Raw genomic sequence first — 57,671 nt, forward strand, 5'->3', positions numbered from 1 at the left:
CCCGCCGATCTGCAGGCGGGCGACCCGGTTGTCCTGCTCGGCGGTGTAGTAGACGAAGACCGTCCGGTCCTTGGCGTAGCCGGGGGACACGGCGATGCCGAGCAGGCCGCCCTCACCCGCCGCCGCCACGTCGTTGATCGTCTGCACGACCCGGACCCGCAGCCCGTCCGGACCGGACTCCGGGCCCACCTGGAGAATCCGGCCGGTGTCCCGCTCGGTGACCAGCGCGCCGCCGTCCGGCAGGAACGCGATGGCCCACGGCACCCGCAGTCCCTTGGCCAGCACGGTGGTCACCGCCTGCTGGCCCGCGCCGCCGGCGTTCGGCGACGCCGACGGGGTCGGCAGGTTGGGTGGCTCGCCCGCCGGATCGGGGTCCGGCTCGCCGAAGCTGCAACCCGAGGCGAACAGCAGCGCCGCGCAGGACGCCGCGAGGACCGCCCGGAGGCGGCGGACGCGAGGGTACGGGGGACGGGCTCTCACCCGGCCCAGGGTAGCCCGCCGGACGGTCCGGCCGAGGTCCACCGCTCTCAGCGGGCTCGGACCGCCAGCAGCGCCGTATCGTCCTCGCGGTGGTGGATCGACGCGAGCAGCAGGTCGCACAGATCGTCCAGGGGCATCGTGTCGGTGCCGGTCAGCCGGCCCACCAGCTCGGCGAGCCCGTCGTCGATGGACCGGTCCCGACGCTCGATCAGCCCGTCGGTGTAGAGCAGCAGCGTGTCTCCGGTGGCCAGGCCGGTCGAGTGGCTGGTACGCGGCGTGGGCCGGGCCAGGCCGAGCAGCGGCTCGGGCGTCGCGTCGAGGACTTCCACCGCACCGCCGGCGCGGACCATCAGGGCCGGTGGGTGCCCGGCGTTGGACCACGTCAGCTCACGGACACCGGAGCGTTCGGGGCCGATCCGCACCAGCGTGGCGGTGGCCGCGATGGGCAGCCGCAGACCGCGGATCGCGTCGTCCAGGTGGCGCACCAGCGCCCCGACCTCGTCGTGCCGGCCGAACGCGTTGCCGCGTACCAGGTTGCGGAGCTGACCCATGGTCGCAGCGGCCTCGATGTCGTGCCCGGCCACGTCCCCGATCGCCGCGATCAGGTCGCCGTCGGGCTGCACGAAGGCGTCGTACCAGTCGCCGCCGACCTCCACCCGCTCGGCGGCCGGCTGGTAGCGGGCCGCCAGCTCCAGCTCCGGCACGAGCGGCAACCGCGGCAGCATGCTGTGTTGCAGGACCTCCGCGACGTGCCGCTGTTCCCCGTACATCGAGCTGTTTCCGATGGCCTGCCCCGCGCGGCGGCCGATGTCCACGGCGGTGAGCAGGTCGCGGTCGTCGAACTGTTGGCGGCCCGGACTGTTGACCAGGGTGATGGCGCCCAGCACGGTGCCCCCGGCGGCCCGCACCGGCACGCTGAGGTACGAGGCGATGCCCAGCCGCTCGGCGATCACCGGCAGCTCCGGGTCCGTGGTGCCCCGGGCCACGTCGGCCGGCGACGCCACCCCGCCGAGCCGGGGCTGGCCGGTCCGCAGCACCGCGCGGATCGCCGACTCCTGGTTCAGGCCGGTCCGCAGCAGCGCGGCGAAGCGGTCGACGTCCGGCGTCCGGGCCTGGTCCTGGTGCGCCGCGACGACCTCCCGGGGCTGTCCCGTGGGCCCGGCGAGGATGAGCAGGCACCAGTCGGCGAGCACCGGCACCATGGCGTCGGCGAGCCGGCGCAGCGACGTGCCCACGTCCAACGTGCCGGCCAGGGTCTCGCTCACTCCGGCCAGCAGTTCCAGGCGCTCGTGCGCCTGCACCACCCGACGACTTGCCTCCTGGGCCCCGTCCAGCGCGATCCGCAGGCGCAACTCCGACGAGCAGGCCGCCGCCAGGTCGGACAGCGTCCGCAGTTGTCGGGCGGTCCACGCCCGGGGCTTGTTGTCGATGGCGCAGAGCGAACCGAGCACCCGGCCGGAGAGGTCGGTCAACGGCATCCCGGCGTACGCGACGACGCCGAGGTCGTCGATGGCGAGGTTGTCGCGTACCCGGGGGTAGAGCCGGGCGTCCGGCAGCACCATGGGCACCTCGATGTCCACCACGTGCTGGCAGAACGAGTGGCTCAACGGGGTCTGCCGCCGCTGCGACCACGGCTCCGGCAGACCGACCGCGCCCGGGAAGAACTGCCGGTCGGCGGAGACCAGGGAGACCAGCGCGACCGGCACCTCCAGCAGATCGCTGACCAGCCGGGCGAACCGGTCGAACGCCTCGTCCGGGGCGGCGTCCAGCCCCGTGTCGGCGAGCGCGCGCAGCCGCGCCGCGTCGCCGAGCGCTCCGGGTGGAGCGGTCGATCGCCGCGCGCTGGCGGGGGAGCCGTCGGTCATCGAGCACCTGTCTGCCTAGGCGGAGGCCGACCTGCCCTCCGATCCGTGGTTTATACCTCGTCGCTGCCGGCCGAAAACCGGTGTGTTGCGTCTCGCCCGGGGCGCGGTTCCGGCGTGCCCGCGCCGGCCGCCGTGGCGACGGCTATCGTCGGCGGACGTGAAGGTATGGATTCCGCACCACGCTGGCCTGGACCTCGTTGGCGAGCTGCCGCCGGGCGTGACGGTGGAGGTCGCCGAACGCGCCGACCGCCTGCCGTCCGCCGTGGCCGACGTCCGTTTCTGGGTGCCGCCGTTCCTGAGCGGTTCGGATGCCACCGCTCTGTTGGGTGAGCTGCCCGACCTGGCGGTGGTGCAACTGCTCTCCGCCGGGGCCGACGCCTGGGTGGGTCGGGTGCCCGACGGGGTCACGCTCTGCGACGCCCGAGGGGTGCACGATCCCTCCACCGCCGAGTGGGTGGTCACCGCGATCCTGGCACAGCTCCGGGCGTTTCCCGCCTTCGCCCGCGCCCAGGGACAGCGGCGGTGGGCGTACGACGGCAACGCGCCGACCGACGAGCTGACCGGCAAGCGGGTGCTGATCGTCGGGGCCGGCTCGATCGGCACGGCGGTGCGCGACCGGCTCGCGCCGTTCGGGGTGAGCTTCACCCTGGTCGCCCGCAGCGCCCGGCCGGAGCAGTCGGTGCACGCCGTCGCGGAGCTGCCGAGACTGCTGCCCGACGCCGACGTGGTGGTGGTGCTGGTGCCGCTCACCGACCAGACCCGTGGTCTGATCGACAAGGATTTCCTGGCCGCGATGCCCGACGGGGCGCTGCTGGTCAACGCGGCCCGAGGTCCGGTGGCCCGTACCGACGCGCTGGTCGCCGAGCTGGCCACGGGCCGGATCTCGGCCGCGCTGGACGTCACCGACCCGGAGCCGCTGCCCGCCGAATCTCCGCTGTGGACGATGCCGAACGTGCTGCTCACGCCGCACGTGGCAGGGTCGGTGCGGGGGCTGCTGCCGCGTGCGTACCGGCTGGTCGGCGAGCAGGTACGGCGGTTCGCCGCCGGTGAACCGCTCGTCAACACGGTGGTCGACGGCTACTGAGCGCCGGCGGGCGGGAGCGGCCGCCTACGCGCCGGGCGTCTCGGCGGCCTCGTCCGGCATCCTCTGGCCGGTGGCGGAGACCAGGCGGGGCAGGTCGGTGCCGCGTACCGCCGGCAGGACGACCTGCTGGCCGTCGTCGAGCCGGGCGACGGCCCGTCCGCGTGCGTCGGTGGCGAACTCGACGACGTGGTCCCAGCCGATCCGGCGTTGCCCGAACAGCGCCCGCAGGCGCAGCTCCCGGGGGTCGGCGTCGGTGCCGGCCCGCCAGGCCCACACCCCGACGCCCAGCGGGACGAGCAGCACCGGCAGCAGGTACGCCCGGGCGTTCGCCAGCGGCAGGGCGCCGATGAAGGCGATGACCGAGGCGACCAGGATGGCTTGGTTGAAACGGAAGCGGACCGTGTCGCGCGTACTCACCCCGCGATGATCCCACCCCTGGTCGGGCGGGGTCGCGGCGGGCGGTGTCACGGGTGCCCGCACGCGTACAGTGACACGGGTCACTGCTTCGTGCCGATGGCGGATGCGTAACCAATCCGGTCGCCGGTCGTTTCCCAGTGTTGGGCAGCGGACTCGCAACATCCGCCGCCCATGCCACCGCAGCACCATCCGCACCATCCGCACCGCCGCACCGCCGCACCGCCGCACCGCCCCGTGCCCCCTCACGAAGGCGACCGCCGTGCTCCTCGCGTACCCGTTCCGTTTCCTCGTCCCCCGCCGGGCGGCCCCGGAGGCCGCCGTGTCCACGGCCGTGGCGCTGCTCGTCCTCGCCGGTGTGGCGGGGATGGTCCCGACCCCGGTGGTGATCGCGTTGGCCGGTGGCGCGGGCGCCACCCTGGCCGGCGTACGACTCTCCCGGCTGGCCGCCGGTCGGCCCGCACCGCCGTCGGGCGGTTACCCGGGCCGGGCGGGGCTGGTCCTGCTCGACGCGGCGGTGGTGGCGGCCGGCTGGTTCGCGGCCGCCCTGCCGCTGGTCGACACCCGGCAGCGCGCGGTCGCACTGCTCGGGTGGCTCACCGTCGCGGTCCTGTCCGTGGCCGGGCTGCGCGGGCTCCCGGCACGGACGCCCTCGCCGACCCGAGTGCGGGAGTTGGTCGAGGCGACCGGACCGACGATCGGTCTGACCCTTGCCGGGTGGTTGCTCCTGCCCGTGGACACTCTCCCCGCCCCGGCCCGGCTGCTCGCGGCGCTGGTGTTGGCCGGGTTGGGCATCGCCGCGCTCAGCGCGTTCACCGGCGCCGGGCGGCGCTCGGGCCACGCGATCTGCCGGGGCGGCCTCCTGCTCACCCTGGTCGGTCTGGCGCTGTTGACGATCCTGCCGCCCGCCTCCTCGGGGCGCGCGCCACTCCTGGCGGTGCCACCGCTGGTGCTCGGCATGCTGCTGACGGCCCTGGGCGCGACATTGGCGGTACCGTCGGCCAGCTCGACGCCGCCGTCCGGTTCACCGGCCACGACCTGGCCACGGGCGGTTCTCCCGGCCTCGGTGCTGCTGCTCGCGGCGGGCCTGCACCTCGGCTCCGGTCGCACTCCGGACCGGACGAGTCTGTTGCTCGCCCTGGCGGCGGTGCCACCTCTGGTCCTGCGGGAGCTGCTGCGCGGCGCTGACGGTGGCGTCCCCGAGCGGCCCGCCGCGCACCGCCGGGCGGCCGACCACACGGTCCGCCGCCGGGAGTCGCAACCGCCGTGGCAGGCCCCGACGACCGATTCGTGGACTCCTGCGGCCGACGTCGACGCGACCTGGCCCGAAACGGGTGTCTCCTGGTCGCGCCATGGTTTCGGCCCGGCCGGCGAGGGGCCGGGGGACCGGGCGGCCCTGCTCGCCGCCCTCGCCGCGATCGGCGACGTGCCCGCCCCGGCCGGTGCGCTGCTGCTGGTGGAGCTGCACGGCATCGAAGGGCTCGGCCCGGTGGCCCGCGAGGACGCGCTTGCCGAGGCCGCCCTGCGGGCACGGGCGGTGGTCGCGTCCGGCGATCTGGTGACCGCCTGCGCCGGCCACGGTTTCGCGGTGGTCACCGGCGCGGGGCCCGTGCTGGCGTACGCGCTGGGCACCCGGCTGCTGAGCACGCTCACCTCGCCCTACCGGTTGGCCGGGTCGGTGCTGCGCGTGCAGGCGAGCATCGGGCTGGCCGAGGTCAGTGGCGCGGGGCCGGCCGACGTGCTTCGTCAGGCCGAGCTGGCCCGGCGGCGGGCGGTGCAGCTGGGCCGGGACCGGGTCGAGTGGTACGACGCGTTCCTGGAGGAGCAGCTGGTCCGTCGGCTCGACCTGGAACGCGAGCTGCCGGGCGCGGTCGCCCGGGGCGAACTGGACCTGGTCTACCAACCGGTGCTCGACCTGACCGACCGTCAGCCGGTGGGCGCCGAGGCGCTGCTGCGGTGGCGTAGCCCGGTGCTCGGCACGGTGCTCCCGGGCGAGCTGCTGCCGGTCGCCGAGGACCTGGATCTGGTCGGCGAGCTGGAGTGGTGGGTGCTGGACCGGGCCTGCCGGCAGTTGGCGGCCTGGTCGGCGGGCCCCCGGGAGCTGTGGATGGCCGTCAACGTGACCACCCGCGAGCTGACCACGCCCGACTTCGTGCAGCGCGCCGCGGCGGTCCTGGCCGCGTACGGGGTGCCACCCGAGCGTCTGGTGGTGGAGGTGGCCGAGCCGAGGGTCGCCGCCGACCTGTCGACGGTGGTGGCCCGGCTGGCGGGCCTGCGGTCGTTGGGCGTACGCACCGCGCTCGACGACTTCCGGCCCGAACACGCCTCGTTGGCCCACCTGCGCCGGCTGCCGATCGACCTGCTGAAGGTGGGGCCCGATCTGGTCGGGGCCGAGCCCACGGGGCAGCCGCCGCTGATCGACGTGGTGGTCAACGTCGGTGAGCGGTTGGGTGTGGAGATCGTGGCGGAGGGGTTGGAGTCGCCCACCCAGGTCGAGGGTGCCCATCGGGCCGGCTGCCGTTACGGGCAGGGTTTCGCGCTGTCCCGTCCGGCGACCGCCGAGCGCGTCGAGGCGTACTTCGAGGAGTTTCCCTCGGCGTACCGGTGATGAACCGGTTCACCTGTCCCGGGGTGGTGCCGTGCTGCCGCGCGGGGTCAACTGCGGTGTCTCGTCCCGCAACCGGGTCGCCGGCTCGCCCGCGATGACGCCGAGCAGGTGGCGGGCCGCGTGCGCCCCGTACGCGGAGATGTCGCGGCCCAGGGCCGTCAACGGCGGGTGCACCAGCCGGCACAGCGGCGAGTCGTCCCAGGCCACGATGGACAGGTCGGCCGGCACGGTCAGGCCCATCTCCTGGGCCACCGAGAGTCCTGCGATGGCCATCACGTCGTTGTCGTAGATGACCGCGGTGGGCCGGGAGGTGGCGCTGAGCAGTCGTCGGGTGGCCCGCCCGCCCTCCTCGCCGGTGTAGTCGGAGAAGACGGTGACCGTGTCGGAGAGGCCGAGACGCCGGCACACCGCCGCGAAGGCGTCGGTACGGATCTGGGTGTGCCGCAGGTCGGGCAGGCCGGCGACCCGGGCGATCCGGCGGTGCCCGAGCGCGACCAGGTACTCCACGGCCTCGGTCAGCGCCGCCGCGTCGTCCGAGAAGAGGCTGGCCAACTCCCCGGTGCCGCCCGGCCCGCCGATGACCACGGCCGGCAGGCGCAGTTGTTCCAGGGCGGGGATGCGCTCGTCGTCGGTGCGCAGGTCGCAGACGAGGACCCCGTCCACCCGGCGCTCGCCCCACCACCGCCGGTAGACGGCGATCTCGGCGTCGTGATCGGCCACCACCTGCAACGTCAGCGCGTACGAGCGGGCCGACAGTTCGGCCTCCACACCGCTGATCAGCGCCATGAAGAACGGTTCCACGCCCAGCGTCCGCGCGGGGCGGCACAGGGCCAGGCCGACGGCCCGGGCGGTGGCGGCGGAGAGTGCCCGCGCGGCGCTGCTCGGACTGAACCCGATCTCGGTGGCGATGGCGAGGATGCGCTGCCGGGTGGCCTCGGAGACGCCGGGCTGCCCGTTCAACGCGTACGACACGGCGCCCTTGGACACCCCCGCCCGTCGGGCGACGTCCGCGATTGTCGGCCGCTTCACCGCGTGCTCCTTAGCGGTTCAGGGGCTTTGACACCCCGGAGGTCGGATCGTACGGTGGCTGAGCTTATCCGGTTCAGCTAACGTCTCGATCACGAAGGTGCGGTGAATCGTGAGCCGACAGGCCCTGCACGACGGCTGGACGCTGCGGGCGATGTCCGACGTGGACGTGCCCGCGGAGGTCGCCGACCGGACCGTACCGGCGACCGTGCCCGGGTGTGTCCACACCGACCTGCTCGATGCCGGGCTGATCCCCGACCCGTACCTCGACGACAACGAGTCGTCGCTGGCCTGGATCGGCCGCGCCGACTGGCGCTACCGGACGACCTTCCGTCCGCCGGCCGGCGACCACGACCGGATCGACCTGGTCTGCGGCGGCCTGGACACCGTCGCCACCGTCAGCGTCAACGGCGTTGAGGTCGGCCGCACCGAGAACATGCACCGCGGCTACCGGTTCGACGTCCGCGCGCTGCTGCGCGCCGGCGACAACGAGCTGACCGTCGCGTTCGACTCCGTGTACCGCTACGCCGAGGCGCAGCGCGACCGACTCGGCGACCGACCCAACGCGTACCCGGAGCCCTTCCAGTTCGTCCGTAAGATGGCTTGCAACTTCGGCTGGGACTGGGGGCCGACGCTGGTCACCGCCGGAATCTGGCAGGACATCGGCCTGCACGCCTGGTCCACCGCCCGGCTGGCCAGCGTCCGTCCGCTGGTCACCCTCGACGGCCGCGACGGCCGGGTCGAGGTGCACGTCGAGGTCGAGCGGGTCGCCGACGTCCCGCTGACCGTCCGGGTCGCCGTCGGCGGCGTCCGCGCCGAGGCCGTCGTCGAGGCCGGCCAGCGCACGGCCGTGCTGACCCTCGCCGTCCGCGAGCCCACGCTCTGGTGGCCCCGGGGGTACGGCGAACAGGCCCGCCACCTGCTGGACGTCACCCTGCACGCGCCGGACGGCGACACCCTGGACACCTGGTCCCGGCGGATCGGCTTCCGCTCCGTCCGACTGGACACCACGCCCGACGAGCACGGCACCCCGTTCGCGCTCTCGGTCAACGACGTGCCGGTCTTCGTCCGGGGCGTCAACTGGATCCCCGACGACGCGTTCCCCACCCGGATCACGCGCGACCGGCTCGCCGACCGGTTCGACCAGGCCGCCGCCGCCAACGTCAACCTGCTGCGCGTCTGGGGTGGCGGCCGGTACGAGTCGGAGGCCTTCTACGACCTGGCCGACGAACGCGGCCTGCTCGTCCAACAGGACTTCCTCTTCGCCTGCGCCGCGTACCCCGAGGAGGAGCCGTTCGCCACCGAGGTGGCCGCCGAGGCCGCCGAGCAGGTGACCCGCCTGACGCCGCACCCGTCGCTGGTGCTCTGGACCGGCAACAACGAGAACATCTGGGGCTGGCACGACTGGGGCTGGCAGGAAGCCCTGGCCGGGCGCACCTGGGGACGCGGCTACTACCTCGACGTACTGCCCCGCACCGTCGGCGAGCTGGACCCGACCCGCCCGTACTGGCCGGGCAGCCCCTGGTCGGGAAGCGAGACCATCCACCCGAACGACCCGGCGCACGGCACCACCCACATCTGGGACGTGTGGAACACCGACGACTACCCGAAGTACCGCGAGTACGTGCCGCGCTTCGTGGCCGAGTTCGGCTACCAGGCGCCGCCCACGTACGCCACGCTGCGACGCGCGCTCAGTGACGAACCGCTCGCACCCAACTCGCCGGGCATGGCCCACCACCAGAAGGCGGCTGGCGGTGACGCCAAGCTCCAGCGGGGCCTCGACGCCCACCTGCCCGTACCGGCCGACTTCGACGACTGGCACTACCTCACGCAGCTCAACCAGGCGCGGGCCATCCAGCTCGGGGTGGAGCACTTCCGCTCCCACCGCGACGTCTGCGCCGGCACGATCGTCTGGCAGCTCAACGACTGCTGGCCGGTGACCTCCTGGTCGGCCGTCGACGGCGACGGCCGCCGTAAACCCCTGTGGTACGCGCTGCGCCACGCGTACGCCGACCGCCTGCTCACCGTGCAACCCCGCGACGGCGGGCCGGCTGGTGGCGGTGTGCTGGCTGGTGGCGGTGGGTTGGCGCTGGTCGCGGTGAACGAGACCGGCGAGGCGTGGACCGTGCCGGCCACGGTCACCCGCGTCACCCTCACCGGGGAGCCGAGGGCGAAGACCTCGGTCCACCTCGACGTCCCGGCGTACTCCTCGGTCGTGCTGGCGCTGCCGGCGGACCTGGCGCGGCCGGACGAGAGCCGCCGTGAGCTGCTGGTCGCGGAGGCCGGCGGCACGGCGGAGCGTGCGCTGTGGTTCTTCGCCGAGGACCGGGACGTGCCGTGGCCGACGGCGGCCTGGGACGCGACGGTCGAGCCGGTCGACGGCGGCCAGCGGGTCCGGGTGACCGCGCGCACGGTGCTGCGCGACCTGACCCTCTTTCCGGACCGGTTGGACCCGGCGGCCACTGTGGACGAGGCCCTGGTCACTCTGCTGCCGGGTGAGTCGGCCACGTTCACCGTCCGGTCCGAGGCGCCCCTGGACCCGGCGTCCCTGACCACCCGCCCCGTGCTCCGCGCGGTCAACGACCTGACCTGACCTGACCCCGGTCCCACCCCACCGTCCCGCCGATCTTGCGGTTTCTGTTGTCGACATGGGGTGAGATACCCCTTGTGTCGGCACCGAAAGTGCAAGATCGCGGGGAGTGACGGTCCCGGTGGCCGCGGTGGCGGGCACTGGTGTCGGATCCTGGACTGTCCTGGCGGCAGCGGGGGTGGCGTTCAGCACCAAGAATGGTGACCATCCATCGGCGGACGGGCCCGGGAGGTGCTGGGTTGACGGACGGACCACACCCGGCGGCCGACGCCCGGCCGGCCGGGCAACCGGGGTCGCCGACGCAGACGGTCGCCCGGTGGGCGGAGGTGCACCGCCTGGCAGTGGCGGGCCGGGAGCCGGAGATCGCCCGGGACGTCGGTGACCTGGTGTCGAGGGCGTGGGTGCGCCGGTCGCGGTTCGCCGACGTGGCGGCGCTGGCGACGGCGACCCTGACTCTCGGCCCGGACGCCGACGCCTACTACCACCTGGGGCACGCGCAGTACGTGACGGGACAGCCCTGGAAGGCCCTGGCCAGTCAGGAGCAGGCCCTGCACCTGTACCGCGAGGCCGGCGACCGGAACGACGAGGCGGGCACCCTCAACAACATCGGCGCCACGTACGACCGGCTCGGGGACGGGGAGCGGGCGCTGGCCCACTACGAGGAGGCGCTGGCGATCGCCCGCGAGGTTGGCGACCGGGACGGCGAGGCGGGCACCCTCAACAACATCGGCCATCTGCACGACCGGCTCGGGGAGTGGGACGACGCGCTGTCCTACTTCGGGCAATCCCTACCCATTCAACGCGAGGTCGGCAACCGAGAGGGCGAGGCGGCCACCCTCAGCAACATCGGCTTCGTGTACGACAACCAGGGCGATCGGGAGCGGGCGCTGGCCCACTACACGCGTGCCCTGCCCATCCAACGCGAGGTTGGCGACCGGGTCGGCGAGGCGGTCACCCTCAACAACATCGGCTACGTGTACGCCCGGCGCGGGGACGGGGAGCAGGCTCTGATCCACTACGCGCAGGCCCTCCCCATTCGGCGGGAGGTCGGCGACCGCAACGGCGAGGCGGCCACCCTCAACAACATCGGTCTCGTGCTCTCCGATCGGGGGGATGGGGACGGGGCGCTGTCCTACTACACGCAGGCGCTGCCCATCGCCCGTGAGGTCGGTGACCGGTTCGGCGAAGCGAACACCCTCAGCAACATCGGCCTCGTGTACGCCCGGCGCGGAGACGCGGAGCGGGCGCTGTCCTACTACGGGCAGGCGCTGTCCATCGCCCGTGCGATCGGTGACCGGCTGGGCGAGGCGAACACCCTCAACAACATGGCGTCGATTCGACTCCAACAGGGCGATCTCGTTGGCACGAAGGACATGTTCACCGAGGTTCTCGAGACCCTCCGCATCGTCGGCGACCGTAGGTCCGAGGCGACGGTCAGCGCGAACATGGCCCTCCTGCTGCTGAAGATGGCGCACGTGGACCAGGCCACCGGGTACCTGCGTCGCGCGGTCGTTCTGGCCGAGCAGACGAATCATCCAGAGCTGGACCGGTTCCGAATGATCCTCGCTCAGATAGCGCAGACCGGAGCACGGTGAGCGATGGGGACTGCGGCTGGGAAGGAGACCACTGTGGCGGGTGACCTGAACACCCATGAGCTGGAGATCTTCGAGCGGACATCGGACTACTCGGAGTTGCGGCTGTCGACCGGTGGGGAGCGGCCCAAGACCCGTGGGCTGGACCAGGCCGCCATCGACCAGTTGATCGAGCGCGTGGATCGCCACTACAGCCAGCACTCAATCGTCCAACAGGTCTTCGGCTCGCCGCAGCTTCGCGATCTCGGGACGCGGCTGGCCACTCTCCTCGACGGTGACGAGCGGTGGTTGACACCGATCCTCCAACAGCCTCCCGGCGCCACGCTGCGGATCACCGGCGCGGGGCGACTACGGCACCTGCCCTGGGAACTGCTCGCCGCGGACGGTGCACACCTCGCCATCTCCGGCTCGGCGCCGCTGTTGCCGGTGCGGGCCGCGGGCAACGACACCGTCCGCAGGGGCCTGGTCGGTCCGGCCAACCGGCCTCTGCGCGTGCTGTTCATGGCCACCTCCCCCGAGGGCGTCGAACCCGAACTGAGGTACGAGGCAGAGGAGGCCGCGATCCTGGAGGCCACCGCCCGCACCGGCGCCGAACTGGTCGTCGAGGAGAGTGGAACGCTGGAAGGGCTGCGCCTGCTCACCCGGGACTACGGCGCGGGATACTTCGACGTCCTGCACCTGAGCGGCCACGCCACGATCAACCTGGATGGCAAGCCCGTCTTCCTGATGGAGGACGAGTTCGGCGCGCGCGTCGACGCCAACGCCGACCAGATCGTCCAGGCGATGGCCGGGCACTGGCCCCGCCTGATCTTCGTCTCCGGCTGCCTGACCGGGAACGCTCCCCACTCCGGCGCGTTCCCCTCGATGAGTGAGAGCCTGGTCGACGCCGGCGCCCCCGCCGTCCTGGGATGGGCGCTGCCGGTGAGCGACCTCGCCGCCACCGAGTTCGCCGCCGAGCTCTACCGGTCCCTGGCGGACGGGGTGCCCCTCGACCGGGCCATCGTCGAGGCCCGGCAGCAGCTGTACGCGCGCCAGCACGGTAACTGGCACCTGCTGCGCGTCTACGCCGACCGATCGCCACTCGCCCCCATGGTCACGCCCCTGCACACCAGGGGGCGTGCGCGGACCCGGATCCGCCCCGCCGAGCAGGATTTCCTGGACCCACAGACCCACCTGTCCCGGGTCGCCCCCCGCGCCGCTTTCGTCGGACGACGGCGCGTCATCCAGCGCTGCCTACGTACCCTCAGAAGCCCTACGGGCAGCGCGGGCGCGGCCCTGATCCTGCAGGGCATGGGTGGTCTCGGCAAGAGCAGCCTCGCCTCCCGGCTGCTGGAACGCATGCCCAACCACCAGCGTGCCGTCTGGTACGGCCGGGTCGACCTGACCAGCTTCCGCGACCTCGCCACCAAGGTGTCATTCCCCACCCTGGAACAACAGGTCGAGGCGGACCGGCTGCTGGCCAACGACGAGGCGCCCCTCGTCGTACGCCTCCGGCACCTGCTCGACGTCGACGGGCCACTCGGGCAGACCGCCTGCCTGTTCGTCTTCGACGACTTCGAGGAAGGCAACCTCGACGAGCGCGACGGCGGGCACGTGCTCTCGGCCGAGCTGGCAGAGATCCTTCCGGCCTTGCTCAAGGCCATTCGCGAGACCGGCAGCCCCAGCCGAGTGGTGATCACGAGCCGCTACCGCTTCCCGACCCCGGCCGGAACCGCCGTGGTCGAGTCGCTCGAAACCCTCAACCCGACCGAGCAGGCCAAGAAGCTCGCCAACCTGCCGAACCTGCGTCCGCGATCCTCCATCGACCCGGACATCCGTGAGCGCGCCGTCCAGGCCGCGGCCGGCAACCCTCGCCTGCTCGACTGGCTCGACCTGATCGTCGGCGACGGCACCCTCGACGTCGACGGTCTCATCGGTGCCATCGAACGGGAGACCGACAAGTTCCGCCGCGAAACCATCCTCGCCAAGAACCTGCTCGGCTCGCAGGACCGGGAACTGCAACGGATGCTCGCCAAGGTCAACGTCATCGAACTGCCCGTACCCGCCGAGACCGTCCGGGCCGTCCACGACCACCCCGACGCCGACCGGCACGTCGAGCGTGCCGTCCAACTCGGCCTGCTCGAAGAGGGCACCGACCCGGAAACCAGTCATCCCCGGTACTTCGTCTCCAACGTCCTGCGCCCGCTCATCCGTCCTCTGCTCACCGACGACGAGTACACCCAGGCCTGTGCCGCCGCGGCCCGCAGCCTCTACAACATCTGGGTCGTCGACGCGGCGGCATCCGGGTCCACGTCGTGAACACCCGGTGGGTGGAGGTGCACCGGCTCGCGGTGGCGGGCCGGGAGCTGGCCATCGCCCAGCACGTCGGCGATCTGGTGTCGAGGGTGTGGCTGCGCCGGTCGCGGTTCGCGGACGTCGCGGCGCTGGCCAGCGCGACGCTGACTCTCGGCCCGGACGCCGGTTCGTTCTACGACCTGGGGTGGACGCAGGCCGCGACGGGGCAGCCCCGGCAGGCCCTCGCCAGCTACGAGCGGGCCCTGCGCCTGTATCGCAAAGCCGGCAATCGCGGCAACGAGGCGGCCACGCTGAACAGCATCGGCGTCGTGTACGACAGTCTCGGGAACAGGGACCGGGCGCTGACCTACTACGAGCAGGCTCTACCCATTCAACGGGAGGTGGGAAATCGTGCTGGCGAGGCGGCCAACCTGAACAACATTGGCTACCTGTATGACAGGAGCGGGGATGGGGAGCGGGCGTTGGGCTACTACGGGCAGGCGCTACCCATCCGACGCGAGGTGGGCGATCATGCTGGCGAGGCGACCACTCTGAACAACATCGGTGCCGTGTATGACAGTCGCGGCGATGGGGAGCGGGCGCTGGCCTACTACGCGCAGGCGCTGCCCATCCGGCGCGAGGTGGGCGATCGTGTCGGTGAGGCGGCCACTCTGAACAACCTCGGCTTGGTGTATTACCAGCGTGGGGATGCCGAGCAGGCGCTGGCCTACTACGCGCAGGCTCTGTCTCTCCAAGTGGAGGTGGGCGATCGTGCCGCCGAGGCAGTCACCCGATTCAACATAGGGATGATCCATCGGGCGGTGGGGAACCTCGACGCGGCGATCCGTGAGCTCGAACTCGTCGTCGACCTCGACCGCCAGGTCGACCACCCGGATTTGGCATCCGACACCGCCATGCTCAATCAGCTACGCGAGCAACGCAGCGGGGCACAGGACGGGACCTGACGCGATCTTGCGAAGGGGCGTGCGGTGTGTCCGCGGCCTTGATCGACACGAGATCGCCGATGTCGCGGCATCCCGTCGACAGGGATACCGCGACATCGGCGAAGTCGAGTTGATCAAGCAGCCGAGCCGCCGAGCCGCCGCGCGGCTTACTCGGGGACGCGGCGGTAGGCGCCGTCGCTGGCCGAGGTGGCCATCGAGGCGTACGCGCGCAGCGCCGCCGACACCGGACGCTGGCGATCGGTCGGGGTGTACGGCCGGTCGCGCTTCTCCTCGGCCACCCGTCGTGCCTCCAGCTCGTCCTCCGGCACGTTCAGCTCGATCGACCGGGCCGGGATGTCGATGACGATCTCGTCGCCCTCGCGGACCAGGGCGATCAGGCCGCCGGAGGCGGCCTCGGGGGAGGCGTGCCCGATGGAGAGGCCGGACGTGCCGCCGGAGAAGCGGCCGTCGGTGAGCAGCGCGCAGGACCGGCCCAGCCCGCGACCCTTGAGGAACGAGGTGGGGTAGAGCATCTCCTGCATGCCCGGGCCGCCCTTGGGGCCCTCGTAGCGGATCACCACGACGTCCCCGGCGACGACCTCCTTGGCGAGGATCGCGGTGACGGCGTCGTCCTGCGACTCGTACACCTTCGCCGGGCCGCGGAACGTCAGGCAGTCGTCCGGCACGCCGGCGGTCTTCACGACGCAGCCCTCCGGGGCCAGGTTGCCGTGCAGGATGGCCAGGCCGCCGTCGGCGGAGTACGCGTGCTCGCGGTCGCGGATGCAGCCCTCGGCGGCGTCGGTGTCGAGTGACGACCAGCGGTTGGTGGTGGAGAAGGGCTCCACGGTACGCACCCCGCCCGGCGCGGCGTGGAACAGCTCGACCGCCTCCGGCGTCGGCGAGCCACCGCGCACGTCCCAGTCGGTCAGCCACTGGGCCAGCGAGGGGGAGTGCACGGCGTGCACGTCCCGGTTGAGCTGCCCGCCCCGGTCCAGCTCACCGAGGATCGCCGGGATGCCACCGGCGCGGTGCACGTCCTCCATGTGGTACTTCGGGGAGTTCGGAGCCACCTTCGCCAGGCAGGGCACCCGCCGGGAGATGGCGTCGATGTCGGCGACGCCGAAGTCGAGTTCCGCCTCGCGGGCGGCGGCGAGCAGGTGCAGCACCGTGTTGGTGGAGCCGCCCATGGCCACGTCGAGGGCGACGGCGTTCTCGAAGGCGGCCTTGGACGCGACGGTGCGGGGGAGCACCGACTCGTCGTCGCCGTCGTACCACCGCTTGGCGATGTCGACGACGGTCCGGCCGGCCTCGACGAACAGCGACCGGCGCGCGGCGTGGGTGGCGAGGGTCGAACCGTTGCCGGGGAGCGCGAGCCCGATGGCCTCGGTGAGGCAGTTCATCGAGTTGGCGGTGAACATGCCGGAGCAGGAGCCGCAGGTCGGGCAGGCGGAGCGCTCGATCTCGCCGAGCTGCGCGTCGGTGACCGCCTCGTTCGAGGACGCGATCATCGCGTCGATCAGGTCGATCTTGCTGTGCACGATGCCCTCGATCGCCGCCGTCTTGCCGGCCTCCATCGGGCCGCCGGAGACGAAGACGGTCGGGATGTTGAGGCGCAGCGCGGCCAGCAGCATGCCGGGAGTGATCTTGTCGCAGTTCGAGATGCAGACCAGGGCGTCCGCGCAGTGCGCGTTGACCATGTACTCCACCGCGTCGGCGATCAACTCGCGGCTGGGCAGGGAGTAGAGCATGCCGCCGTGGCCCATCGCGATGCCGTCGTCGACCGCGATCGTGTTGAACTCCCGGCCGACGCCGCCGGCCTCGGCCACCGCGTCGGCGACCAGGCCGCCCATGTCCTTGAGGTGTACGTGACCCGGCACGAACTGGGTGAAACTGTTGGCGATGGCGACGATCGGCTTGCCGAAATCGTCGTCGGTCATCCCGGTGGCCCGCCAGAGGGCCCGGGCGCCGGCCATCGTCCGACCGTGTGTGGACGTCCTCGATCGCAGCTCAGGCATGCGTACCAGCATGACACCGCCGCCGCGCGGGACCCCGCGGTAGAGGGCCCGTGTCCCAACAGATGCACATCCGGTCTCCCGCGACGTGCGCTCATCCGGCACTCTTGTTGTCGTGCATCTCCCCCCGGGCATGGTCGCCGTCGCGGCGCTGAGCGGGCTGGTCGCGGCCGTGGCCACCGCGCTGCTCACCATGGTCGTCGGGCAGCGGACCGGGCCGCGCCGACCGGCGCACGTGCTGCTCGCGGGCGCCGCCGGGGTTACCCTGGTCAGCCTGCTGGCCGGGGTGGTGGCGGTGCTCTCGGCGAGCGACCACTGGGCACACGAGCAGGGCCAGCGGACCGGATGGGCCACCGCCACGGCGATCGGTACGGCGCTGGCCGGGCTGGCCTTCGCGGCCGGTCTGCTCCGGCTGCCGGGCGTCGCGGCCACCGCCGCGGGGACCGCCCGGCTCGCGCTGGACGGCGTCACCGTGGCGGCGGCGCTGTGGTTCGTCGGCTGGGTGCTCTTCTCCGAGCCGACCCGGCTGCTCGGCGCCGCCACTCCGATGGCCTGCCCGGCGATCCTGGTGACGACGGTGAGCGCCGCGCTCGGGGCCGGCCTCGCCGTGATCGTCGTCTTTCGGGCCGCCGCGCCGCGTCGCCGGCTGGCCGTGCTCGCGACCGGCATCACCGCGGTGAGCTGCGGCGGGCTGGGCCTCAGCGCGGGGCTCTGCCAGTCCGGGCCGACCATGGCGCTCGCCGGCGCGGCGCTGCTGTCGGCCGGCCTGCTGGCCGTCGCGCTCGAGGTGCGCCGGGCCGATCAGCCGGGGGAGGTCGCGCTGGACCTCATCGGTCGGGACGGTGAGTACGCCCTCGCCCCGATGCTGGCGATGGCGGCCTCGGCGATGTACCACCTGCTCCAGGACGGCCGCTTCACCGCGCCGGGCATCCTCGCCGGCAGCGTGGAGGGCTTCGCCCTGGTGGCGCGGCAGTACCTCACCCTCAAGGACGTCCGGGACTACGCCGGCCGCCTGGTCGAGCGGGAGGCGCACTTCCGTGAGCTGGCGCACACCGACCCGTTGACGTCGCTGGCCAACCGGCGCGGGCTGCTGCGGGCGCTGCACGACGGCGCGGCGGCGGGCACGCCGTGCGTCCTGCTCGGTCTGGACCTGGACGGCTTCAAGAACGTCAACGACATGCGCGGCCACGACGTGGGTGACGCGGTGCTGGCCGAGGTGGGCCGTCGGCTGCGCGGCAACCTGCGTCCGGGCGACGTGGCGGCCCGGCTCGGCGGCGACGAGTTCGCCGTGCTCATGCCGGCCCGCCCCGCCGAGGCGGACCGGGTGGCCGAGCGGCTGCTCGGGGTGCTGAACCGCCCGTACGACCAGCCGGAGGGCCCGGTCTTCCTCTCCGTGAGCATCGGCGTGGCCGGGTGGGCCGCCGAGCCGGACGTGGAGTTGCTGCTGCGCCACGCCGACCTGGCGCTGCGCTACGCCAAGCAACGCGGCAAGAACCGGATCGAGCGCTACGACGCGGCGTACGACCAGTTGTTGCGCCGCCGTACCACCGTGGAGCACGAGTTGCGGGGCGCTATCGACCGCGACGAGCTGCGGCTCGCCTTCCAGCCGGTGGCGTCGCTGCCGTCGGTCCGGCCGGTCGGCGCCGAGGCGTTGCTCCGCTGGCACCACCCCGAGCTGGGCAACGTCCGCCCGGACGAGTTCATCCCCCTCGCCGAGGAGTGCGGGATGATCTCCACACTCGGCGCCTGGGTGCTGCACCAGGCCTGCTACCAGCTCTCCCGCTGGCTGGCCGACGGGCACGACGTGTGGGTCTCGGTGAACGTCTCGCCGCGCGAGCTGCACGCCCCGGAGTACGTGGTCCAGGTCGCCGAGGCCCTGCGCGCCCACCACGTACCGCCGCAGCGGTTGGTGCTGGAGGTCACCGAGCACGCGGTCGCCACCGATCTGGACGAGCTGATCCGGCGGTTGACCGCGCTGCGGCTGACCGGCGTACGGATCGCGCTGGACGACTTCGGCGCCGGGTACTCGTCGCTGGGGCAGCTACGCCGGCTCCCCATCGACATCCTGAAGATCGACCACAGCCTGGTGGCCGAGCACGAGCCGGTCCGCCCGGTGGGCAAGGACGGTCCGGCGTTCGCGCCCATGGTCGACATCGTCATGCGGCTGGGCCACCAGCTGGGCATGGAGGTCATCGCCGAGGGCGTCACCACGCCGACGGAGCTGGCCGCGGTGGTCGCCGCGGGCTGCCGGTTCGGTCAGGGAGCGCTGTTCGGCTGGGGGGTGCCCGCGGAGCACCTGGAGGCGATGCTGGAGGCGGCCACCTCGCCGGGCGCGCGGCCCGGTCCGGTGCCCGTCCAGCGCCGCGCACCCGGCGGGTCCGGGCAGGTCATGCCCCCTGGCGGCGGCGCGGCGTCGGCCGACGCGCCGCCGTCCGTTAACCAACATGTGGGATCAGTTGACTCATCGCGTGAGATGCGTCAGGCTTAGCCGCATGTCGTCGTACCGGTCGCTGCGAGTACTTATCTGAGCGCACTCTCCTCCGTCGAGAGTGCGCTGGCCCCGTGCATCTGCACGAGGGCCGTTTTTATTGCCGTCGGAACCTGTCGCGACGGGCCCACGCCCACGTCGCATCGCTGAACAAGCCCCAGCCACTCCAGCCGAAGGCCAGAACCACCATGACGAGACCAACGCCCGAGACCCTCGCCCACACCGCCCGGCGGGCCCGCGCGACCGCCGACCCGGCCGGCGCCGCCGACCCCGCCACCCGCGCCGCGGCCACGCCGGCAGTCCCGGCCGTACGGACATCCGCCCCGGCAGAGGTCTCCGGTGCCGGCTCGCTGGTGCGGTCCCTCGAGGCGCTCGACGTCGACGTCGTCTTCGGCATCCCGGGCGGCGCGATCCTGCCGGCGTACGACCCGCTCTACGACTCCACCGTCCGGCACATCCTGGTCCGCCACGAGCAGGGCGCCGGTCACGCGGCGACCGGGTACGCGCAGGCCACCGGCAAGGTCGGCGTCTGCATCGCCACCTCCGGCCCGGGCGCGACCAACCTGGTGACGCCGATCGCCGACGCGTACATGGACTCGGTCGCGATGGTGGCGATCACCGGGCAGGTGGCTCGCCCGTCGATCGGCACCGACGCCTTCCAGGAGGCAGACATCCAGGGCATCACGCTGCCGATCACCAAGCACAACTTCCTCGTGCAGACCGCCGAGGAGATCCCGCAGGTGCTGGCCGAGGCGTTCCACCTGGCCAGCACCGGCCGGCCCGGCCCGGTGCTGGTCGACATCCCCAAGGACGTGCTCCAGGCGTCGACCACCTTCACCTGGCCGCCCACGCTGGACCTGCCCGGCTACCGGCCCACCCTGCACCCGCACGGCAAGCAGATCCGCGAGGCGGCCCGGTTGCTGGCCGGTGCCCGGCGGCCGGTGCTCTACGTGGGCGGCGGGGTGCTCAAGGCCGGCGCCACCGAGGGGCTGCGTCGGCTCGCCGACCTGACCGGCATCCCGGTCATCACCACGCTGATGGCGCTCGGCGCGTTCCCCGACTCGCACCCGCAGCACCTGGGCATGCCCGGCATGCACGGCACCGTCGCCGCCGTGTACGGCCTCCAGAAGGCCGATCTGATCGTCGCGCTGGGCGCGCGGTTCGACGACCGGGTCACCGGCAAGCTCGACTCGTTCGCGCCGGACGCGGCGGTGGTGCACGCCGACATCGACCCCGCCGAGATCGGCAAGAACCGGCACGCGGACGTCCCGATCGTCGGTGACGCCAAGCACGTCATCGACGAGCTGATCGCGGCGGTCACCGTCGAGCGTGCGGCGGGGCGGGTCACCGACCTGAAGGATTGGTGGACCCAGCTCGACGACCTGCGTAACCGTTATCCGCTGGGCTACGACGAGCCGTCCGACGGCACGCTCTCCCCGCAGTACGTGATCAAGCGGTTGGGAGAGATCGTCGGCCCCGACACGATCTTCGTGGCCGGGGTGGGGCAGCACCAGATGTGGGCGTCCCAGTTCATCTCCTACGAGAAGCCGTACACCTGGTTGAACTCCGGCGGCCTCGGCACCATGGGCTACGCGGTGCCGGCGGCCATGGGCGCGAAGGTCGGCAAGCCGGACGCGGTGGTGTGGGCGATCGACGGTGACGGTTGCTTCCAGATGACCAACCAGGAGTTGGCGACCTGCGCGCTGGAGGGCATCCCGGTCAAGATCGCCGTCATCAACAACGGCAACCTCGGCATGGTCCGGCAGTGGCAGACGCTCTTCTACAACGAGCGCTACTCCAACACCGAGCTGGGCACGCACAAGCACCGGATCCCCGACTTCGTCAAGCTCGCCGAGGCGCTGGGCTGCGTCGGGCTGCGCTGCGAGACCGCCGAGGACGTGGACAAGACCATCGCCGCCGCCATGGAGATCAACGACGTCCCGGTGGTGATCGACTTCGTGGTCGGCAAGGACGCCATGGTCTGGCCGATGGTCGCTGCCGGCACCAGTAACGACGAGATCATGTTCGCCCGCGGCGTCCGCCCGGTCTTCGACGAGGATGACATCTGACCATGAGTGAGCGAAGCGCACGAATCATCAAGGCCGATGCCCCGACCGAGCGAAGCGAGGTCGTGGCATGACCATGCACACTCTGTCCGTGCTCGTGGAGAACAAGCCGGGCGTCCTCGCCCGGGTGTCCGGCCTGTTCTCCCGCCGCGGTTTCAACATCGACAGCCTCGCCGTCGGCGAGACCGAGAACCCGGACGTCTCCCGGATCACCATCGTGGTGAACGCGGACTCGTCCCCGCTGGAGCAGGTCACCAAGCAGCTCAACAAGCTGGTCAACGTACTCAAGATCGTTGAGTTGGATCCGCAGGTCTCGGTCGCCCGGGAGTTGCTGCTGGTGAAGGTCCGCGCCGACCGGGCCGCCCGGTCCCAGGTGCTCGAGACCGTCAACCTGTTCCGGGCCCGGGTGGTGGACGTCGCACCGGACACGCTGACCATCGAGGCCACCGGCACGCCGGACAAGCTCGACGCGCTGCTGCGCGACCTCGAGCCCTTCGGCATCAAGGAAATGGTCCAGTCCGGGCTGGTGGCCATCGGGCGCGGCTCGCGTTCGATCACCGCCGGTCCCGCGCTGCGGGCCGCCTGACCCATCCGCAAAGACCACGACGGGCACTCAGGCCGTCGTACGAAAGGGAAGTTCTCATGAGCGTTGAGGTGTACTACGACGACGATGCCGACCTCGGCCTGATCCAGGCCAAGAAGGTCGCGGTGATCGGCTACGGCAGCCAGGGGCACGCCCACGCGCTGTCGCTGCGTGACTCCGGCGTCGACGTGGTGATCGGTCTGCCGGAGGGCTCGAAGAGCCGTCCCAAGGCCGAGGAGCAGGGCCTTCGGGTGCTCACGCCGGCGGCGGCCTCGGCCGAGGCGGACGTGATCATGGTGCTTGCGCCGGACACCGCCCAGCGCAAGATCTATGCCGAGTCGATCGAGCCGCACCTGGCCCCCGGCAAGGCGATCTTCTTCGGCCACGGTTTCAACATCCGGTACGGCCTGATCAAGCCGCCGGCCGAGGTGGACGTGGCCATGGTCGCCCCCAAGGGCCCCGGCCACCTGGTGCGTCGCCAGTACGTCGACGGCAAGGGTGTGCCCTGTCTGGTCGCCGTCGAGCAGGACGCCACCGGCACCGCGTTCGCCCTCGCCCTCGCGTACGCCAAGGGGATCGGCGGCACCCGGGCCGGCGCGATCAAGACCACCTTCACCGAGGAGACCGAGACCGACCTCTTCGGCGAGCAGGCGGTGCTCTGCGGCGGTGCCTCGGCGCTGGTGCAGACCGGTTTCGAGGTGCTCACCGAGGCGGGTTACGCCCCGGAGGTCGCCTACTTCGAGTGCCTGCACGAGCTGAAGCTGATCGTCGACCTGATGTACGAGGGCGGCATCGCGAAGATGCGGTACAGCATCTCCGACACCGCCGAGTACGGCGATCTCTCCCGGGGCTCGCGCATCATCGACTCCCGCGTCAAGGATGAGATGCGCAAGATCCTGGGCGAGATCCAGTCCGGCGAGTTCGCCCGTGAGTGGGTCGCCGAGGACGAGGCCGGCCGCCCCAACTTCACCAAGTGGCAGGCCGAGGGCGCGGCGCACCCGATCGAGGAGACCGGTAGGAAGCTGCGCGGAATGATGAGCTGGGTCGACCGCCCGATCACCGAAACCGCCTGACGCCACCCCGAAAAACGGATCACCCAGCCCCGGGCCGCGCTCTCCCCAGCGCGCGCCCGGGGCTCGCTCCGAGCCCTCGTCGATCTTGCACTTTCGGATGGCGATTTGTGGGGGTTGGCCCCGTAGGTCGCCGCAGAAAGTGCAAGATCGCGGGGACGGAGGGGTGTAGGGGGGCGGGGTGGGTGGGGTTTCGGGGTGGTGAACGGTTGATGTCGGTCGCTTGTCCGGGCGTGTGAGGGCACTCACCCCGCAGACCGGAACACGCCGGCCAGCGCGGCCCCTACGATCGCGGGTAGGTGCGCTGAGCCGGCACCTGACGGCCACGGCACGGATCAGCACGGGGTGCAGTGCGGCGCCCCGCCACCCGCGCCGATCGCAAACACGACCTCTACGAGGACCGATGAATCCTGTCGTACTGATCGCCGAAGAACTCGCCCCCGCCGCCATCGAGGTGCTCGCCCACGACTTCGACGTCCGTCACGTCGACGGCACCGACCGTCCGGCCCTGCTCTCGGCGCTCTCCGAGGCCGACGCCGTCATCGTGCGCAGCGCGACCCAGATCGACGCCGAGGCGGTCGCCGCCGCACCGCGGCTCAAGGTGGTCGCCCGCGCGGGCGTCGGGCTCGACAACGTCGAGGTGCCGGCGGCCACCGCGCGGGGCGTGATGGTCGTCAACGCACCCACCTCGAACATCGTCTCCGCCGCCGAGCAGGCCGTCGCACTGCTGCTCGCCGTCGCCCGCAACACCGCCAGCGCCAGCGCGGCGCTCAAGGCGGGCGAGTGGAAGCGGTCCAAGTACACGGGCGTCGAGGTGCAGGGCAAGACCGTCGGTGTGGTCGGGCTCGGCCGCATCGGGGTGCTCTTCGCGCAGCGCATCGCCGCGTTCGGCACCCGACTGATCGCGTACGACCCGTACATCCAGCCGGCTCGGGCGGCGCAGCTCGGCGTACGGCTGGTCGGGCTGGAGGAGCTGCTGCGCGAGAGCGACTTCATCTCGATCCACCTGCCGAAGACCCCGGAGACGGTCGGCCTGATCGGCGAGAAGGAGCTGGCGCTCGTCAAGCCCAGCGTCCGCATCGTGAACGCCGCCCGCGGTGGCCTGGTCGACGAGCAGGCGCTCGCCGACGCCATCGCCGAGGGGCGGGTCGCCGGCGCCGGCGTCGACGTGTACTCCAAGGAGCCCTGCACCTCCTCACCGCTGTTCGCCTTCGACAACGTGGTGGCCACCCCGCACCTGGGCGCCTCGACCCACGAGGCGCAGGACAAGGCCGGTCTGGCGGTTGCCAAGAGCGTGAAGCTGGCGCTGCAGGGCGAGTTCGTGCCGGACGCCGTCAACGTCCAGGCCGGCGGCGTGGTCGCCGAGGACGTCCGCCCGCTGCTGCCGCTGGCCGAGAAGCTGGGCCGGGCCTTCACCGCCGTCGCCGGTGGGGTCGCGGCCAACGTCACCGTCGAGGTTCGCGGTGAGGTCGTCGGCCACGACGTGTCGGTGCTCAAGCTGGCCGCGACGAAGGGCCTGTTCAGCTCGGTGGTCGAGGACCAGGTCACCTACGTCAACGCCCCGCACCTGGCCGCCGAGCGCGGCGTCGAGGTCACTCTGGACAGTCAGGCCGAGACCGCCGACCAGCCTCTCCTGGTCACGGTGCGCGGTGCCCTGCCGGATGGCCGGGCGGTGAGCGTCTCCGGGACGGTCACCCACGCGGGCAGCCGCGACGTCCCGCGGCTGACCGAAGTGGACGGCTTCGACGTGGAGATCGCCGCGGAGGGCATCCTGCTGTTCCTGCGGTACGCGGACCGCCCGGGCGTCGTCGGCACCGTCGGTACGCTGCTCGGCGAGTCGGGCATCAACATCGCCGCGATGCAGGTGGCCCGGCGCGAGGCGGGCGGCGAGACGCTGATGACCCTCACCGTCGACCAGGCGCTCGGCGCCGATCTGCTGACCTCGGCGGCCGACTCGATCGGCGCGACCGCCGCCAGCGCGGCCGACCTGCGCGACGAGTAGTTAGCGGCCGCCACGCGACAGGTGGCGGCGCGGACGACAGCACCACGGGGGGCCCGGCGACAGCGCCGGGCCCCTTCGTCGTACGCCGGGAGGTGTTCCGCCCCGGGAGCGGTCAGTTCGGCAACCGGACCGGGGGCGGGTAGACCGAACCGTCCTGGGCGTCGAAGAGCATCAGCCCGTGCTCGCCGGCCAGCCGCTCGATGTCGAGCAGCACCTGGTCCGGGCAGGTCGGGTGCAGGTTCAGCTCGACGTGATCGTGGGCGGCGTGCAGCGGCGCGACCGCCCACGGGCTGTCCGGGCCGGGGTGACGGTCCGGATAGGACGCGGTGATCGCCCGGTAGAAGCCGACGACGCGCGGGTCCGGGTATCGGTCCACGTGCCGCCCCTGCCGGCAACCCTCGACCGCTGCCCGCACGTCCTCGGGCGTCGCCCCGTCCTCCAGGGCCCACACACTCAGATCGAAACTCACGGCGGACAGCGTGCCATCCGTCGTTCACCATGTCGAAACTGCCTCACCGCCGGCCAATCGCCGAACCCGTGCGGGCGGCGTCCGAAGGCGTCCGCTGTGGAGACTCTTGCGTCGAGTTGCGTCGATTCGCTAGCGTACGACTGCGGTTACTGGCCGCCAGGCCGTGGCGCCGGCCCGTCTTCGGGTGGCGCGGCCGACGTCCGGCCCGACCGGTCCGCACCCCTCGATTGTGCGAGCCACGCGCACTCGTCGCTGATCGGCCCCCACAGCCGTTGCCGAGGCCGTGGGGGCCGATCGCAATTCAGGCGCTCCGCGGGTCACCCCGTCTGACGTGCGACGCGGCTATGATCGGCCGCCGTGACAAGCGCCCAGTTGTTCAATGGCGGTGGCCGCCGGGTCGCCCGGCCGCGGCGACCTGCGCCGCCACGACGAGCCCTACGGTCGACGCGGCTCCTCGCGGCCCTGGTGGCGGTGCTCGTGCTGGCCGGCTGTTCGCCCGATCCGACCGGCTCGCCCGCTTCGCGCGACTCGTCGTCGGCTCCGGGGACCGCCGAGCCGCGGTCGACGAGTGGGCTCGGCCCGGCCGGGGGCCGGCAACCCGGCACGGGCAGCGCGGACGAGGCCCAACGCCGCCGTTTCGCGGCGGCGGCCACCCTCCTGAAGAGCAAGCCGGGGGTGCTCGGAATCCTGGTACGGGACCGGCGCACCGGCACTTCCTGGCGGGCGGGGACCACCGATCATCCGATCTGGACGGCCTCCACCATCAAACTCGCGATGGTCGTCGGGCTGCTGGAGCGCTCACGGGCGGGGGAGATCACGCTCGACAGCGCCGCCCGTCGACAGATCGCCGACATGCTGAACTTCTCCTCCGACGACGCGGCCACCGCTCTGTGGAACCGCTACGGCCGGGACGGACAGCTCAAACGCTTTCAGCAGCGCTACGGCATGACCGGGCTGACCACCGTCGCCGGCTACGCGCGCTTCTGGGGTCACCTCAAGTGCACGGCTGAGGATCTGCAGCGGTTGATGTCGTACGTGCTGGACGACCTCGACCCGACCGACCGGGCCTACATCGTCGGCGCGATGCGTTCGGTCGGCTCGATCCAGCGTTGGGGTGTCTGGGCGGCCGGCAGCGACAAGCACCCCGGCACCAAGGACGGCTGGTCGATCGAGCCGGACCCGGGCGGGGAGCACTGGGTCACCAACACCGTGGGGTTCGTCGGCGACGACCAGCGCTACGTCGTCGCCGTCATGTACCAACTGCCACCCGGCAAGGGGATCGATGTGGGGGTGCACGCGGTGAGCGATCTGGTCGCCACCGTCTTCGGGGCACGGACCCCGGCGCGGGTGACCGTGCCGGACCCCAGCACGGGACGCTAGGGCCTGTTTCATAAGAACTGGCCGGCCTGCGGCGGGCCCGGACGACGACCGGCGGCGTTGCGGTTTCGTCCGGATAAAACACCGGTATCCGGACGAAACCGCGCCTTGCCGGATCGCCGCCCGGACTCCGCCTCGGCTCGACCGCCCTTATGAAACAGGCCCTCGGGCCCTCAGCGCCGGTGGGCGAAGAGCGCCCGGTACTCGGAGCCACCCCGGAACCAGGCCAGGCCCGTGGGGCCGGCGGCGTAGAGCGCGGTGGCGTACGCGTCGGCGACCGTCAGGTCCGGGCCGACGACGGTCGCGGCGATGAGGTGGTTGGCCGGCTCGCCAGTGTGCGGGTCGACGACGTGTCCCCGCCGTCCGGACACCCCGGAGGTGCCGACTGCTCCCGAGGTCATCTCCAGCATCAGTGGCGCGCGGTCCGGCGCCGTCGGGTGGTGTACCGCGACCCGCCACGGTCCGCCGTGCGGCGCGCGGCCCCGGACCACGAGGTCGGCGCCGGCGAGTACGGCGTAGTCGTGCACGCCCGCCGCGCGCAGCCGGGCGGCGGCGCGGTCCACGGCCCAGCCGCCCAGTAGGCCGCCCGGGTCGAAGCCGCCGGGGACCGCCCAGGCGTCGAACCAGCCGTCGGTGGCGGCGCGCATCGCCGTACAGCGGTCCACCAGGTCAGCCAGCGGCGCGTACGACGCGGGGCTGATCTCGCCCCGGCGCAGCCTGGAGACCAGGCTCTCCGGACGGTTCGGGCCGTAGGTCAGGTCGATCGCGCGCAGTTCGGCGACGCTGTCCCGCAACGCCTCGCCGACGCCCCGGCGGCCGAGCCCCTCGGGGGCGTTGAGCAGCAGGGTGTACTCCGCCGTGGCGGTGCGGACGGTGTGCTGCACGGCGATGCGGCCCTGGGTGGCGGCGGCCGGGTCGAACCGGCGACGGCGGCTGCCGAGGCGGAGGTCGGGCCGGCGGTGCCGGAACGCCGACAGGTCCGGCCAGCGGGTCCGCGGCTGCTCGTCGATGCGCATGGCGCCTGCCCCCTCGCAGTTGACGTCGCGTCGTCACGACCACCGTTCGCGGGCCCCCTGACCCGCTGTCCCTTACCGTAGGCAGCGCAGATGATCGCTACATGAATCCCAGCTGAGAGGGTGCTGTGCATCCTCCTGTCTCAGATGCTGGAAGCTTCGTACCGGGAGTCGGGACGGCGACGTACCGTTGCCGGACAGGGCAGTCGAGCGTGGGGAGAGCGGGCGTGACGCGGATCGCGGTGGTGGCCGGGGACGGCATCGGGCCCGAGGTGGTCGCGCAGGCCCGCAAGGTCCTCGACGCGGTGCTTCCCGGTGTGCAGGCCACCGAGTACGACCTCGGCGCCGCCCGCTGGCACCGTACCGGAGAGGTCCTGCCCGACTCGGTGCTGACCGAGCTGGCCGGGCACGACGCGATCCTGCTCGGCGCGGTGGGTGACCCCACGGTGCCGCCGGGTGTCCTGGAGCGCGGCCTGCTGCTCAAGCTCCGGTTCGCCTTCGACCAGTACGTCAACCTGCGCCCCTCGCGGCTCTGGCCCGGCGTCGCCGGTCCGCTGGGCAACGTGAAGCCGGGCGAGGTCGACCTGGTGGTGGTCCGCGAGGGCACCGAGGGGCTGTACGCCGGCGCGGGCGGGACGTTGCACCGCGACACGCCCGCCGAGGTCGCCACGGAGGAGAGCCTCAACACCCGGCACGGCGTGGAGCGGGTGATCCGTGACGCGTTCGCGCGGGCCGGTCGTCGGGAGCGGCGCAAGGTCACGCTGGTGCACAAGACCAACGTACTGACCCACGCCGGGTCGCTGTGGTCGCGCGCCTTCGCGGCGGTCGCCGCCGAACACCCGGACGTGGCGACGGAGTACCAGCACGTCGACGCGGCCGCGATGTTCCTGGTGACCCAGCCGCAGCGCTACGACGTGGTGGTCACCGACAACCTCTTCGGCGACATCCTCACCGACATCGCCGCCGCCGTCACCGGCGGAATCGGGCTGGCCGCCAGTGGCTGCATCAACCCCGAGGGCGCGTACCCCTCGATGTTCGAGCCGGTGCACGGCTCGGCGCCGGACATCGCCGGGCAGGGCGTCGCGGACCCGGTGGCCGCGGTGCTCTCCGTGGCGCTGCTGCTGGAGCAGCTCGGGCACGCCGAGGCGGCGGCCCGGGTCGACGCGGCGGTCGCCGCCGAGTTGGCCGGCCGTACCCCGGGCGCGACGCTGCGCACCGCCGAGGTCGGCGACCGGCTCGCCGCCCACGCCGTAGCCTGACCGCCCCGGGCCGCGTCGCGGCCGGGGGCGGTCTTCGCCTGTCCGGGCAGTCCACCCGGTCCCGAGCGGCGCTACCTTCTGAACGGTCGTTCGGGGTAAGTTTCTGGCACAGCCATGTCGGTGTGCGATCCCGCATGCCGTTGTCCCGCAGGGAGGTCAGCGCGATGAGCGGTGGTGACAAGCTCGACTTCGAGATCCGTCCGAATCCCACGCCGGTATCCGCCGCCGACCGGGCTGCCCTGCTGGCCAACCCCGGATTCGGCCGCGTCTTCACCGACCACATGATCACGATCCGCTACGCGGAGGGCAAGGGCTGGTACGACGCCCGGGTGGAGGCGCGGGCGCCGATCCCGATGGACCCGGCCAGCGCGGTGCTGCACTACGCGCAGGAGATCTTCGAAGGGCTGAAGGCCTACCGGACGGCCGACGGTGGCGTGACGATGTTCCGGCCGGACGCCAACGCCGCCCGCTTCGTCGACTCGGCCAAGCGGATGGCGATGCCGGCGTTGCCGCCCGAGGTGTTCGTCGACTCACTGCACAAGCTCATCGAGATCGACCGGGAGTGGATCCCGACCGGCGAGGACGGCAGTCTCTACCTGCGGCCGTTCATGTTCGCCAGCGAGGTCTTCCTCGGCGTCCGTCCGGCCAACGAATACCTGTACATGGTGATCGCCTCGCCGGCCGGCGCGTACTTCACCGGTGGCGTCAAGCCGGTCACGATCTGGGTCTCCCCGGATTACACCCGGGCGGCGCCCGGCGGCACCGGCGCGGCCAAGTGTGGCGGCAACTACGCCACGTCGCTGGCGGCCCAGGCGGAGGCCATCGAGGCCGGCTGCGACCAGGTGGTCTTCCTCGACGCCGTGGAGCGCCGCTTCGTCGACGAGTTGGGCGGCATGAACGTCTTCTTCGTCTACGACGACGACACGGTGGTCACCCCGCCGCTGACCGGCACGATCCTGCCGGGCATCACCCGCGACGCGATCATCACGCTGGCCGGCAAGGCGGGGCACCAGGTGCAGGAGCGGCCGGTCTCGTTCGCTGACTGGCAGGCCGACGCGGCCAGCGGCCGGCTGCGCGAGGTCTTCGCCTGCGGCACCGCCGCGGTGATCACCCCGATCGGCGGGGTGCGCTTCCCCGACGGCGAGTTCCTGATCGGTGGCGGCGAGCCCGGCCGGGTCACCATGTCGCTGCGTCAGCAGTTGGTCGACATCCAGCGCGGCAAGGCCGCCGACCCGCACGGTTGGGTGCACCAGGTCTTCTGACGTCCGTCGGCCGACCGGCCCGTCGAACGGGCCGGTCGGCCGCGGCGCTGGGACACACGCCCTAACCCTCGTCGAGCAGGTGGTCGCGTAGGGCGGCGAGCTGCTTGTCGGTCACCCCGGCATGCCGCAGGTACGCCTCGATCGAGCCGTGCCCCTCACGCAGTTCGTCAAGGAACATCTGCATGGCCTCGGCGGGCGACGCCAGGAACGGCGCCGGCACCTCCGCGGCGTCCGGCATGGTGGCGGCCAGCCAGGCGCTGAACCGGGCCGACGCCTCGGTGCTCAGCGCGTAGTCGGCGGTGATGTCCGCGTCGTCGACGCCCAGCACGGCGAGGGTCAGGGCGCACACGATGCCGGTGCGGTCCTTGCCGGCCACACAGTGCACGACGACCGGGGCGTTCGCCGAGTCGGCGATCAGCCCGATCGCCTCGCCCAGGCCCGCGGTGCCGGTCTGGGCCAGGTCGGCGTAGCGGTCGGCGAGGTAGCGCGCCAGGTCGGTGCCCTTCTCGTGCGGCGTCAGCGCCCAGTCCTCGTGCTCCGGGTGGATGTGCCGGTACGTCAGCCCCTGGTAGGCCGGCACCCGACCGTCGCGCTCCACCTCGGTGGGGCGGCGCAGGTCGACGACGGTGCGGATGCCGATGGCGGCGAACGCGTCGCGGTCCTGCTCGTCGAGCCGGTGCAGGGAGTCGGAGCGGTAGAGGCGACCACGGCGCACGGTACGGCCGTCGTGGCCGAGGTAGCCGCCGACGTCGCGGAAGTTGAAGGTCGCGGGCAGCGTGATGTGACGTTCGTCGTCGATGGCGTCCACGTGCACACGGTAACGGCCGGCGGGCTCATGTCCCACCGGCCGTCGGGTCGGATCGGTCAGCGCGCGGTGCCCGGGGGAAGCGCGCCGTACGTCTCGTCGTAGTAACCGCCGAGCTGATCCCGGTACGCCGGGTCGCTGTGGCTGGCCTCGTCGTACTCGGGGGCGGCCTTGATCTGGTCGCGGGTGCGGTCGACGGAGACGGTGCGCTGGTCGTGGTCGACCAGGTTGACCGTGCCGGCGGGCAGCATCACCTTCTTGCCGAAGACCCACGGCCCGGTGTCCACGACCAGGTAGCTGCCGCCGACCTCGTGGCTGGCGCTGTCGATTTTGCCGACACCGCCGTCGCTGGCCTCGACCTTGTAGCCGACCAGGTCGGCGTCGGCCACGCCGGCGGTGTCGCGGTAGCGCCACGGGTCGAACGTGCCGGCCGGCGCCCCGCCGGCCACGGCGCCCTGGTCGCCGCCGCGCAGCGGGTCCGGCCCGGCGTGGGCGGCGTGTGGGTCGATCCTGTCCATGCCGTTCGCTCCTGACTGTCGCCGACGTCCCGGGCTGTCGTGCCCGCCCCTGAGGAGCTACCCGGCTGCGGGGGCCCGGAAACGGCGACCGGACCGGAGCGCCGGCCGGTCCGGGCCGCACGAGGGGCCTCAGGCCAGGGCGGCCTCGGCGTCCAGCGTGACCGCCGCCGCGTGGACGACGGCGGAGATCCGCAACGCCTCGTGCACCTGCTCCCGGGGGACGCCACGACGGCGCAGCGCCTTCTCCTGCGTCTGGAGGCAGATCTCGCAGCCGATGATCGCGGACACGCCGAGGCACCACAGCTTGAAGTCGCTCTTGTCCACGCCGGGTCGGGCGACGAGCTGCATGCGGAGGCGGGCCGGTATCGAGGCGTACTCCTCGTCGCCGATGAGATGCGTGGCGCGGTAGTAGATGTTGGTCATCGCCATGACGGCCGCCGCGCCCTTGGCCGCCTCGACGCCGTCCGGCCCGAGGGGGTCGAGCGCCTCGGCGGCGATCTCGCGCAGTACCAGCGGGTTGCGCGCGGCCACCGCGCAGGCCAGCGCCGTGCCCCACGTCCGCGCCGGGGTCAGCGTCGCCGCGCCGATCGTCGAGTCGAGGTTGTGGGCGATGTCCGTGGCGTACGCGGGCAGGGCCGCCCGGATCGTGTCCAGTCCCACGGGTCAGTCCTCGGCGGGTGGGGTGTCGGTGTCGAGCGACACGGTGCGCACGGGGCCTCCTTGTGGGCGGGATGTCCCACCATGTGGATTGTCTCTCCCAAAAGCGGGAGCGGGTGGCAAAGTAGCGATCGTGACCTGCACCGCCCTGATTATTGCGACCTAGCGCGCCGGCTCTCCCCTCCGCCGAGCGCGCAGACCTCCCGCATCCCGCGGGGGGTCTTTTTGTTGCTCCGAGAAAGGATCCTGATGACGTTCCAGGTCTTCGACACGACGTTGCGAGACGGCGCCCAGCGCGAGGGGCTCACCTACTCGGTGGTCGACAAGCTGGCGGTGGCCCGGCTGCTCGACGAGTTCGGCGTCGGGTTCATCGAGGGCGGTTGGCCGGGCGCGGTGCCCAAGGACACCGAGTTCTTCCGCCGCGCCCGCACCGAGCTGACCCTGCGTCACGCCGTGCTGGTGGCGTTCGGCGCCACCCGCAAGGTCGGTGTCGCGGTCGCCGACGACCCTCAGGTGCGCGGCCTGCTGGACGCGCAGACCCCGGCGGTCGCCCTGGTCGCCAAGGCCGACATCCGCCATGTCGAGCGCGCGTTGCGCACCACCGGCGCGGAGAACCTGGCGATGATCCACGACACCGTCACCCACCTGGTCGCCGAGGGACGCCGGGTCTTCGTCGACGGCGAGCACTTCTTCGACGGCTACCGCCACGACCCCGCGTACGGCGCCGCCGTGGTGCAGACCGCGCTCGCCGCGGGCGCCGAGCGGATGGTCCTCTGCGACACCAACGGCGGGATGCTGCCGTCCCAGGTGACCGCCGCGATCCACGACCTGACCGGCCGGCTCGGGGTCGACGCCGCGCTGTTCGGCATGCACGCCCAGAACGACACGGCCTGCGCGGTCGCCAACACGATCGCCGCCGTCGAGGCGGGGGTCCGGCACGTGCAGGGCACCGCCAACGGGTACGGCGAACGCCCCGGCAACGCCGACATCTTCGCCGTCGTCGCCAATCTCCAGCTCAAGCTGGGTATGCCCGTCCTACCGGAGGGATGCCTGGCCCAGATGGTGCGGGTCTCGCACGCCATCGCCGAGATCGCCAACATCGCCCCCGACACCCACCAGGCGTACGCCGGGGCCGCCGCCTTCGCCCACAAGGCGGGGCTGCACGCGAGCGCGATCAAGGTCGACCCGTTGCTCTACAACCACGTGGACCCGTCGGTGGTGGGCAACGACATGCGGATCCTGATAACCGAGATGGCCGGCCGGGCCAGTGTCGAGCTCAAGAGCCGCGAACTCGGCCTGGACCTGGCCGGCCGTCCGGAGGCGCTGACCCGGGTCACCAAGCGGGTCAAGGAGTTGGAGGCGGGCGGGTGGTCCTTCGAGGCCGCCGACGCCTCGTTCGAGCTGCTCGTCCGCTCCGAACTGCCCGAGGGCGGCCCGGCGCGGCCGTTCACCCTGGAGTCGTACCGGGTGCTGGTCGAGCACCGCGAGGACGGCGCGGTCGTCTCCGAGGCGACCGTGAAGATCCGGGTACGCGGCGAGCGGGTCATCGCCACCGCGGAGGGCAACGGCCCGGTCAACGCGCTGGACGAGGCGCTGCGGGTCGGGCTGGCGCGGCACTACCCGCAGTTGCGCGACTTCGAGCTGGCCGACTACAAGGTGCGCATCCTGGAGGGCAGCCACGGCACGGGCGCGGTGACGCGGGTGTTGCTGGAGACCGCCAACGGCACCGGCCGGGACTGGACGACGGTGGGCGTACACCCCAACGTCGTCGAGGCGAGCTGGCACGCCCTGGTAGACGCCCTCACCTACGGCCTGGCTCCCGCCCCGGTCTGACCGCAGACCACCGCGGCGCAGATCGCCGTCGGTCCGGCGCGGCGGGCGGCGCCGTACCTCGCCGGACGGGAAGCGGGGAGTCGGTTGAGGGTGATGCCGGTGAGTCATCTAGATGACTCACCGGCATCACCCTCACCGGGGTGCGTGCCCCCGCACCGGTGGGTTACCGGGTTGGGAGGGTGACGGTGGCCAGGACGGGGCGGTGGTCGCTGCCTGGTAGGGCCAGGACCTTCACCGTGTCGACGGCTATCCGGCGGTCGACCAGCACGTGGTCGATGGTGACCGGGGGGATGAGGTCGCCGTCGTACGGGCCCCACGTGCCGGTCAGCCCCTTGCCGGTCGCGTCGGCGGCGTCGACGTAACCGGTGCGCAGCAGCGCTCGCAGCGGCCCGTGGTCCAGGGTGGAGTTGAAGTCCCCGGCGAGGATCCGCAGCTCACCGTCGGGCGTGGCGGGTGGTTGGGCGGTCAGGTCGGTACGCCACGCGTCGACCTGGTCCAGCGCGGACGGCGCCGACGGGTGGGCCGACTCGACGCGGACCGGTGGCGCCCCGGGGACGGCCACGGTGCCGTACGCCTGGGTGAACCCCCAGCCGCCCTGGCCCCGGTTGTTACGGATGCCGACGTCGCTGATCGGCCAGCGCGAGTAGAGCCCCGAGCCGGGCGTCCCGACGTGCGCGTTGAGCTGCCGGTGGGGGAGCAGTCGGTCGAGCCCGAGCCGGTCCAGCGCGGCCTGCGCGTCGGGTGTGAACTCCTGCACGGTGAGCACGTCGACCCGGTGCCGCCGGACCAACTCCACGAGCGCCGACGCGTCGGCGGCCCCGGCGAGCAGGTTCGCGGTGAGCAGCCGGATCGTCGGGCCGGTAGCCGTCGGCTGCGGCGCGGCCAGGGCCCGGGGCGCGACCACGCCGAGTAGCGCCACGGCGGCCAGGGCCGCGACCGCCGCCGGCCACCAGCGCCGCAGGGCGACGCTGAGCCCGAGCGCCAGAACGCTCACTCCGGCGACGTACGGGGTGAAGGCGAGCGCCTGCACCAACGGTCCCCGGTCCAGCCCGGCCAGACGTACGGCGGCCCAGGTGGCCGTAGGCCCGACGACCACCCAGCAGAGGGCGGTGCGGATCAGATTTCGGCGGCGGGTCGGCGCGGGCGGGTCGTCGGTGACGATCATGGCGCTCAGCCTAACCGGGGTCGCGGCCGAGCAATTTCGTGAATGGTTCTCCGTTCACCTTTCACAATTATCTGACGGCTGGATGACAGGTCGATAATGCGAGATCAACTATTGACCTGCGGCTTTTGGCGGTGCTACGTTCCATCTGGTTGAAACGACGCAACTCTGAGTAGTAATCCCAGCTCAGAGCGGGTTAATCTCACCGAGTAATCAACCGTCCAATTCATTGTTGGCAGTTATCCGTCCCGCCCCGCGGGTCGGCCGAATTCGCACGGTCACACAAGGGGGACCTGTCATGAGTACATCCTTCCGACGTAAGGCGGCAGCGATCGGGTTCGCGGTCGCGGCACTCACCCTGGCGGGTGGGGGCATCGCCGTCGCCCAGCCGTCGGCGAAGGCGCCGCAGGCGGCCGTCCAGCCGGCGGCGAAGCGGGTAGGCGACCAGCCGCCGGTCACGGCCGAGTCGGCACGGTCGGCCAAGGCCGCGCTGAAGGCCAACGGCGCCAGCACCCTGGCCACGGCCACCTACTACACCGTCGTCAACGCCAACGGCACCAAGGTCCGCGGCACCGGCACCCTCATCAAGTACGGCCCAGGCCAGTATGAGGTGCAGTTCGGCGTGAACGTCTCGACCGGTGCCTACCTGGCGACCATCTCGAGCGCCAACTCCTGCTGCGTCCCACCCGCCGGCGAGGTCTCGGTCGCCCCGCGCCTGAGCACCCCGAACGCGGTCTTCGTCCAGACGTACAACTCGTCCGGCGTGCCGGCCGACCTGGGCTTCACGCTGCTCACGCACACCTTCTGAGCGAGGTGACACGACCCGGCCCCCGCGCACCCGCGCGGGGGCCGGATCGCATGTCGGGCCCTCGGCCGGCGTGCCCTCCTGGTCGCCCCCCGTGGGTGATTCGACCCCGTGCGGCCGGCTCGCGTGGCTCGTCACTCTTTCGCGCGGCCCGTGCCCGTTGCGGGTGCTCCCGGCCGGTCCGGCCCGCACAATCCCACGTTTGCCGGGGGTCCCGGCCGGGAAGCAAGCACCGTGACGGACATCTCGGACACCCTGGCCAGCATGCCCACCTCGGTCGATCCCGAGCCGACCGGCGCCGACCTGGAACAGACCCTCTTCGAGGTCAAACGCGTGATCGTCGGGCAGGATCGGCTCGTCGAGCGTCTGCTCACCGCACTGCTCGCCAACGGGCACTGCCTCCTGGAGGGCGTGCCCGGCGTCGCCAAGACCCTCGCCGCGCAGACCCTCGCCACCGTGGTCGGCGGCACCTTCTCCCGCATCCAGTTCACCCCGGACCTGGTCCCCTCCGACATCGTCGGCACGCGGATCTACCGGGCCTCGAAGGAGACCTTCGACATCGAGCTGGGTCCGATCATGGCCAACCTGGTGCTGGCCGACGAGATCAACCGGGCGCCCGCCAAGGTCCAGTCGGCGTTGCTGGAGGCGATGGCCGAACGGCAGGTCTCCATCGGCGGGCGCAGTTGGCCCGTACCGGTGCCGTTCCTGGTGCTGGCCACCCAGAACCCGATCGAGTCCGAGGGCGTCTACCAGCTCCCCGAGGCGCAGCGCGACCGGTTCCTCATGAAGGTGGTCGTCGACTACCCCGGCGACGCCGACGAACTGGCGATCCTCTACCGGATGAGCAGCGACCGGCCCACCGCGCGCCAGGTGCTCGACCCGCAACGGCTGCGACACCTCCAGGGGCTCGCCGAGCGGATCTTCGTCCACCACGCCCTGGCCGAGTACGTCGTCCGGCTGATCCTCGCCACCCGAGACCCGGGCCGGTTCGGCCTGGCGGAGATCGCGCCGCTGCTCGCGTACGGCGCCAGCCCCCGGGCCACGCTGGGCCTGGTCGCCGCCGCCCGAGCGCAGGCGCTGCTGCGCGGGCGGGAGTACGTGTTGCCCGAGGACGTCCGGGAGTTGGCGGTGGACGTCCTGTCCCACCGACTGGTGCTCTCCTTCGACGCCGTGGCCGACGGGGTCTCGGCGGAGAGTATCGTCCGGCGACTCGTGGAGGCGGTGCCCCCGCCCCGGGTCGCCACCGGGCACCCCCAGCAGACGCCCGACCTGGCGGCGGCATGAGACGCGCCGCCCGTGAGTCGGTGCGCACGGCACCCGATCCCGGCCTGGCCGAGCTGACCCCCGACCAGCGTCTGCGCCGACTCGAACTGACCGTCACCCGGCGACTCGACGGTCTGCTGCACGGTCAGTACCGTGGCCTGCTGCCCGGGCCGGGTAGCGAACCCGCCGGCAGCAGGGAGTACCGGCCGGGGGAGGACGAGGTCCGCCGGATGGACTGGGCGGTGACGGCCAGGACCGCGGTGCCGCACGTCCGCCAGGTCGACGCCGACCGGGAACTGACCACCTGGCTGCTCGTCGACTCCAGCGCCAGCATGGAGTTCGGCACCGCCGAGCTGGACAAACGGGAGCTGGCGGTGACCGCGGTGGCGGCTGTCGGCTTCCTGACCGCAGGCGTCGGCAACCGGTTGGGCGCCCAGGTGTTGAGCGCCGACGGGATGCGACGCTTCCCGGCCCGCTGCGGGCGTACCCATCTGCTCGGTCTGCTGCGGGCGTTGCTCGCGGCCCCGCGTGCCAGCGCGCCCACCCATGGGCCGGGGCAACGGTCGACCGCGCCGGCTCCGGAGCTGGCCGACGGGCTCGACGCGTTGCAACGGGTGGCCAACCAGCGTGGACTCGTGGTGGTGGTCTCCGACTTCCTCGACGGCCTTCCGGACGACCCCGCCGACCCGCCGCCCTGGGAGCGGACCCTGCGCCGGCTGTCCGCGCGCCACCAGGTGCTGGCGATCGAGGTGACCGACCCCCGTGAGCTGGAACTGCCCGACGTCGGCCTGATCACGCTCGTCGACCCGGAGACCGGCCGTCGCCGCGAAGTGTGCACATCGGACCGTCGCCTGCGGGAGCGCTACGCCGCGGCAGCCGCCGCCCAGCGGGATCAGGTCCGAGCGGCGTTGCGCCGCAGTGGTGCGACACACCTGGGGCTGCGTACCGACCGCGACGTCAGCGCGGACATCGTCCGCCACGTGCACGCCCAGCGACGGATGGCCGCCGCGCCGGCCGGGGCCGCCCGGGGAGGTGCCGCGTGAGCTGGGAGTCCCCGCTGCGGCTCTGGCTGCTGGTGGGCGTGCTCGCGCTTGTCGTCGCGTACCTGGTGGTGCAGCGCGGACGCGCCCGCTACGCCGTCCGCTTCACCAACCTGCGGCTGCTGGACCGGGTGGCGCCCGAACGGCCGGCCTGGCGTCGGCACGTACCCGCCGGGCTGTTTTTGGCCATGCTGGCGTTGCTGGTGGTCGGCTTCGCCCGGCCCACCGCCGAGGTCCGGGTGCCCCGCGAGCGGGCCACCGTGATGGTGGCCGTCGACGTGTCCACCTCGATGCTCGCCACCGACGTCGAGCCGGACCGGCTGGCGGCGGCCAAGCAGGCGGCCCGACGGTTCGTCGAGGGCCTACCCGACGAGTTCAACGTGGGGCTCGTCGCGTTCGCCGGCAGCGCCGCCGTCCTGGTACCACCGGGCACCGACCGGGACGCCCTCGACGAGGGCATCGGCCGGCTGGCCGAGGGGGTGACCGGGGTCCAGGGCACCGCGATCGGCGAGGCCATCAACACCTCGCTCGGAGCGGTCAAGAGCCTGGACAGCGAGGCCGCTAAGGAACCACCGCCGGCCCGGATCATCCTGCTGTCCGACGGGGCCAACACCTCGGGAATGGACCCGATGGAGGCGGCGGCGGAGGCCGTCGCGGCGAAGGTGCCGGTGCACGCGATCTCCTTCGGCACCCCGTCGGGGTTCGTGGACCGGGGCGGACGGCCGATCCAGGTGCCGGTCGACGGGCAGACGCTCAGGGCCGTCGCCGACGAGACCGGCGGGATGTTCCACGAGGCCAGCACCGTCGACGAACTGCGCGCCGTCTACGACGACATCGGCAGCTCGGTCGGCTACCGCACCGAACGCCAGGACGTCTCGGCGCGGTTCATCGGCCTCGGACTGGTGTTCGCGATGGGGGCCGCCGCCGGATCGATGCGCTGGTTCTCCCGACTGCCCTGACCCGTAGCGCCGACGTCGACCGTGAGGAGTACGCATGGCAGTGCAGACCGGACTGGGCGAACCGCGCGGTCCCTGGTTCATCTCGCCGGACCTCGATCCGGACGGGCGAGGGTGGTGGGACGCTCCCGGCTCGGGCCGTGACCCCGGGGGGCGGCGATCCGGTCGGTTGCTCGCCGCGCTGGCGATCGTGGCGGTCTCGGCCGTGTCGGGCGCGCTCGCCGGGGGCGTGGTGGCCAGCCGGGACGGTGCCGGCGGGCCGGCCGCCGCGTCCGCCGCGCCGGTGCCGGCGGAGCTGGTCACCGCCGCCGAGCGGACGGTGCCCGGTGTGGTGTCGGTGCTCGCCGGCGGCGCGAACGGCGCGTCCGCGACGGGCTCGGGATTCGCCATCGACGACCAGCAGCACCTGGTCACCAACGACCACATCCTGGCCAAGGGCGGCGGCGGACCGGTGACGGTGGAGCTGCCCGACGGCCGCCGGTACGAAGCCGAGGTGGTCGGCCGGGAGGCCGGCAGCGACCTGGCGGTGCTGAAGGTGCCACCGTCGGCCGGACTCGCCCCGCTGCCGCTGGCGAAGCCGGGCGCGACCCGGGTCGGTGAGCCGGTGCTTGCGGTGGGCTCACCGCTGGGCCTGTCCGGGACGGTCACCGCCGGCATCGTCAGCGCGCTGGACCGTCAGGTGCGGTTGGGCAACAACCGGCACCGCGCGGTGCAGACCGACGCGTCCATCAACCCGGGCAACTCGGGCGGGCCGCTGGTCAATGCCCGGGGCGAGGTGGTCGGAGTGAACACCGCCATCGCCACCATCGACGGCAACGGCTCGATCGGAATCGGCTTCGCCATCCCCATCGAGCAGGTCCAGCAGACCGCCGACACGATCATCGGCAAGGGTGGCTGACCTGCCCGAACGGCCCTGCCGGCCGCCTCCAGTGTCGGATATCCGGCCCGAGGCCATCGGAGGATGGAAATATGACGCTCGGTCTGGATACTGGCTCAGGTGGAGCGTCCTCTTCTTACGGTCCTCCTGCTGGTGGGCCTGGTCATCGGATGGGCGGTGGGGTCGGCGTACGCCCGAGCACGGCGCGGGTGGACCGACTACCAGGCCGCGAAGAAAGCGGTGCCCGGCGCTCGCCGTGGCGCGTGGTCGCTGGTCCGCGGGATCGCCGTGAAGGCCGCGGTCGTGGGGTTGCTGCTGTTCGGCGCGGTGGCGTACGCCGCGGTCGGTTCGGACGACGAGACCGCCGGCCCGGCGCCCACCTCGTCCACGACGCAGGGTGAGCCTGCACACCGGTGACCCGGTGCGACTCCCGGCGGGTTAGCCTCGGGGCGTGGACGACGGACTGCGGGTGACCGACCGGTGGGTCGTCCCCGCCGGGGAGCTGCGGGAGCGCTTCTCCCGTTCGTCGGGCCCCGGTGGGCAGGGCGTGAACACCGCCGATTCCCGGGTCGAGCTGAGCTACGACCTGGCGAACTCGCCGGCCGTGCCCGAGTCGCTGCGGGCGCGGGCGTTGGCGCGCCTCGCCAACCGCCTCGTCGACGGCGTGCTGACGATCGCGGCCAGCGAGCACCGGGCGCAGCTCGCCAACCGGGAGGCGGCCCGCGAGCGAATGGCCGCGCTGCTGCGCGAGGCGGCCGCCCCGCCCCCGCCGCCGCGCCGGGCGACCAGGCCGTCGCGGGGCGCGAAGGAGCGCCGGTTGGCCGAGAAGAAGCGCCAGTCGCAGCGCAAGCGCGACCGCCGCGTGGACGGCGAGTAGCGGATCCCGACGTCATCTCGATGGGCCTCGTGCCGCCCTGGGTGACAGAATCTGGAATCTGTCAGTCGATCGGTGTACTGTCATTTGGGTACCCCACGTGAGAGGAAGACCGATGGACACCCGCACCCTCGGCAGCAACGGCCCCACCGTCTCCGCCCTCGGGCTCGGCCTGATGGGCATGTCCGACCTCTACGGCCCCGCCGACGAGGCGGAGAGCATCGCCACCATCCACGCCGCCCTGGACGCCGGCGTCACCCTGCTCGACACCGGCGACTTCTACGGCATGGGCCACAACGAGATGCTGCTGCGCGACGCCCTGCGCGGCCGCAACCGCCACAACGCCGTGATCAGCGTCAAGTTCGGCGCCCTGCGCGACGTCGACGGCAACTGGATCGGCCACGACCTCCGACCCGTCGCGATCAAGAACTTCCTGGCGTACACGCTGCGCCGACTCGGCACCGACCACGTCGACATCTACCGTCCGGCGCGGCTCCCGTCGGACGTGCCGGTCGAGGACGTGATGGGCACCCTGGCCGACCTGGTCACGGCCGGCCACATCCGGCACATCGGCCTGTCCGAGGTGAGCGCCGAAACGCTGCGACGGGCACACGCCGTGCACCCCGTCGCCGACCTTCAGATCGAATACTCGTTGATCTCCCGTGACCCCGAGGCCGCGATCCTGCCCACGGCCCGCGAGCTGGGCATCGGCATCACCGCGTACGGGGTGTTGTCCCGGGGCCTGATCAGCGGTCACTGGACGCCGCAGCGCCAGACGACCGCCCGCGACTTCCGCACCGACCTGCCCCGGTTCACCGGCGCGAACCTGGACCGCAACCTCGCCCTGGTGGACGCCCTGCGTGCCGTCGCCGAGGCGCGGGGCGTCACCGTGGCGCAGATCGCCATCGCCTGGGTGCTGTCCCGGGGCGAGACCATCGTGCCCCTGATCGGCGCGCGTCGCCGGGAGCGGCTGACCGAGGCGCTCGGCGCGGCCACGGTCACCCTGACCGAGATGGACCTGGCCGCGATCGAGGCCGCCGTGCCCTCCGACGCGGTGGCCGGCAGCCGTTACGGCGACGCGCAGATGGCGATGCTGGACAGCGAGCGGGCATGACCGCTCCGTCGTGGCGCGACAGCCGGGCCGGGGGTCGCGCCACGACCGGCGACGTCGTCAGGGAGGCTGGGACGATGAGCGACGCCACCGCCCTGACGGCCGACCGCATCCTCGACACCGCCGAGGAGGTGCTGCGCCGGTACGGCCCGGCGAAGGCCACCGTGCTCGACGTGGCCCGCGCGCTGGGCGTCAGCCACGGCAGCGTCTACCGGCACTTCGCCAGCAAGGCCGCGCTGCGCGAGGCGGTCGCCGAACGCTGGCTGGCCCGGGTGTCGACCCCCCTGATCGACGTCGCCAGCGCAACCGATCCGGCCTCTGAACGGCTGCGCCGGTGGCTGGCCGAACTGAGCGGCACCAAGCGGCGGATGGCCCGCGAGGACCCGGAGCTGTTCGACAACTTCCACCAGCTCGCCACGCTCTCCGAGGGAGCGGTCGCCAATCACCTGGAGGTCCTCGCCGGTCAGCTCAGTCTGATCGTCGCCGACGGGGTGGCTGCCGGCGAGTTCACCGTGCCCGACGCGGCGGTCGCCGGCCGTGCGCTGCTCCAGGCCACCGCACGCTTCCACCACCCGTCGCACCGGACGGAGTGGGACGAGCCGGGCCTCGACGACGACCTGAACGCGGTGGTCGCGCTGCTCCTCAACGGACTGCGGGCCCGCCCGCGCTGACAAGGCGGCTAGGGGACCGCCGCGAGCAGCCGGTCGCGGAGCACCGCCGCGCGGTCGGCGAACCCGCGCTGCGCCGTCGCGTACTCGGCCCGACCTTCCGGCGTCTCCACCCGCACCGGCGGATGACCGAGCGCCGCCAGGTCGTACGGGCTGGCCCGCATATCCAGCGTGCGGATCTCGCGGGCCAACTCGAAACAGTCCGCCACCAGCTCGGACGGGACCAGCGGCGACAGCTTGTACGCCCACTTGTAGAGGTCCATGTTGGCGTGCAGGCAGCCCGGCTGCTCGTTCGCGTGCTGCGTCTCGCGCGTCGGGTTGAGCACGTTCAACGGCCGGGCGGGCGGGGTGAAGAACCGGTACGCGTCGAAGTGGCTGCACCGCACGCCGCGCTCCTCGACGACCTCGGCGGTCCGCTCCGGGGCCAGCCGCAGCGGCCAGGCGTTGTGACGCAGCTCCTCGCGGGTCTGCCGGTACACCATCGCCCACTCGTGCATCCCGAAGCAGCCGAAGTGCGGCGTCCGGCCCGCCGTGGCCGCCAGCAACGAACGGATCCACGCGATCGAATCGCCGCGTCTGAGGCGTACCCCCTCGGTGTCGAGGGTGACCCCGGCGGACGTGGCACGGTAGTCCCGGCCGAACTCGGCCGGGTCGGCGTCGCGTAGCTCGACGCCCGCGCCGGGATGCCAGCGGCGGAGCTGGGCCGGCCGGTGCGAGTAGTAGGTGAAGAGGAAGTCCTCCACCGGATGCCGCTCGCCACGATGACGCCGCGCCAGGTGCGGCGTCAGCCAGGCGTCCGCCCGCTCCTCGTGGGCCCGGCGACGGGCCTGCCAGGTCGCCACGTCGAGCACGGCGGGGGCGAGGGCGGCGGTCACGGAACCCAGGGTACGACCGCCGCCCGCGCGCCGGTCAGGGCATCTGCACCCGGACGCCCGCCGAGAACACCCCGCTGCGCAGCTCCAGCTGCCGGGGCGGGTCCCGCCCGTCGACGGTGAAGACCAGCGGAAGCACCACCCGACTGCCGGCGGCCACCGGGTTGGCGAAGACGTCCCGCCCCAGGTTGGCCGCCCGGGTGGCCGACTCGTCCGTGCTCACCCAGCGGTTGCCGGGCAGGTAGGCGCGTTGCAACTGGCCGTGCCAGGGCTGCTGGGACCCGGTGAGGTTGCGCACACCCACGGTGGCCTGACAGCTCCGCGCGCCCGGCGGTGGCGCGCTGGCCCCCGGGGCGGTGGCCGCGCTACCCGCCGCGCCGCACGTCATCCGGTAGACGGTGAACTCGAACGCGGACTCCCGCAGCGGCACGCCCATCGGGCCGGAGACCCCGCTACCCCGCCACGCGCCACTGGTCGGCTGCTTCTGGGTGTCGATCGACGAGACCTGCCGGGTCGCCGTCCAACCGGCCGTGCCGATCACCCCGGCCAGGACCACCGCCGCGGCGCCGACCAGCAGCCAGACCGGCGGCGTACGCCGGCGTCGGCTCGGGCTCGGCGTCGCCGGGCGGGGATAGATCGTTCCGTGCCCACCGTCCGCCAGGGCGGCCGCGGTTATCCGTCGTCCGCGGCGGCCCCGCCGTCGACGCCATACCCACGCCACGGCGGCGCTGATCAGCAACAGGATCCCCAACCCGGCCAGCAGCACCGGGTACCGCCGCCACGGCGGCGCCTCGGTGGCCTCCGCCGCCGGGGCTGCGGCCGCCGCCTGCCAGGTGGCGGTGGCGCAGTCGTACGGCCGGCTGCCGTCACTGGTGAACGCGCACGCCGGTGCGGTCAGCGGCTGGCCCGGCGCGGTCGCGGTCAGGGCCGTGCCCAGCGTCGTGCTGCTGTGGGCCGGCAACCGCAACCGCCACGTCACCTCGGCCGTCGACCCGCCGGACCGGCTGGACCGGCCGCCCGCGCTGATCGCGGTCGCCGACGATCCGGACGGCAGTTCCTGCCGCACCGTGGTGTCGACCGGCGAGTTGCCCACGTTGCGGACGTGGATCCGGTAACGCGGCGCCGGACTGCTCTCGGGCGCTACCGCCACCGTGACCGGAGGCGGGGGCGCCGGCGCGACGGCCCGCGTGGGCGTCGCCACCGCCGGTGGCGCCGAGGGCGGCGTGGGCTCCGCGCTGGTCGCCCGCGCGGCCACCGGCACCGGCGGACCGATCGCCGTCGGACCGGTCGTCGGCGTCGGCGCGGCCGGTCGTGGCGTGCCTGCCGCCGGTCGTGGCGCGGCCGGTTGTGGTGTGCCGGCCGCCGGTCGTGGCGCGGCCGGTTGTGGTGTGCCGGCCGCCGGTCGTGGCAGGGCTGGCGGTGGCGTGACGGCCGCCGGTCGTGGCGCGGCCGCCGCCTCCGGGGCCGCCGCGGGCAGGGCCGGCACGGCGGCGAGGATGCCGAGGCAGTGTACGAACACCGCGAGGGCTCTGTGGTGTCGTGTCGATGCAGGCATACGAACGAACCTCCGGAGCCGACGCTAGGGCCGCCCGGCCTCCGTGCGGGTACGAAGTGCGGAATCCCGCCTCGGCCGTCCCGACCTGCGCTAAAGTGCCGCGCCACTGACGGGTTGCGCACACCCGCCGGGCGTTGTGGCCGGTGGACGCGTCGGCGGGGCTAGATTGGCCGGGTGCGTATCGCTCGTTTCGCTCATGCCAAGGGAATGTCGTTCGGAGCCGTCGAGGGCGAGCCGGAGGCCGGGCCGCAGGGCCTGACCATCGCCGAGATCGAGGGTCACCCGTTCGGCCAACTCTCCTTCAGTGGGGCCCGCTGGGCCCTCTCCGACGTCCGGCTGCTCTCGCCGATCCTGCCCAGCAAGGTGGTCTGCGTGGGCCGCAACTACGCCGACCACGCCGCCGAACTCGGCAACGACGTGCCCAAGGAACCGTTGCTCTTCCTCAAGCCGTCCACCTCGGTGATCGGGCCGCGCGACGCGATCCGGCTGCCGATCTTCTCCAAGCAGGTCGAGCACGAGGCGGAGTTGGCCGTCGTGATCGGCGCTCCGGGCGCCCGCCGGGCCGACCGTGCCGCCGCCGAGCGCGCCATCTTCGGCTACACCTGCGCCAACGACGTGACCGCCCGGGACCTTCAGCGCTCCGACGGGCAGTGGACCCGGGCCAAGGGCTTCGACTCGTTCTGCCCGATCGGGCCGTGGATCACCACCGGGCTGGACGTCTCCGACCTGGAGATCCGGTGTGAGGTCGGTCGCAACCCCGACGAGATGGAGGTACGCCAGCTCGGCCGGACGAAGGACATGGTCTTCGACGTGCCCGGCCTGGTGTCGTACATCTCGCACGTGATGACGCTGCTGCCCGGCGACGTGGTGCTCACCGGCACCCCGGCGGGGGTTAGTCCGCTCGTCGAGGGGGATACGGTCTCCGTGCGGATCGAGGGCATCGGCGAGCTCAGCAACCCGGTGGTCCCCGTCGCCTGATCGGTCTGATGCCCCTGTTTCCGCAGCTCAAGGGTGTTTCGGGGGGATCGGATTTGGCCTGCCGGCACCGGGAGGGTAATGTTCACTCCCGGCGCCGCAAGGGGCCGATGGGGTATGGGGTAATTGGCAGCCCGACTGATTCTGGTTCAGTTAGTCTAGGTTCGAGTCCTGGTACCCCAGCGCAGCTGGGATTCGCGAGAATCCCGGACGCTGGATTCTGACGGAGATCGACTCCGTCCCTACGGGGGCGGAGAGTGGTCTCCGGTGGAGTGCAGCTCCTCCGCCCGACGAGGGTGGGGGAGCGAAAGTTGTTCTGGCCCCGTCGTCTAGCGGCCCAGGACGCCGCCCTCTCAAGGCGGTAGCGCCGGTTCGAATCCGGTCGGGGCTACATCGTGCACAGCCCGTCTCACTGCGGTGAGGCGGGCTGTTTCGTGTCCGCCGCCTGCCCGCCGGTCGCGGCCTGCCGGTCGCGGCCTGGCTTGATCGACTCGGCTTGCATGAAATCGTGGTGTCCTGAGCCGGCTGACAGCCCGACTTCACGAAACCCGAGTCGATCTGGGCCGCCGGACGTGCGGCCGTTGCCCGTACCCGGTTCTCGTCCTCGAGGGCGGTGCCGCTAGACTACAAGCCGTACCGCCCGCGAGGGCGGTGAACAGGAAAGTTCTGGCCCCGTCGTCTAGCGGCCCAGGACGCCGCCCTCTCAAGGCGGTAGCGCCGGTTCGAATCCGGTCGGGGCTACAACCAAAGGCTCATCTCGCTCCGCGAGGTGAGCCTTCTCCATGTCCCCCCGCCCCACCCGCATCCACCCCACCCACCCCACCCGGCCCACCCGGTCCGTCCCGTTGATCAAGAGGTTTGCGTCATCGGGATCGGCGTGTCGTGACGCAAACCTCTTGATCACCCGGGAGTGGGCGGGCGGGTCGGCGGGCGGGGTTGGCTGGACTCGGTCTGGGGGTCTCACACCCGCCCCCGGCTGCGCTCCGGCCCGGCTCCGTCCCGTCCCGTCCCGGCTCCGTCCCGGCCCGGCCCGGCCCGTTGATCATGAAGTTATTGCCACGCGCGGCGGCGTGTCGGGACAACAACTTCATGATGAACGGGCGACGGGCGACGGGCGACGGGCGACGGGCGACGGGGGCGCGGGCGCGGGTGCGGGTGCGGGGGTTGGGTTAGAGGCCGGAGAGGCGTTGGCCGGCTCGCACCACGGCCATGGCGTGGCGTTCGCCGGGGCGGCGGCCGAGGCGTTCGATCGGGCCGGAGATGCTGATCGAGGCGATCACGCGGCCGGTGCGGTCGCGGATCGGTGCGGAGACGCTCGCCACACCGGCCTCCCGCTCGGCGACGCTCTGTGCCCAGCCGCGGCGGCGTACCTCGGCCAGGGTGCGGCCGGTGAACTTGCTGCGTGGCAGCAGCGGCATCACCGCCTCCGGCGGCTCCCAGGCGAGCAGGATCTGCGCCGCCGAACCGGCCGTCATGGGCAGCACCGAGCCCACCGGGACGGTGTCCCGCAGGCCGCTGGCGCGCTCCGCGGCGGCCACGCAGATGCGCTCATCGGCGCGGCGCAGGTAGAGCTGGGCGCTCTCACCGGTGGCGTCGCGCAGCGCGGCGAGCAGGGGCTCGGCGGCGGTCAGCAGGACGTCCGGTGCGGCGTTGGCCAGCTCGCCGAGCCGAGGCCCGGGGCGCCAACGGCCCTGGGTGTCCCGGACCAGCATCCGGTGGATCTCCAGGGCCTGCGCCAGCCGGTGTGCGGTGGCTCGGGGCAGCTTGGTGCGTTCAACGAGTTCGGCAAGGCTGGCGCCGTCGACACAGGCGGCCAGGATGACCACCGCCTTGTCGAGAACGCCGACACCGCTCATACTGTGTCCCACAAGCCGAAACTTACCTCCCAGAATTTAGGATGTCCAGATGGTGGGAGTCACTCCTGAGCCGAGGACCCTGGCCGAGAAGGTCTGGGACGCGCACGTCGTACGGTCCGCCGCTGGTGAGCCGGACCTGCTCTTCATCGACCTGCACCTGCTGCACGAGGTGACCAGCCCGCAGGCGTTCGACGGGCTCCGGCTCGCCGGGCGTCGGGTGCGTCGTACCGACCTGACCCTCGCGACCGAGGACCACAACACCCCGACCGGGTACGCCGATCCGGCGTTCCGCCTCCGCCGTGGTGACCTGCTCACCATCGCGGACCCGACGTCGCGTACGCAGATCGAGACGCTGCGCCGCAACTGCGCCGAGTTCGGGGTGCGCCTGCACCCGCTCGGCGACGACAACCAGGGCATCGTGCACGTCATCGGCCCGCAGCTCGGGCTCACCCAGCCGGGTCTGACGATCGTCTGCGGCGACTCGCACACCGCCACCCACGGCGCGTTCGGGGCGCTCGCCTTCGGCATCGGCACCAGCGAGGTGGAGCACGTGCTGGCCACCCAGACGCTGCCGCAGAGCCGGCCGAAGACGATGGCCGTGAACGTCACCGGCCAGCTCGCGCCGGGCGTCACCGCCAAGGACCTGGTGCTCGCGCTGATCACCCAGGTCGGCACCGGCGGTGGCCGTGGGCACATCGTGGAGTACCGCGGCGAGGCGATCCGCAACCTCTCCATGGAGGGGCGGATGACCATCGCCAACATGTCCATCGAGTGGGGCGCCAAGGCCGGCATGATCGCGCCGGACGAGACGACCTTCGCGTACCTCAAGGGTCGGCCGAACGCGCCCCAGGGCGCCGACTGGGACGCGGCGCTCGCCTGGTGGCGGACGCTGCCCGCCGACGAGGGCGCGCGCTTCGACGCCGAGGTGACGCTGGACGCCAGCCGGATCACGCCGTTCGTCACCTGGGGCACCAACCCCGGCCAGGGCGCACCGTTGAGCGCGCCGGTGCCCGACCCGGAGGAGTTCACCACCGACGCGGAGCGCGCCGCCGCACGCCGGGCCCTGGAGTACATGGATCTGCGCCCCGGCACCCCGCTGCGGGAACTGCCCATCGACGTGGTCTTCGTGGGCTCCTGCACCAACGGCCGTCTGGAGGACCTGCGGGCCGCCGCCGACGTGCTGCGCGGGCACCGGGTCGCCGACGGGGTACGGATGCTCGTGGTGCCCGGCTCCGCCTCCGTACGCGAGGCTGCCGAGGCCGAGGGGCTGGACAAGGTCTTCGCCGACGCGGGCGCCGAATGGCGGTTCGCCGGCTGTTCCATGTGCCTGGGCATGAACCCGGACACGCTCAAGCCGGGCGAGCGCTCCGCCTCCACCTCCAACCGCAACTTCGAGGGCCGGCAGGGCCGGGGCGGACGTACCCATCTGGTGTCCCCGCCGGTCGCCGCCGCCACCGCCGTGGTCGGCCGGCTGGCCGCCCCCGCCGACCTGTAGAAGGGACCGACGAGATGGACAAGTTCACCACCCACACCGGTACGGCCGTGCCACTGCGGCGGTCCAACGTGGACACGGATCAGATCATCCCGGCCGTGTACCTCAAGAGGGTGACCCGTACCGGCTTCGCCGACGGGCTGTTCAACGCCTGGCGGGAAGACCCGGCATTCGTGCTCAACGATGAAACCTATTCTGGGGCGTCGATCCTCGTCGCCGGACCGGAGTTCGGCACCGGATCCTCGCGTGAGCACGCGGTCTGGGCGCTGCGGGACTGGGGCTTCCGGGCGGTCGTGTCGCCGCGCTTCGGTGACATCTTCCGCGGCAACGCACTCAAGGAGGGCCTGCTGCCGGTCGAGTTGGAATTGAAAGCCGTCGAGGAGTTGTGGGATCTCGTCGAGGCCGATCCGACCACGCCGGTGACCGTCGACCTGACCGCCCGACAGCTCCGGGCCGGGGACGCGACCTGGTCGTTCCCGCTGGACGACTTCAGCCGCTGGCGGCTGATCGAGGGCCTGGACGACATTGGACTCACCCTCCGACACGCCGCCGACATCGACTCCTACGAGGCCAGCCGACCGCCGTTCCTGCCCTCCGTGGCATAGCCGTAGGCGCACCCCACATCGGATTTCGCCCTCACCGGTCCAACCGGTGGGGGCGAATCCGTTACGACACAAGGGCTTTTTTCCGCCGAATGTTTGTGTCCAGGCACTACAGGGCATACGGTGCGCGCAGAATGGCTCGCGTCGAGTCAGTTGCACAATCGGGAGGAAGTCGTGAACAAGGCCGAGCTCATCGAGGCGCTCGCCGTTCGCCTGGGGGACCGGAAAACGGCGACGGCCGCGCTCGACGCGGTCCTCACTGAGGTCCAGGCGGCGGTCACCAAGGGCGAGAAGGTGGCGATCACCGGATTCGGAGCATTCGAAAAGCGTGTCCGTGGCGCACGAACAGCGCGCAACCCGCGTACCGGCGAGGCGGTGAAGGTCAAGAAGACGTCCGTCCCGACCTTCCGTCCCGGCGCCGGGTTCAAGGAGATGGTGGCCAGCGGCAAGGTGCCGAAGGCCACGGTGGCGGCGAAGAAGACGGCGACCACCACGGCGAAGGCGGCCGGCGCCAAGGCGACGGGCACCAAGGCCACCGCCACGAAGGCCACCGCCACGAAGGCCGCCAGCAAGAAGACGGCCCCGGCCAAGGCGAGCAAGACCACCACGGCCACGAAGGCGGCCAGCAAGAAGACCGCCCCGGCCAAGGCGAGCAAGACCACCGCGACCAAGACGGTCGCCAGCAAGAAGACCGCCCCGGCGAAGAAGAGCGCCGCGGCGACCAAGTCCGCCACGGCGAAGAAGACCACCGCGGCGGCGAGCAAGAGCACGGCGGCCAAGAAGGCTCCGGCGAAGAAGGCTCCGGCCAAGAAGGCGGCCAGCAAGCGCTGACCGACCGAGCTGCGAGGGGCGTCCACCGCGTGGTGGACGCCCCTCGTGCGTGTCGGAACCGTTGACCCGACCCGGCGGTACGCGCAGAATCGCCGTGCCGGCTCCCCCCTTTCGAGCCGGTCCGTCGACGGGAAGTGGGGCGCCGGTGCGCTACCGCCAGCTCACCACCTCATCGCTCGCGCTGGGCGTCATCCTGCTCATCGACGTGCTGCGCGTCTGGTTACCCGGCATCATCACCATCTTCGGGCAGGCCGCTTCCACTCCGGCCGAGCTGATGGGCGCGTTCGCGCTCGGCTGGTTCGTCCTGGCGTTGGCCGCGCCGGCACTGGTCCGTCGGCTCGGTACCCGCCCGGTGACCGTCGCCGCGGCCGTCGTGCTGGCCGTGGCCCGGCTCGCGCTCACCGCGACCCCTGGTGGCCGCCCGCAGCTCTGGTTGGCCACCGTGGGCCTGATGGCCGGGCTGGTGTGGCTGGTCGGCGTCGCCGCCGGCACCGACCGCCCGGTGCCGGGGCTGGCGCTCGGGCTGGCGGTCAACGCCGTTGGTCACGCGCTGCTGGACACCTACGACCTCGTCTGGCGCGGCGGCTGGGCGGCCTGGCTGCTCAGCGTCGTCGCGGTGGCGCTGTTCCTGCTCGACGCCGCCCTGCCCGCCGCGCCGCCCGGCCCCGGCGGGGCCCGAGCGTGGCTGCTGTTCGGGCCGACGCTGCTGCTGTCCGGCATGGTGGCCCTCGCGCCGGCTCTGGCACAGGCCGGGATGTCGTACCTGCAAGCGGATGGGGCCGTCGCCCGTTCGCCGCTGTTCGGCCTGGCGCCGGTGCCGGTCGCGGTCGCCGGTTTCCTGCTGGCCGCGCTGGCCGGCTCGACCCGGCCGTGGACCCGCCCGCTGGGTCCGGTGGCCCTGCTGGCGGGCGCGGTGCTGTTCGCTCTCGACCGTGGCGATCTGCTGGTCGCGGCCATGCTGCTCAGCGCCGTCGGCCTCGGCGCCTGCCTGGCCCTCACCGACAGCGCGGGCCGGATCGACAGCGCGGGCCGGATCGACAGCGCGGGCCGGATCGACAGCGCGGGCCGGACCGACAACGCGGGCCGGGCCGACAGCGCGGGCCGGGCCGACAGCGCGGGCCGGGCCGACAGCGCGGGCCGGGCCGACAACGCCGGCCCCGACCGGGTACGGGCGGACGAGGCGGGCGATGGACCGCGGGCGGCGGCCCGCCGGGGGTACGCGCTGGCCGCCGGCATGCTCGTCTTCGTGGTCGGTTCGATCGGCTACTACTCCGCCTACGACCTCGGCTACCCCAACGCCGCCGTGCCGGTGGTGGTGGCCGCGGTGGTCGCCGTGGTGGCGGTGACGGCCCGTCCCCTCCGCCGCCGGCTCCCCGGACCGTTGTCGCCCCTGCCGACCACGGCCGTGGTGACCGTGCTGGCCCTGCTCGCGCCGCTGGTCAACGAGGAGCTTCCGGTTGCCAGCAACCGGGAGGGCCCGCCGGAGCGGTTGCGGGTGGTGGCGTACAACATCCGGATGGGCTTCGGCCTGGACGGCCGGTTCGACCTGGCCGGACTGGCCACCGCGATCGACCGGCAGCGACCGGACGTCGTGCTGCTCAGCGAGGTGGACCGGGGCTGGCTGCTCAACGGCGGCCACGACACGCTGGACCTGCTGTCCGATCGGCTCGGCATGCCGTACGTCTTCGGGCCGGCCGCCGACCCGGTGTGGGGTGACGCGGTGCTCAGCCGCTGGCCGGTGACCGCGCCGGAGTCCCTGCCGTTGTCGGCCGTCGGGGCGCCGACCGGCGCGCAGGCGCTCGCCGTGACCCTCGACCTCGGCGACGAGGTGCGTACCGCCGTGGTGAGCACCCACCTCCAGCCGCCGCCCGGCCGGGGACCGGTGGTCCAGGCCCGTGCGGTCGCCGACTTCGCCATCCGGTACGCGGCGGGCCGCCCGCTCGTCGTGGCCGGCGACCTGAACACCGAGCCGGGTGACGAGGCGTTCGGCCAGTTCACGGGGGCGGGTCTGGTGGACGCGTTGGCGGCCGCCCGGCCGCTGGCGACCAGCCCCGCCGACGACCCCCGGCAGCAGATCGACCATGTCTTCGTCTCACCCGGTTTGACGGCGGCGGACCCGGTCGCGCCGCGTGGCGAGGCCAGCGACCACCTGCCGGTGGCGGTGACCGTCACGCTGCCGCCGCGCTGAGCCGGTGCGTCGGGCCGACGATGCCGTCCTGACCCGGTGCGCCGTGCCGGCGAGGCCGCGCTGAGCCGGTGCGTCGGGCCGGCGATGCCGCGGTGGCCGGTGTGTCGGTTGACCGGTACGGATCAGCGCCCAGGCGTCAGAGGCGATCGGTGGCGAGCAGTCGATCGCCGACGAAGGCGAGCAGCCAACCGCCGCCCTTCGGGGTGGTGAAGTCCTCGTCGGCGCGGCCGGTCAGCCGCTCCAACGCGCCGGGTAGCACCTTGCCCTGGCTGCACACCGTCACCTGCCCGCCGGCGCAGGCCAACTCCAGCACCCGCGCGGCGGTCGCCAGCACCCGCTCGTCCTGCTGCTGGCCGGGATGCGGCTCGTCCAGGTCGCCGCAGACCTCGATGGGCAGGTCGAGCAGCGCGGCGGCCGGGTCCAGGGTCTGCACGCAGCGGCGTGCCGACGCCGACAGCAGCCGGGCCGGCCGGACCACGGCGATCAGCGGCGCCAGAGCGTACGCCTGGGCCCACCCCTCGTCGTCGAGCGGCCGGGCGGTGTCCGGGCCGGTCCACGTGGCCCGCTTGCCCGCGTGCCCGTGCCGGACCAGCGCGATCGTCGCGGTCACCGACGGCAGCTCCGCGAACGCGGCCAGCACCTCGGCGTCGTGCGGGTAGCTGACCAGCCGGATCGCGTCGTCGACGGTCAACCACCGGATGTCGTCGACCTCGGTGCCCGGCTGGAAACCCCCCTCGGCGACGGCGAGCATCGACCAGTAGTCGACCAGTTTGGCCTGTCCTTCGCTGCGGTAGCGCACCGACGGCAGTCGCACCTGCGGTACGCCCCGCACGTCGGCCTCCTCGGCCACCTCGCGGACCGCCGCGACGAGCGGGTGTTCGCCCGGTTCCAGCTTGCCCTTGGGCAGCGTCCAGTCCCCGTAGCGCGGGCGGTGCACCACGCAGACCCGTACGCCGTCGTCGGTCGGTCGCCAGCAGACCCCGCCGGCGGCCCGGATGCCCGTCACGGCAGCCATCTGGTCCGCCGTCGCCGGGTCGCCCGGTGCCACGCGTCGGGGAACCGGGCCCGCATCCGACGGACCGTGTCGCGTTCCCGCTCGGCCAGCCGCCCGGCGGTGACCGCGATCTCGTGGTCGCCGGGACGCTGGGCGGCGAGGGCGAGCCAGGTCTCGGCGGCCACCGCGGCGTCCTGGTGCTCACCGAGCACGTCCTGAACGCGAGCCAGCGCGCGGGCCAGCCGCCGTGCGTCCCGGCCGACCGCCGGGAGGACGGCGGTGACCGCGTACCGGGCCTGTTTGCCCTGCTTGCGGACGGCGTGCCAGCGGTCGTCGGGCGCGAGCGGGTCGAGCCCGTCGACGCCGTCCGGGCCGGTGAGCTGCCGCCATGGTCGGGCCACCAGCTTCGGTAGCGTCCGGGCCGCCGGGGTGGCCGCCCGCCGGGTGAGCCGGGGCGCGCGGGCGGCCAGCACGAGGGCGTCCAACAGGGCCAGGTAGCGCGGGGAGCGCAGCGCCTCGTCGATGGCGGCGAGCGCCTGCCGCTGCCGCTGCGCGAGCGCGTCGTCGAGCCGGTCCACCGCGTCCGCGTCGAGTGGGCTGAGCGGGTCGGCGGTCGCGGTGCGCCGCAGCCGCTCGCGCAGCACCTCGGCGTCGCGCGCCCCGCCGAGCACCCCGGCCAGCCAGCGCAGCTCGTCGCGCAGGGGACGGGCCCAGCTCCGACGTACGAGTGGACGGAAGGTCCGCAGGTCGCTGCGCAGCCGTCGGCAGGCCACCCGCATCTGGTGTACGGCGCTGTCGCCGTCGCCGGTGGAGGTGTGCAGCCGGACGAGGGGATCGTGCGCCAGCAGCCGGCGTACCTCCTTGCGGACCGCCTCGGTGACCACCTCCCCGGCGCTCGGGTCGTCGGTCAGCTCGCCCGGTGCGACCAGGTCCGGTTCGGCCTGTGCCGCCGCCCCCAGCGCCCGTACGTGCTTCGGGGTGAACGAGCCGGCCCGCGCCCCGGCGTCGCGCAGCACCGCGCCGATGCGGCCCAGCAGGTCGCGGTCGCCGGCCTTGCGCTCGACCTCCACCTCGCGGAACTCACCCGTGGTGGCGCCGGCGTCGTCGAGGACACTCACCCGGTCGTCCACCACCTCGGCGAGCACCGTGCCGTCCCCGGCGCGCACCTCGTGGGCGTGCCGGACGGTACGCACCACCGTGACCGGTGCCAGGGGCGTACCCCGGTGCAGGGCGGTGACCAGCTCGACCAGCTCCGGCGGCGGCTGACCGGCCGGGCCGGGACGGGAGATCTCGTGCCGGACGCCGGGCGTGCCGGTGGGCAGCTTCACCGTCCACGGCGGCTCGTCCCCGTCACGGTGGCGAAGGGACGCCCCGGCGCGGGCCAGCCGCAGGTCGACCGTGTCGAGGTAGCGGGCGACGAGCGTCACCGGCGGCAGCGCCCGGACCCGGCCGCCGACCGGTGCGATGGCGGACAGGTCGGGTATCACGAAGGTGTCGTCCACCTCGTACTTCTGCTCCTCCTCGACCATCAGCTCAGCCTAGGCGGTGATCGCTCAGCCGGCCGTGCCACCGACGCGGCGCAGCAACAGTTCCTGGAGATGGACGCGGGACGTCTCGTCGCCGCCGGCGCGCCGGGTCCAGGTGCCGTCGCCGGCCAGCTCGAACGCGTCGACGTCCGGGCTCATCGCGGCGGTCAGCACGTGGTCCAACTCGGCTCGGGCGATCGGGTCGCTCACCTGCACCAGCGCCTCCACCCGCCGGTCCAGGTTGCGGTGCATCAGGTCCGCCGAGCCCATCCAGAACTCGGCCTCGCCGTTGTTGCCGAAGCGGAAGATGCGGGAGTGCTCCAGGAACCGGCCCAGGATCGAGCGGACCCGGATGTTCTCCGACAGCCCCGGCACTCCCGGACGCAGCGTGCACATACCCCGGATGAGCAGGTCGACGTGGACGCCGGCCTGGGAGGCCCGGTACAGCGCGTCGGTCACGCCCTCGTCGACCAGTGAGTTGACCTTGAACTGGACCAGGCCGGGCATGCCGAGGCGGACGTGCGCGATCTCCCGCTCGATCCGTTCGATCAGTCCGCTGCGGATGCCCTGGGGGGCGACCAGCAGCCGCCGGTACGCGGTCTGCCGGCTGTAGCCGGTCAGCACGTTGAACAGGTCGGTGAGGTCCGCCCCGATCTCCGGATCGGCGGTGAGCATGCCGAAGTCCTCGTACAGCCGCGCGGTCTTCGGGTGGTAGTTGCCGGTGCCGATGTGGCAGTACCGGCGGATCTGGTTGCCCTCCTGCCGGACCACCAACGCGGTCTTGCAGTGCGTCTTGAGCCCCACCAGCCCGTACACCACGTGACAGCCGGCGCGTTCCAGGGTCCGGGCCCAGCCGATGTTGGCCACCTCGTCGAAGCGGGCCTTCACCTCGACCAGCACCACCACCTGCTTGCCGGCGGCGGCCGCGTCCACGAGCGCGTCCACGATCGGCGAGTCACCGCTGGTCCGGTAGAGCGTCTGCTTGATGGCGAGCACGTTCGGGTCGGCGGCGGCCTGCTCGATGAATCGCTGCACGCTCGTCGCGAACGAGTGGTAGGGGTGGTGCACCAGGATGTCCCCGTCGCGCAGGGTGGAGAAGACGCTGCGCGGCACCTCGCCCTCGGTGAGCCGGGGGTGCGTGGCCGGTACGAACGGCGGGTCCTTCAGGTCCGGGCGATCGGCCTCGCCGTACACCTGCCAGAGCGCGGACAGGTCCAGCAGGCCGGGCACCCGAAGTACGTCCTGGTCGTCCATGTCCAACTCGCGGACGAGCAGTTCCAGCATGTGGTCGGAGATGGACGCGGCGACCTCCAGCCGCACCGGCGGACCGAACCGGCGGCGGGCCAACTCCCGTTCCAGCGCCTGGAGCAGGTCCTCGTCGCGGTCCTCGTCGACCTCCACCTCGGCGTTACGGGTCACCCGGAACAGGTGGCACTCGACCACCTGCATGCCGCTGAAGAGCTGACCCAGGTGCACCGAGATGAGGTCCTCGACCGGCAGCATCCGTACGCCCGGCTGGTCCCGGTCGACGCGTACGAACCGCGGGACGTTGTTGGGCACCTTCACCCGCGCGAACAGCTCGGAGCCGCCGTCCGGGTCGCGGACGGCCACCGCCAGGTTCAGCGACCGTCCCGAGATGTACGGGAACGGGTGCGCCGGGTCCACCGCGAGCGGGGTCAGCACCGGAAAGATGTGCTCCCGGAAGTAGGTGCGCAGCCGCTCCCGTTCGCCGT

46 protein-coding genes and 3 tRNA genes (2 of these 49 only partly in view) are annotated in these 57,671 nt (G+C 72.6%); 32 read left to right on the plus strand and 17 right to left on the minus strand.

Translation table 11 applies throughout. From position 1 onward, the window contains the following. Positions 1 to 480, minus strand: the start of a protein-coding gene (locus ACIBTX_RS25695) for a PQQ-dependent sugar dehydrogenase (protein ID WP_357127396.1). Its footprint begins 693 nt before the window's first position; the window shows 480 of its 1,173 coding nt (coding positions 1-480); it begins with the start codon at positions 478 to 480; the stop codon falls past the left edge of the window. 47 nt (positions 481 to 527) lie between these two features. Beyond that, a complete protein-coding gene (locus ACIBTX_RS25700) occupies positions 528 to 2,345 on the minus strand; it encodes a SpoIIE family protein phosphatase (RefSeq protein WP_357127393.1) in 1,818 nt (605 codons plus the stop codon). 157 nt (positions 2,346 to 2,502) lie between these two features. Between ACIBTX_RS25700 and ACIBTX_RS25705 the strand changes: the two genes are divergently transcribed. After that, a complete protein-coding gene (locus tag ACIBTX_RS25705; RefSeq protein WP_357173195.1) occupies positions 2,503 to 3,429 on the plus strand; it encodes a 2-hydroxyacid dehydrogenase in 927 nt (308 codons plus the stop codon). A 24-nt stretch (positions 3,430 to 3,453) separates the two neighbouring features. Here the strand turns inward: ACIBTX_RS25705 and ACIBTX_RS25710 are convergent, their stop codons facing one another. Beyond that, positions 3,454 to 3,846 (minus strand): PH domain-containing protein, encoded by a 393-nt coding sequence (locus ACIBTX_RS25710; RefSeq protein ID WP_357127387.1) that lies wholly within the window; start codon positions 3,844 to 3,846, stop codon positions 3,454 to 3,456. 259 nt (positions 3,847 to 4,105) lie between these two features. On the opposite strand from ACIBTX_RS25710, the gene ACIBTX_RS25715 reads away from it, so the two are divergent. Continuing rightward, on the plus strand, positions 4,106 to 6,451 hold the full coding sequence (locus ACIBTX_RS25715; RefSeq protein WP_363661144.1) for a GGDEF domain-containing phosphodiesterase: 2,346 nt from the start codon (positions 4,106 to 4,108) through the stop codon (positions 6,449 to 6,451). A 9-nt stretch (positions 6,452 to 6,460) separates the two neighbouring features. Here the strand turns inward: ACIBTX_RS25715 and ACIBTX_RS25720 are convergent, their stop codons facing one another. Next, a complete protein-coding gene (locus ACIBTX_RS25720; protein ID WP_357173203.1) occupies positions 6,461 to 7,480 on the minus strand; it encodes a LacI family DNA-binding transcriptional regulator in 1,020 nt (339 codons plus the stop codon). Positions 7,481 to 7,631: 151 nt separating this feature from the next. Between ACIBTX_RS25720 and ACIBTX_RS25725 the strand changes: the two genes are divergently transcribed. The 4 genes from ACIBTX_RS25725 to ACIBTX_RS25740 all read left to right on the plus strand — a co-directional run bounded on the left by ACIBTX_RS25725 (position 7,632) and on the right by ACIBTX_RS25740 (position 14,898). Then, complete coding sequence (locus ACIBTX_RS25725) at positions 7,632 to 10,070, plus strand: glycosyl hydrolase 2 galactose-binding domain-containing protein (protein ID WP_363661150.1); 2,439 nt, start codon at positions 7,632 to 7,634, stop codon at positions 10,068 to 10,070. 236 nt (positions 10,071 to 10,306) lie between these two features. Next, on the plus strand, positions 10,307 to 11,662 hold the full coding sequence (locus tag ACIBTX_RS25730) for a tetratricopeptide repeat protein (protein ID WP_396833103.1): 1,356 nt from the start codon (positions 10,307 to 10,309) through the stop codon (positions 11,660 to 11,662). Positions 11,663 to 11,695: 33 nt separating this feature from the next. After that, on the plus strand, positions 11,696 to 13,957 hold the full coding sequence (locus ACIBTX_RS25735) for a CHAT domain-containing protein (protein ID WP_357127375.1): 2,262 nt from the start codon (positions 11,696 to 11,698) through the stop codon (positions 13,955 to 13,957). Next, the gene (locus ACIBTX_RS25740) at positions 13,954 to 14,898 is read left to right on the plus strand and encodes a tetratricopeptide repeat protein (RefSeq protein ID WP_357394062.1); all 945 of its coding nucleotides are present in this window, start codon (positions 13,954 to 13,956) and stop codon (positions 14,896 to 14,898) included. Before ACIBTX_RS25735 ends, ACIBTX_RS25740 begins: the two co-directional genes overlap by 4 nt. 146 nt (positions 14,899 to 15,044) lie before the next feature. On the opposite strand, the gene ilvD is transcribed toward ACIBTX_RS25740, so the two are convergent. After that, positions 15,045 to 16,892 (minus strand): dihydroxy-acid dehydratase, encoded by a 1,848-nt coding sequence (gene ilvD / locus ACIBTX_RS25745; protein ID WP_357394060.1) that lies wholly within the window; start codon positions 16,890 to 16,892, stop codon positions 15,045 to 15,047. A 130-nt stretch (positions 16,893 to 17,022) separates the two neighbouring features. On the opposite strand from ilvD, the gene ACIBTX_RS25750 reads away from it, so the two are divergent. From ACIBTX_RS25750 to serA, 5 genes are all read left to right on the plus strand, one after another. Beyond that, positions 17,023 to 19,377: a putative bifunctional diguanylate cyclase/phosphodiesterase gene (locus ACIBTX_RS25750; protein ID WP_396833116.1), complete on the plus strand. Its 2,355-nt coding sequence runs from the start codon at positions 17,023 to 17,025 to the stop codon at positions 19,375 to 19,377. Between the two features lie 188 nt (positions 19,378 to 19,565). Beyond that, positions 19,566 to 21,446 (plus strand): acetolactate synthase large subunit, encoded by a 1,881-nt coding sequence (locus ACIBTX_RS25755; protein ID WP_357127363.1) that lies wholly within the window; start codon positions 19,566 to 19,568, stop codon positions 21,444 to 21,446. Positions 21,447 to 21,513: 67 nt separating this feature from the next. Next, complete coding sequence (ilvN, locus tag ACIBTX_RS25760; protein ID WP_355052170.1) at positions 21,514 to 22,029, plus strand: acetolactate synthase small subunit; 516 nt, start codon at positions 21,514 to 21,516, stop codon at positions 22,027 to 22,029. Between the two features lie 56 nt (positions 22,030 to 22,085). Continuing rightward, positions 22,086 to 23,099, plus strand: coding sequence for a ketol-acid reductoisomerase (ilvC, locus tag ACIBTX_RS25765; RefSeq protein ID WP_357127359.1), 1,014 nt, complete (start codon positions 22,086 to 22,088; stop codon positions 23,097 to 23,099). A gap of 400 nt (positions 23,100 to 23,499) precedes the next feature. Next, on the plus strand, positions 23,500 to 25,098 hold the full coding sequence (gene serA, locus ACIBTX_RS25770) for a phosphoglycerate dehydrogenase (protein WP_357127356.1): 1,599 nt from the start codon (positions 23,500 to 23,502) through the stop codon (positions 25,096 to 25,098). A gap of 112 nt (positions 25,099 to 25,210) precedes the next feature. Here serA and ACIBTX_RS25775 read toward each other — a convergent pair whose 3' ends face one another. Continuing rightward, a complete protein-coding gene (locus tag ACIBTX_RS25775) occupies positions 25,211 to 25,567 on the minus strand; it encodes a hypothetical protein (RefSeq protein ID WP_357127353.1) in 357 nt (118 codons plus the stop codon). A 357-nt stretch (positions 25,568 to 25,924) separates the two neighbouring features. Here ACIBTX_RS25775 and ACIBTX_RS25780 point away from each other — a divergent pair, with 357 nt between their 5' ends. Next, positions 25,925 to 26,947 (plus strand): hypothetical protein, encoded by a 1,023-nt coding sequence (locus tag ACIBTX_RS25780; protein WP_357394056.1) that lies wholly within the window; start codon positions 25,925 to 25,927, stop codon positions 26,945 to 26,947. A gap of 170 nt (positions 26,948 to 27,117) precedes the next feature. On the opposite strand, the gene ACIBTX_RS25785 is transcribed toward ACIBTX_RS25780, so the two are convergent. Further along, entirely contained in the window at positions 27,118 to 27,960 is an 843-nt protein-coding gene (locus ACIBTX_RS25785; protein ID WP_357131255.1) for an FAD:protein FMN transferase, read from the minus strand. A gap of 224 nt (positions 27,961 to 28,184) precedes the next feature. On the opposite strand from ACIBTX_RS25785, the gene ACIBTX_RS25790 reads away from it, so the two are divergent. After that, the gene (locus ACIBTX_RS25790) at positions 28,185 to 29,216 is read left to right on the plus strand and encodes a 3-isopropylmalate dehydrogenase (RefSeq protein WP_357399338.1); all 1,032 of its coding nucleotides are present in this window, start codon (positions 28,185 to 28,187) and stop codon (positions 29,214 to 29,216) included. Positions 29,217 to 29,380: 164 nt separating this feature from the next. Next, on the plus strand, positions 29,381 to 30,478 hold the full coding sequence (locus ACIBTX_RS25795) for a branched-chain amino acid aminotransferase (RefSeq protein ID WP_357131249.1): 1,098 nt from the start codon (positions 29,381 to 29,383) through the stop codon (positions 30,476 to 30,478). Between the two features lie 61 nt (positions 30,479 to 30,539). On the opposite strand, the gene ACIBTX_RS25800 is transcribed toward ACIBTX_RS25795, so the two are convergent. From ACIBTX_RS25800 to ACIBTX_RS25810, 3 genes are all read right to left on the minus strand, one after another. Then, positions 30,540 to 31,286 carry a tyrosine-protein phosphatase gene (locus tag ACIBTX_RS25800; protein WP_357392960.1) on the minus strand — a complete coding sequence of 249 codons (747 nt, stop codon included), beginning with the start codon at positions 31,284 to 31,286 and terminating at the stop codon, positions 30,540 to 30,542. Positions 31,287 to 31,342: 56 nt separating this feature from the next. After that, entirely contained in the window at positions 31,343 to 31,801 is a 459-nt protein-coding gene (locus tag ACIBTX_RS25805) for a PRC-barrel domain containing protein (protein ID WP_357131243.1), read from the minus strand. 129 nt (positions 31,802 to 31,930) lie between these two features. Continuing rightward, positions 31,931 to 32,461, minus strand: a complete 531-nt coding sequence (locus ACIBTX_RS25810) for a carboxymuconolactone decarboxylase family protein (RefSeq protein WP_357392962.1) — start codon at positions 32,459 to 32,461, stop codon at positions 31,931 to 31,933. Between the two features lie 246 nt (positions 32,462 to 32,707). Between ACIBTX_RS25810 and cimA the strand changes: the two genes are divergently transcribed. Next, positions 32,708 to 34,291: a citramalate synthase gene (cimA, locus tag ACIBTX_RS25815; protein WP_357392964.1), complete on the plus strand. Its 1,584-nt coding sequence runs from the start codon at positions 32,708 to 32,710 to the stop codon at positions 34,289 to 34,291. A 163-nt stretch (positions 34,292 to 34,454) separates the two neighbouring features. Here the strand turns inward: cimA and ACIBTX_RS25820 are convergent, their stop codons facing one another. Then, on the minus strand, positions 34,455 to 35,456 hold the full coding sequence (locus tag ACIBTX_RS25820) for an endonuclease/exonuclease/phosphatase family protein (protein WP_357131235.1): 1,002 nt from the start codon (positions 35,454 to 35,456) through the stop codon (positions 34,455 to 34,457). 295 nt (positions 35,457 to 35,751) lie between these two features. Between ACIBTX_RS25820 and ACIBTX_RS25825 the strand changes: the two genes are divergently transcribed. From ACIBTX_RS25825 to ACIBTX_RS25865, 9 genes are all read left to right on the plus strand, one after another. After that, positions 35,752 to 36,261 carry a hypothetical protein gene (locus tag ACIBTX_RS25825; RefSeq protein WP_357392968.1) on the plus strand — a complete coding sequence of 170 codons (510 nt, stop codon included), beginning with the start codon at positions 35,752 to 35,754 and terminating at the stop codon, positions 36,259 to 36,261. Positions 36,262 to 36,492: 231 nt separating this feature from the next. Continuing rightward, positions 36,493 to 37,542, plus strand: a complete 1,050-nt coding sequence (locus ACIBTX_RS25830; protein WP_357131229.1) for a MoxR family ATPase — start codon at positions 36,493 to 36,495, stop codon at positions 37,540 to 37,542. Continuing rightward, positions 37,539 to 38,564, plus strand: coding sequence for a DUF58 domain-containing protein (locus tag ACIBTX_RS25835; protein ID WP_357131226.1), 1,026 nt, complete (start codon positions 37,539 to 37,541; stop codon positions 38,562 to 38,564). The genes ACIBTX_RS25830 and ACIBTX_RS25835 overlap by 4 nt, the downstream gene beginning before the upstream one ends. Then, entirely contained in the window at positions 38,561 to 39,520 is a 960-nt protein-coding gene (locus tag ACIBTX_RS25840) for a VWA domain-containing protein (protein WP_357131223.1), read from the plus strand. Before ACIBTX_RS25835 ends, ACIBTX_RS25840 begins: the two co-directional genes overlap by 4 nt. Before the next feature lie 34 nt (positions 39,521 to 39,554). Next, positions 39,555 to 40,415: a trypsin-like peptidase domain-containing protein gene (locus tag ACIBTX_RS25845; RefSeq protein WP_357131220.1), complete on the plus strand. Its 861-nt coding sequence runs from the start codon at positions 39,555 to 39,557 to the stop codon at positions 40,413 to 40,415. Positions 40,416 to 40,514: 99 nt separating this feature from the next. Continuing rightward, entirely contained in the window at positions 40,515 to 40,811 is a 297-nt protein-coding gene (locus tag ACIBTX_RS25850) for a hypothetical protein (protein WP_357131218.1), read from the plus strand. Positions 40,812 to 40,845: 34 nt separating this feature from the next. Further along, a complete protein-coding gene (gene arfB / locus ACIBTX_RS25855; protein ID WP_357131213.1) occupies positions 40,846 to 41,271 on the plus strand; it encodes an alternative ribosome rescue aminoacyl-tRNA hydrolase ArfB in 426 nt (141 codons plus the stop codon). A 112-nt stretch (positions 41,272 to 41,383) separates the two neighbouring features. Beyond that, positions 41,384 to 42,382 (plus strand): aldo/keto reductase, encoded by a 999-nt coding sequence (locus tag ACIBTX_RS25860; RefSeq protein WP_357392972.1) that lies wholly within the window; start codon positions 41,384 to 41,386, stop codon positions 42,380 to 42,382. Between the two features lie 74 nt (positions 42,383 to 42,456). Next, the gene (locus ACIBTX_RS25865; protein ID WP_357131207.1) at positions 42,457 to 43,050 is read left to right on the plus strand and encodes a TetR family transcriptional regulator; all 594 of its coding nucleotides are present in this window, start codon (positions 42,457 to 42,459) and stop codon (positions 43,048 to 43,050) included. Between the two features lie 8 nt (positions 43,051 to 43,058). Here the strand turns inward: ACIBTX_RS25865 and ACIBTX_RS25870 are convergent, their stop codons facing one another. Further along, positions 43,059 to 43,922, minus strand: coding sequence for a 3-methyladenine DNA glycosylase (locus ACIBTX_RS25870; RefSeq protein ID WP_357131204.1), 864 nt, complete (start codon positions 43,920 to 43,922; stop codon positions 43,059 to 43,061). A 34-nt stretch (positions 43,923 to 43,956) separates the two neighbouring features. Then, on the minus strand, positions 43,957 to 45,474 hold the full coding sequence (locus tag ACIBTX_RS25875; RefSeq protein WP_396833104.1) for a hypothetical protein: 1,518 nt from the start codon (positions 45,472 to 45,474) through the stop codon (positions 43,957 to 43,959). Positions 45,475 to 45,648: 174 nt separating this feature from the next. Between ACIBTX_RS25875 and ACIBTX_RS25880 the strand changes: the two genes are divergently transcribed. The 4 genes from ACIBTX_RS25880 (at position 45,649) to ACIBTX_RS25895 (ending at position 47,190) form a co-directional block, all read left to right on the plus strand. Beyond that, complete coding sequence (locus ACIBTX_RS25880) at positions 45,649 to 46,452, plus strand: fumarylacetoacetate hydrolase family protein (protein WP_357131201.1); 804 nt, start codon at positions 45,649 to 45,651, stop codon at positions 46,450 to 46,452. Positions 46,453 to 46,560: 108 nt separating this feature from the next. Beyond that, positions 46,561 to 46,632, plus strand: a tRNA-Gln gene (locus ACIBTX_RS25885). A gap of 135 nt (positions 46,633 to 46,767) precedes the next feature. Continuing rightward, positions 46,768 to 46,840, plus strand: a tRNA-Glu gene (locus tag ACIBTX_RS25890). A gap of 277 nt (positions 46,841 to 47,117) precedes the next feature. Then, positions 47,118 to 47,190 (plus strand) — tRNA-Glu (locus tag ACIBTX_RS25895). A gap of 428 nt (positions 47,191 to 47,618) precedes the next feature. Here ACIBTX_RS25895 and ACIBTX_RS25900 read toward each other — a convergent pair. Then, positions 47,619 to 48,305, minus strand: a complete 687-nt coding sequence (locus tag ACIBTX_RS25900; RefSeq protein ID WP_091671614.1) for an IclR family transcriptional regulator — start codon at positions 48,303 to 48,305, stop codon at positions 47,619 to 47,621. A 49-nt stretch (positions 48,306 to 48,354) separates the two neighbouring features. Between ACIBTX_RS25900 and leuC the strand changes: the two genes are divergently transcribed. The 4 genes from leuC to ACIBTX_RS25920 all read left to right on the plus strand — a co-directional run bounded on the left by leuC (position 48,355) and on the right by ACIBTX_RS25920 (position 53,418). Then, a complete protein-coding gene (gene leuC, locus ACIBTX_RS25905) occupies positions 48,355 to 49,800 on the plus strand; it encodes a 3-isopropylmalate dehydratase large subunit (protein WP_396833105.1) in 1,446 nt (481 codons plus the stop codon). 14 nt (positions 49,801 to 49,814) lie between these two features. Then, positions 49,815 to 50,402, plus strand: coding sequence for a 3-isopropylmalate dehydratase small subunit (gene leuD / locus ACIBTX_RS25910; RefSeq protein WP_357392976.1), 588 nt, complete (start codon positions 49,815 to 49,817; stop codon positions 50,400 to 50,402). Between the two features lie 171 nt (positions 50,403 to 50,573). Continuing rightward, complete coding sequence (locus ACIBTX_RS25915; RefSeq protein WP_357392978.1) at positions 50,574 to 51,230, plus strand: HU family DNA-binding protein; 657 nt, start codon at positions 50,574 to 50,576, stop codon at positions 51,228 to 51,230. A gap of 145 nt (positions 51,231 to 51,375) precedes the next feature. Continuing rightward, on the plus strand, positions 51,376 to 53,418 hold the full coding sequence (locus ACIBTX_RS25920) for an endonuclease/exonuclease/phosphatase family protein (RefSeq protein WP_396833106.1): 2,043 nt from the start codon (positions 51,376 to 51,378) through the stop codon (positions 53,416 to 53,418). Positions 53,419 to 53,554: 136 nt separating this feature from the next. Here ACIBTX_RS25920 and ACIBTX_RS25925 read toward each other — a convergent pair whose 3' ends face one another. The 3 genes in view from ACIBTX_RS25925 to ACIBTX_RS25935 are tightly spaced (at most 24 nt apart) and all read right to left on the minus strand, a layout consistent with a single transcriptional unit that may run on beyond the window. Beyond that, on the minus strand, positions 53,555 to 54,433 hold the full coding sequence (locus ACIBTX_RS25925) for an NUDIX domain-containing protein (protein ID WP_396833107.1): 879 nt from the start codon (positions 54,431 to 54,433) through the stop codon (positions 53,555 to 53,557). Continuing rightward, positions 54,421 to 55,941: a CHAD domain-containing protein gene (locus ACIBTX_RS25930; RefSeq protein WP_396833108.1), complete on the minus strand. Its 1,521-nt coding sequence runs from the start codon at positions 55,939 to 55,941 to the stop codon at positions 54,421 to 54,423. Before ACIBTX_RS25930 ends, ACIBTX_RS25925 begins: the two co-directional genes overlap by 13 nt. Positions 55,942 to 55,965: 24 nt before the next feature. Beyond that, positions 55,966 to 57,671 carry the 3' portion of an RNA degradosome polyphosphate kinase gene (locus tag ACIBTX_RS25935; RefSeq protein ID WP_396833109.1) on the minus strand. 640 nt of this gene lie beyond the right edge of the window, so 1,706 of the gene's 2,346 nt are visible here — the last part of the coding sequence; its start codon lies beyond the right edge, outside the window — the gene reads right to left on this strand; its stop codon occupies positions 55,966 to 55,968.

Source organism: Micromonospora sp. NPDC049359 (assembly GCF_044466585.1).
GTDB lineage: Bacteria > Actinomycetota > Actinomycetes > Mycobacteriales > Micromonosporaceae > Micromonospora.

Excerpts from the sequence above, each read along its gene's own strand:
- ACIBTX_RS25700 (WP_357127393.1), bottom strand. The coding sequence starts at position 2,345 with ATGACCGACGGCTCCCCCGCCAGCGCGCGGCGATCGACCGCTCCACCC.
- ACIBTX_RS25725 (WP_363661150.1), top strand. The coding sequence starts at position 7,632 with ATGTCCGACGTGGACGTGCCCGCGGAGGTCGCCGACCGGACCGTACCG.
- ilvD (WP_357394060.1), bottom strand. The coding sequence starts at position 16,892 with ATGCCTGAGCTGCGATCGAGGACGTCCACACACGGTCGGACGATGGCC.
- ACIBTX_RS25750 (WP_396833116.1), top strand. The coding sequence starts at position 17,023 with ATGGTCGCCGTCGCGGCGCTGAGCGGGCTGGTCGCGGCCGTGGCCACC.
- ACIBTX_RS25755 (WP_357127363.1), top strand. The coding sequence starts at position 19,566 with ATGACGAGACCAACGCCCGAGACCCTCGCCCACACCGCCCGGCGGGCC.
- ilvN (WP_355052170.1), top strand. The coding sequence starts at position 21,514 with ATGACCATGCACACTCTGTCCGTGCTCGTGGAGAACAAGCCGGGCGTC.
- ilvC (WP_357127359.1), top strand. The coding sequence starts at position 22,086 with ATGAGCGTTGAGGTGTACTACGACGACGATGCCGACCTCGGCCTGATC.
- serA (WP_357127356.1), top strand. The coding sequence starts at position 23,500 with ATGAATCCTGTCGTACTGATCGCCGAAGAACTCGCCCCCGCCGCCATC.
- ACIBTX_RS25785 (WP_357131255.1), bottom strand. The coding sequence starts at position 27,960 with ATGCGCATCGACGAGCAGCCGCGGACCCGCTGGCCGGACCTGTCGGCG.
- ACIBTX_RS25795 (WP_357131249.1), top strand. The coding sequence starts at position 29,381 with ATGAGCGGTGGTGACAAGCTCGACTTCGAGATCCGTCCGAATCCCACG.
- ACIBTX_RS25805 (WP_357131243.1), bottom strand. The coding sequence starts at position 31,801 with ATGGACAGGATCGACCCACACGCCGCCCACGCCGGGCCGGACCCGCTG.
- cimA (WP_357392964.1), top strand. The coding sequence starts at position 32,708 with ATGACGTTCCAGGTCTTCGACACGACGTTGCGAGACGGCGCCCAGCGC.
- ACIBTX_RS25820 (WP_357131235.1), bottom strand. The coding sequence starts at position 35,456 with ATGATCGTCACCGACGACCCGCCCGCGCCGACCCGCCGCCGAAATCTG.
- ACIBTX_RS25825 (WP_357392968.1), top strand. The coding sequence starts at position 35,752 with ATGAGTACATCCTTCCGACGTAAGGCGGCAGCGATCGGGTTCGCGGTC.
- ACIBTX_RS25835 (WP_357131226.1), top strand. The coding sequence starts at position 37,539 with ATGAGACGCGCCGCCCGTGAGTCGGTGCGCACGGCACCCGATCCCGGC.
- ACIBTX_RS25845 (WP_357131220.1), top strand. The coding sequence starts at position 39,555 with ATGGCAGTGCAGACCGGACTGGGCGAACCGCGCGGTCCCTGGTTCATC.
- ACIBTX_RS25860 (WP_357392972.1), top strand. The coding sequence starts at position 41,384 with ATGGACACCCGCACCCTCGGCAGCAACGGCCCCACCGTCTCCGCCCTC.
- ACIBTX_RS25865 (WP_357131207.1), top strand. The coding sequence starts at position 42,457 with ATGAGCGACGCCACCGCCCTGACGGCCGACCGCATCCTCGACACCGCC.
- ACIBTX_RS25875 (WP_396833104.1), bottom strand. The coding sequence starts at position 45,474 with ATGCCTGCATCGACACGACACCACAGAGCCCTCGCGGTGTTCGTACAC.
- ACIBTX_RS25900 (WP_091671614.1), bottom strand. The coding sequence starts at position 48,305 with ATGAGCGGTGTCGGCGTTCTCGACAAGGCGGTGGTCATCCTGGCCGCC.
- leuC (WP_396833105.1), top strand. The coding sequence starts at position 48,355 with ATGGTGGGAGTCACTCCTGAGCCGAGGACCCTGGCCGAGAAGGTCTGG.
- leuD (WP_357392976.1), top strand. The coding sequence starts at position 49,815 with ATGGACAAGTTCACCACCCACACCGGTACGGCCGTGCCACTGCGGCGG.
- ACIBTX_RS25925 (WP_396833107.1), bottom strand. The coding sequence starts at position 54,433 with ATGGCTGCCGTGACGGGCATCCGGGCCGCCGGCGGGGTCTGCTGGCGA.
- ACIBTX_RS25930 (WP_396833108.1), bottom strand. The coding sequence starts at position 55,941 with ATGGTCGAGGAGGAGCAGAAGTACGAGGTGGACGACACCTTCGTGATA.